Here is a 55,589-nt window from a genome sequence, read left to right as displayed (position 1 = left end):
GGCTTTGCGCGCCCCCCCCCCCCCCCCCCCCCCCCCCCCCGCCCACCAAAAAAAAACCCCCCCCAACCACCACCCCCCCCCCCCCCCCCCATCCCCCCCCCCCCCCCCCCCCCCCCGCAACCGTCAGATCACCAGGCCTTTGGTCAGTTCAAGCGCCTGGCGTTCGAACAGCCGGCGGTAGATGCCGCCTTGCAGCCGGATCAGCTGGTCATGCGAGCCCTCTTCGACGATGCGGCCGCGATCGAACACCAAAAGCCTGTCCAGCGCCCGCACCGTCGACAGCCGGTGGGCAATTACCAGCGTCGTGCGGCCGACCATCAAGCGCTCCATCGCCTGCTGGATCAGCACCTCCGATTCCGAATCGAGGCTCGACGTTGCCTCATCCAGGATGAGAATGCGCGAATCGGCAAGGAAGGCGCGTGCGATTGCAACACGCTGACGCTCGCCGCCCGACAGCTTTACGCCGCGCTCGCCGACCAGCGTGCCATAGCCTTTCGGCAAATTGGCGATGAAGTCATGCGCGCTGGCCAACCGCGCCGCCTGCTCGATCTCGGCCTGCGTGGCGGCCGGCCGGGCATAGGCGATGTTTTCGGCCAGCGACCGGTGAAACAGGATCGGCTCCTGCTGGACGATTGCGATCTGTGCGCGCAGCGACGCCTGCGCCACCTTGGCAATATCCTGGCCGTCGATCAGGATATTGCCCGCAGTCACGTCGTAGAGGCGCTGGATCAGCTTGACGAATGTCGTCTTGCCGGAGCCCGAATGGCCAACCAACCCAACCCGTTCGCCCGGCGCGATATCCACCGAAAAGTCGCGATAGAGCGGCAGGCGGTGGCTGCCATAATGGAACGTTACATTGTCGAAGGTGATACGGCCATCGGTGATCCGGATCGGTTTGGCTCCGGGCCGATCCTCGATGCCGAGTGGTTCGGACTGGAAGTCGACCAGTTCCTCCATGTCGTTGATCGAGCGCTGCAGATTGCGGATATGCGTGCCGATGTCGCGCAGATAGCCTTGCAGCACGAAGAATGAGGTCAGCACGAAGGCGACATCGCCGGCGCTCGCCTGCCCCCACGACCACAAAAGCAGGGAGAAGCCGATGACAGCTGCCCTCAAAAGCAGCAGCATCGTTCCTTGCGTGGTGCCGTTGACGGTGCCGCGCATCCAGGTGCGGCGCGTGCGACCGCGCCATTTGGCGACGACCTCGGCAAGCCGCGTCTCCTCGCGTTCCTCGGCGCCAAAACCCTTGACCACGGCGTTGCAGCTCACCGCATCGGCCAGCGAGCCGCCAAGCCGTGTATCCCACGCATTGGCAAGCCTTGCCGCAGGCGCGACATAGCCAAGCGACAGCATCGTCGTCACCGCGATGAACAGAACCGAACCGGTGGCGACGACAGCACCCATCAGCGGCCAGAACCAGCCAAGCAGCAGCGTCGAGCCGACGAGCATGACGACCGATGGCAGCAGCGCGATCAGGATCGTGTCGTTGAGCAGGTCGAGCGCCCACATGCCGCGCGTTATCTTGCGCACCGTCGATCCGGCGAAGCTGTTGGCGTGCCAATTGGTGGAGAAGCGCTGTACGCGGTGGAAGGCGTCGGCGGCGATATCCGCCATCATCTTCAACGTCAGCTCGACAATGGCCATGAAGGCGAGATTGCGCAGCACGACACCGGTGAGCGCCAGGGCAACCAGCATCGAAAAGGCCGCCATCGCCGCGTTCCACGCAACATCGTCGGCCGCAGCACTGCTGGCGACGGCATCCACCAGCCGGCCGGAATAGAGCGGCGTCAGCACGTCGGCCAAGGTCGACAGCAGGAACGTGCCCATAATGCCGGCAAGCCGCCACGGCTGACGCCGCCAATGGCTGAGCGTGAAGCCAAGAACGCTGCGAAAGGCGCCCGCGCGCAAATCTATTCGAAAACGAGCCATGATGTCATTCGGGCACAAACGAGCCCGATCCCACGAAAGTAGAAATTGAAAAACCGCGTTGGCGCCGTTTGGCGCCCGGAGATGCGGAGGTTTGGCGTATTTGGCGGCCCTGTAGAGGGCGGCGACCGGCAGCGGCAAAATACCTGCCTTGGGTTCAGCCTTGCCGCGAGGCTATGTCGCGGCGCACTGACCAAGACCTAGGCTTCGCGGCCTCGCATAACGATCTCAAATCCTGGCATTCGGTTCCTCCTGAAGGGGAATCGCGGAGAGGCGTTTATAGAGACGCCTCAACGCCGCGCCAAGTCAGTAGATAGCCCAAAGCGCATCTGGTCCAAGCAGTGAGACGATTTTGCAACAACGGCCGGTTGTACGCCGCGTCTGTTCAAATTGCCGGCATACGGTCGAGGCGCATATAGCGGCCGTCGGTGGAAGGCCTGAAGCCGAGCTTCTCGTAAACCGCATGGGCGTCGTTGGTCGACAGGCTCCAATGCGTGACAGTCTTGCAATCGGGATGATCGATAAGCGCCTGGACAAGCCGGGTTCCGATGCCTTGCCCGCGATACCCGGGCCAGACAATGATGTCGGCGAGATAGGCAAATACCGTACGGTCGGTGATCGCCCGACCAAAGCCGACCTGATTGCCGCCGACATAGGCGCCGACGCACAGTGAATTGGCAAAGGCGCGGCGGTGCAGTTCATCGCTGCGGCCGCTGCCCCAATAGCTCTCCTTCAAGATGTCGGACGTCGCCCGGAAGTCGATCTGCGACATGTCAAAGCTGATCTCAAAGTTGGCCATGGCTAAACCGTTATGCAGCCAATCGCCTACCCGCCATCCCTGAACCGGTTGGTAATGGGATAGCGGCGGTCGCGGCCAAAATTCTTCCTGGTGATCTTCACGCCGGGCGCCGCCTGCCGGCGCTTGTATTCGGCGACATAAAGCAGGTGCTCGACGCGCGTCACCGTCGCCCGGTCATGGCCGCGTGCAACGATCTCGTCGACGCCCATCTCGTTCTCGACCAGGCACTCCAATATGTCATCGAGCACCGGATAGGGCGGCAGCGAATCCTGGTCGGTCTGGTTCTCTCGCAGTTCCGCCGAGGGCGCCTTGTCGATGATATTATTCGGGATCACCTCGCCGGACGGGCCTAGCGCGCCCGGCGGCACATGCGCGTTGCGCCAGCGCGATAACGCATAGACCTGCATCTTGTAGAGGTCCTTTATCGGGTTGAAGCCGCCATTCATGTCGCCATAGAGCGTGGCGTAGCCGACCGACATCTCGCTCTTGTTGCCGGTAGTGACCACCATCGAGCCGAACTTGTTGGAAATCGCCATCAGGATGGTGCCACGGGCCCGGCTCTGCAGGTTTTCCTCGGTGATGCCTTCCTTGGTGCCCTCGAAAAGCTGCGTCAGTGTGTGCAGGAAGCCCTCGACCGGCTCGAAGATCGGCACGATATCGTAGCGGCAGCCGAGCGCGCGGGCGCAGTCCTCGGCGTCCTTGAGCGAGTCCTTCGAAGTGTAGCGGTAAGGCATCATCACGGCGCGCAGCCGCTCCTCGCCCAGCGCATCGACGGCAAGTGCCGCGCAGATCGCCGAATCGATGCCGCCGGAAAGGCCAAGCACGACATTCTTGAAGCCGTTCTTGTTGACGTAGTCGCGCAAGCCCAACATGCAGGCGCGATAGTCGGCCTCCTCCTTTTCAGGGATTTTCGACATCGGTCCGTCAGAGCAGCCCCAGATGTCATTCTTTCGCTTCCAGGTGGTGACGTTGACCGTCTCCTCGAACTGGCTCATCTGGAAGGCCAGCGTCTTGTCAGAACCGATGGCAAACGATGCGCCGTCGAAGACCAGTTCGTCCTGGCCGCCAAGCTGGTTGGCATAGATGATCGGCAGTCCGCATTCGATGACCTGGCGGATGACGATCTGGTGGCGGACATCGACCTTGCCGCGATAGTAGGGCGAGCCGTTCGGCACCAGCAGGATTTCGGCGCCGCTTTCGGCCAGCGTCTCGCAGACGGCAACTTCGCCCCAGATGTCTTCGCAGATCGGCACTCCCACGCGCACGCCGCGGAAATTGACCGGCCCCTGGATCTCGGGGCCGGCCTGGAAGACGCGCTTCTCGTCGAACTCACCATAATTCGGCAGATCGAGCTTGTAGCGTTCGGCAAGGATTTTGCCGCCATCAGCAAAGATGATCGAATTGTGCGTGCCGGTCTTGCGCTTCAACGGCGTGCCGATGATGAAGCCCGGGCCGCCGTCGGCGGTATCGCCGGCGAAATCCTCCGCCGCCCGCTCGCACGCCTTCAGGAATGCCGGCTTCAGCACCAGATCCTCAGGCGGATAGCCGGCAAGGAAAAGCTCGGTGAACAGCACGAGGTCGGCGCCTTGGCGGGCGGCATCCGCCCTCGCCTCGCGCGCCTTGGCGAGATTGCCGGCGACGTCGCCGACCGTCGGATTGAGCTGGGCGACGGCGATGCGCAATATGTCTGGAGCGGTCCTGTCTGTCATGCCCGTGGGTTTAGCGCGGCAAAATTCGTCGGGCAATGGCGTTCGTTTGGACCAAACAATCGATCCTATTCGCCCATATATTCGCGCAAGGCTTCCGGCGGATGGTTCTCGCCGATCGACATTGCCAGAATGCGTGAAATGTGTCGGTGCGGCAGCCCGGTTTCCGCCGCCCAGGCGTTGATCTGCGCCTGGATCCTGCCCAAATCCCTCTTCGACGTCGGGCTCTCCGCAATGTCGAATCCGGCATCGCGCAGTGCGGCCGCCATATCGGCCGAGACAACAAAAGCGTCCCACTCCAGCCAGCGCAGAAAATACTGACCGGTATTGCCGCCGAGCCGGCTGCCGTGCTTGCCGAGATAGGCCATCAACCCGACCTGGTCATCCGCCGGCCAATCGGCCAGGAACTTGCCGAAGCTGCCGTGCTCCTTCGACACACGCTCGACGAAGGCCGCGTTGTCGCGTACGGATTTGATCTTCTGCGGATTGCGCACGATGCGCTTGTCGGCGGTGAGATCGTGCCAGAAATCGTCAGGCTGGAACAGCAGCCGCTTCGGCTCGAAGCCAAGAAATGCTTCCTCGAAACCCGGCCATTTCTGCTCGATGACGCGCCAGACGAAGCCGGCGGCAAAGACCCGCTCAGCCATGGTCGACAGGATCCGGTCATCCGCAATCTTTGCCACCGCGGCATTGTCAGGCATTGGACCCAGCAGCGACGTAAGGGCTGCCTCACCGCCTTTGCGTTTTGCTGCACGGGCGCGAATTTTCTGAAAATCCACCATTGTTTCCTGATCCCATCGCGTCAATCTACCACTTCCCGTATGAACCGGCAGCTTCTACCTCATCGCTGACGACGGAGGCGACGATGAACAAAACGATCGAGGACCTGGCAAGCCGCTGGCTGAAGCGAAAGCCGGACGGCCTCAGCGCGCTCGAAAGCCGGGTACTGCAATCTACGCTCGAGCGCACCACGATCTCCAAGGACACCAACAAGGCCGTCGCCTTTCACCAGACGTTTGGAGATCGCCTGGCCGACACCATCGCCCGGATCGGCGGCTCGTGGTCCTTCATCCTGGCATTCATTGGCTTCCTGATCCTGTGGACGGCAGGCAATGTCTGGCTCTTGTCGAGCGCGGCCTTCGATCCCTATCCATTCATCTTCCTCAATCTCGTGCTTTCCATGGTTGCCGCCCTGCAGGCGCCAGTGATCATGATGGCGCAGAACCGCCAGACCGAGCGCGATCGAATCGACGCCGCCCACGACTATAGGTTAATCTCAAGGCCGAGATCGAGATCATGGCGTTACACGAAAAGCTCGACGAACTGCGCCACAGCCAGATCATCGGCATGCGAGACGAGATCGCCCGGCTGGCCGAGCAGGTGAAGCGCATCGACCACATTCTGTCGAAGCAGCGAACGTCTTCATGACGGAAGCCATCCATCGTCTCATTGAGCAATATGGGTTGGTCGCGGTTTTCCTGGGCTGCGTGGCCGAGGGCGAAAGCGCCGCCATCCTTGGCGGTTTCTTCGCGCATCAGCATGTTTTCGTCCTGTGGCAGGCTTTCCTCGCGGCAGCGCTTGGCGCCTTCGGTGGCGACACGTTCTTCTTCATCTTGGGGCGGAGCTTCGCCGACCATAAATTCGTGATCAGGCTCCGTGCCCGGCCGGGCTTCAGCCACGCCTATCGTCTCGTCACCTCTCATCCCAACATCTTCGTGCTGTCGAACCGCTACATCTATGGCCTGCGCCTGGTCGGTGGTATCGCGGCGGGGCTGTCCGGCATCGCCGCGGCGCGTTTCGCCATCCTCAACGCCATCTCATCGGTGGTCTGGGCGGCGCTGTTCTGCACGGTCGGTTATGTGTTCGGGCTGGGTGCCGAGCGCATCGTCGGCCAGGCGCTAGCCCGCCACGAGCGGCTGCTGATCGCTCTGGCAATCGGCCTCGTTGTGGCTATCCTCGGCTGGCTGGCGTCGCACTTCCTCGCCAAGAAGGAGCTTCGCAAGGGAAGCTGATCGTCAATCTATGCCGAGCGCACGGTCGCCCTTTTCCAGGATCAGCGGGATGATCAGGTCTTCCTCGTCGGCAAGATGCCTGGTCAGCATGGCGATCAGCCGGCTGTTCTCGTCGGGATAGGTGTCGGCGGCGAAGCGCTGCTTGACCTCGCTCTCCTGAAGCGTGCGGATGAAGGCATTTGCCGCCTCGGCATTGCGCTCCAGTCCCTTATGGATTGTGTGGTGATCGGCATCGAGAATCTCGAAGCCGCGCTTCAGACGGGTCTCGGCCCTGGCGAAGACCGGGAAATAATGATGGTCCTCGACATTGTGATGGCCGTCGAGATTGCCGAGGAAATGGTTGAGGCGCGGCGCGAACCAACGGGCGAATTCCGGCGCGTTCAGCCTACCTTCTCGATAATCGCCGATACCATTGGTGAGCATGCCGCCAAGCTCGCGGAACATATCGTGCCGCTGCAGCCACATATTGGCCACGCCGTGGATGTTGGCATGCGCCTGCCAGATCTCGCGCGGATATTTTTCGGCCAGCCAGCGCAGATCGTCCGGCAGGCCCTCACGTTCGAGCAGCAGAAATCCGGCGGTATCGGTCATGTCGGTTCCCTCAGACCATGATCCCGAAAAGTGGTACCGGTTTTTCGGAAGAGATCGTGGTCAAAACGAGAAATGCAGTGACGGCATGTAGTGTCTGAAACGTCAGATCGGCACCCCGAGGATCCGCTCGACGATGGCGACGCCCCAGACGCCTGCAGCGATTACCACCGAAATAAGCACCGCCAGCGAACCGCAATCCTTGGCCAGTTGGATATCGATGTTGAATTCACGGCTGAACGCGTCGCATGCCGCCTCGATGCCGGTATTCAGCACCTCGATCATGATCATGAGCAGCACCGCGCCGATCAGCAGCGCATAGCCGCGCCACGATTCCGAAAGGAACCAGCCGAGCGGCAAGGCAAGCACAAGCAGCGTCAGCTCCAGCTGGAAGGCCTCCTCGCTGGCGGCCAGTTTGCGAAACGCCCGCACCGAGTTGTAAAAAGCGTCGATCAGCCGCTGCATGCCAAAACCCTTCGGAATCACCGGCAGGGGATTAGCGCAATGGCTGGACCAAGGGAATAAGGCGACCTCTTCAAAAATCAGTCGCCTGCCACCTTGATCGACGGCGTTGACTTCTCGAACTGCGGCAGCCCGTCGTCGACCGCGTAATAGTCGCCCTTGTCGCCGACGAAGATGTGACATTCCCCTTGAAGTCCGGTTGGCGCGTCGAACAGCCCGGCCAAGACTGAAACATAGCCATCATCCGTCGGCTTCCAGAACAGCAGCGAGCCGCATGTCTTGCAGAAACCGCGTCTGGCAAACGAAGATGCCTCGTACCAGGTGATGCTGTCCGCGCCCGTGATTGTGATGTCGGGGTCGGCAACATTGGTTGCAGCATAAAAATGCCCGCTCTGCTTCCGGCACTGCGAGCAATGGCAGTAGATAACACCGCGCAGCGGTCCTCGTGTCTGGAACCGCACTGCCCCGCACAAGCATGATCCGGTGTGACTGTCAGCCATATCGGCCTCCCGATGCAATTGCCGTCGCTTCGCAGGATTCCAGTTTTGCGTGCGTCAGGCACGAGCAAATGCGACACCGGCCGGACGCGTTTCGCTGACCACCTCGATGATCGAATACGTTCTAATCAGCCGTTGACGGCCTGCTTGTGCTGGACCGGATGGCTCTTCTTTAGCAGATCGGACACCAGGAACGCCAACTCGATCGCCTGGTCGGCGTTGAGCCGCGGATCGCAATGGGTGTGGTAGCGATCCTGCAATTCTTCGGCCGTGATGGCGCGGGCACCACCGGTGCATTCGGTGACGTTCTTGCCTGTCATCTCGATGTGTATGCCGCCGGGATGCGTGCCTTCGGCGCGGTGCACCTCGAAGAACGTCTGCACCTCCTTCAGGATGCGGTCGAACGGCCGTGTCTTGTAGCCGGCGGCCTCGATCGTATTGCCATGCATCGGATCGGAAGACCACACCACACTGCGGCCTTCCTTCTGCACCGCTCGCACCAGCCTCGGCAGATGGTCGGCAACCTTATCGGAGCCGAAACGAGCGATCAGCGTCAGCCGGCCGGGCTCGTTCTCCGGATTGAGCAGATCGATGAGCTGCAACAGGCCGTCCGGCGTCAGCGACGGCCCGCATTTCAGCCCCAGCGGGTTCTTGATGCCGCGGCAATATTCGACATGCGCATGGTCGGGTTGGCGCGTGCGATCGCCGATCCAGATCATGTGGCCAGAGGTGGCGTACCAGTCGCCCGAGGTCGAATCGACACGGGTCAGCGCCTCTTCGTAACCGAGCAACAGCGCCTCATGGCTGGTATAGAAATCGGTCTCGCGCAGCGCATAATTGGTCTCCGAGGTGATGCCGACGGCCTTCATGAAGTCCATCGTCTCGGTGATGCGGTTGGCGAGCGACTCGTATTTCTCGCCCTGCGGGCTGTCGGAGACGAACCCGAGCATCCATTGATGCACGTTCTCCAGGCTGGCGTAGCCGCCCTGGGCGAAGGCGCGCAAAAGGTTGAGCGTCGCCGCCGATTGGCGGTACGCCATCTCCTGTCTTGCAGGATCGGGAATGCGCGACTTGGCATCGAACTCGATGCCGTTGATGATGTCGCCGCGATAGCTGGGCAGCGTCACACCGCCCTTGGTCTCATTGTCGGACGAGCGCGGCTTGGCGAACTGGCCGGCGACACGGCCGACCTTCACCACCGGTTGAGCGCCAGCGAAGGTCAGTACCACCGACATCTGCAGGAAGACGCGGAAGAAGTCGCGGATATTGTCCGCGCCATGTTCGGCGAAGCTCTCGGCGCAATCGCCACCTTGCAAAAGGAATGCGTCACCGGCAGCGACGGCTGCAAGCTGCTTCTTCAGCTTGCGTGCCTCACCTGCAAAAACCAGCGGCGGAAAGGTGGCGAGCTGGGCTTCCGTGTTCCTCAGCGCGGCAAGGTCCGGATAGGCAGGAACCTGCTGGATCGGCTTAGCTCTCCACGAATTCGGCGACCATTTCGTCATCGAAGCACCTAACGCTCTTTTCACGCGGACGCCATCGCCCGCCAATCCGCCCCATATGGGGTCGCGGCTGCATACACGAAGCCGATTTCCTATTCTAGACCGGAATCTCAGCGCTGGCGAATGGCACGGCAGGGCGAAAGTACCAGCGCCGTCATGGTCCAGAGCACCAGCGATACCTGCTACGCCGCCGCCTTCTCCACCAGCCGTGCCAGCTGCGTCATGACAACCGCTGAGCCTGCCAGCCGCTTTTCGGGCGTCGGCCAGTCGCGGCTGAAGACGACGCTCTGGTCCGGCCGGATCTTGGCCAGCGAACCCTGTTCGCCGATGAGCTTGACCAGCCCGACCGGATTGGGGAATTCGCGCTTGCGGAAATGGATGACGACGCCTTTCGGTCCGGCATCGAGTTTTTCGACATTGGCCTTGCGGCAAAGTGCCTTGATGAAGACGATCTTCAATAAATGCTTCACCTCTTCCGGCAGCGGCCCGAAACGGTCGATAAGCTCCGCGCCAAAAGCGTCGATCTCTTCAGTGTTTTCGAGATCGCCAAGGCGGCGATAGAGCGCCAACCTGAGCTGCAGATCCGGGACATAGCTTTCCGGGATCATCACCGCTGTGCCGACGGCGATCTGCGGCGACCAGCCGCCGTCCTGCACCTCGCCGGAATCCTTCACTTCGGCCACTGCCTCCTCCAGCATCTGCTGGTAGAGCTCGAAGCCGACCTCCTTGATGTGGCCCGACTGCTCTTCGCCAAGCAGATTGCCGGCGCCGCGAATGTCGAGGTCGTGGCTGGCCAGCTGGAAACCGGCGCCTAGCGTATCGAGCGACTGCAGCACTTTCAGCCGGCGCTCGGCTGTATCCGTGAGCTTGCGGTTGGCGGGCAGCGTGAACAGCGCGTAGGCGCGCACCTTAGAACGGCCGACGCGCCCGCGCAGCTGATAGAGCTGAGACAGGCCGAACATATCGGCGCGGTGTACGATCAGCGTATTGGCGGTCGGTATATCGAGGCCGGATTCGACGATTGTGGTCGACAAAAGCACATCGTACTGGCCGTCATAGAAGGCGTTCATGATGTCGTCGAGTTCGCCGGGCGGCATCTGGCCATGGGCCACGGCCACTTTCAGCTCAGGCACGGATTCGCGCAGGAAATCATGGATTTCCGCGAGATCACTGATGCGCGGTACGACATAGAAAGAATGGCCGCCACGGTAGCGCTCGCGCAGCAGCGTCTCGCGGATGACCAGCGGATCGAAGGGGGAGATGAAGGTACGCACGGCCATGCGATCGACCGGCGGCGTGGCGATCAGCGACAGCTCACGCACCCCGGTCAAGGCAAGCTGCAGCGTTCGCGGGATCGGCGTCGCAGACAGCGTCAGAACGTGGACGTCGGTCTTGAGATCCTTCAGCCGCTCCTTGTGCTTGACGCCGAAATGCTGCTCCTCGTCGATGATCAGCAGGCCGAGATTCTTGAACGAGATCGAGGAGCCGAGCAGTGCGTGCGTGCCGATGACAATGTCGACTTGGCCTTCGGCGACGCCCTTCTTGGCCTCGGCCAGTTCCTTGGCGCCGACTAGCCGCGAGGCCTGGGCGACGCGGATCGGCAGGCCGGAGAAGCGCTGCGAGAAGGTCTTGAAATGCTGGCGCGACAACAATGTCGTCGGCACCACCACCGCGACCTGAAAGCCTTCCATCGCCGCGATGAAGGCAGCACGAAGCGCGACTTCGGTCTTCCCGAAGCCGACATCGCCGCAGATCAGCCGGTCCATCGGCTTTCCTGCGCCCAGATCATCCCTGACCGAATCGATCGCCGTTTGCTGGTCGTCGGTTTCCTCATAGGGGAAACGCGCTGCAAACTCGCCATAGAGGCCTTCCGCCGGCAGCAGCGCCGGTGCGGCCCGCATTTGTCGCTCGGCGGCGATGCGGATCAGCTGCCCGGCCATGTCGAGCAGGCGTTTCTTCAGCCGTGCCTTGCGCGATTGCCAGGCGCCGCCGCCAAGCTTGTCGAGTGTCGCCTCGGCCGAATCCGAGCCATAGCGCGACAGCAACTCGATGTTTTCCACCGGCAAGAACAGCCGATCGTCGCCGGCATAGTGGATTTCGAGGCAATCGTGCGGCGCACCGAGCGCCTCGATGGTGCGCAGCCCGATGAAGCGGCCAATGCCATGGTCGGCATGGACGACGATATCGCCTGAGGACAATGCCGAAGCCTCTGCGATGAAGTCGGACGCGCGCTTCTTGCGCTTCGAGCGCCGGATCAGTCGGTCGCCGAGAATGTCCTGCTCGGCGACGACGATCAGTTTCTCCGTCTCGAAGCCGGATTCGAGCGGCAGCACGGCCAGTCCCGCTTGCCCTGGCTCAAGCTTTTCGGCTTCGGCAAGCGTCGCCACCGGCCTCAGATTGCCAAGATGATGCTCGGCCAGGATTTGGCCGAGCCGGTCGAGCGAACCTTCAGTCCAGCCGGCGACGATGACACGGCGGCCTACAGCGCGCTCGTCGGAAATGTGTTTTACGACGACGTCGAAGACGTTGGCGTGAGGGTCGGCGCGCTCCTCGACGAAGCTGCGACCATGGCGCGCACCGGCATGGAACACCTTTTTCGCACCGGCATCGGGCGCATCGAAGGACGTGAAGTCTATCGCTTCGCGCGGGCCAAGCGAAGCAATCAGGTTCTCGGGCGACAGATAAAGCAAATCCGGCGACACCGGCTTGTAGGGCACGGCATCCTTCAAGGCGCCGTCGGCCTGTTTTTTGCGCGCCTCATAATGATCGAGGATCAGCGCATGGCGCTCGGCCAGTGCCTCATGCGCCAGATGATCAAACACCACGGGCGCATCCGGCAGGTAATCGAACACGGTTTCCAGCCGCTCATAGAAGAACGGCAGCCAGTGCTCCATGCCGGCAAACCGCCTGCCCTCGCTGACCGCCGCATAGAGCCCATCGTCGCGCGAGGGCGCGCCAAAGGCTTCGATGTAGGCGCGGCGGAAGCGGCTGATCGTCTCTGGCGTCAGCGCCACCTCGCTCATCGCCTGTAGCGCCATCGACTTGCGCTGGCCGGTGGTGCGCTGTGTTGCGGTATCGAAGACGCGGATCGATTCCAGCGTATCGCCGAAGAAATCGAGGCGCAGCGCCTCAGTCCAGCCGGGCGCGAAGAGATCGAGAATGCCGCCGCGCACCGCGAATTCGCCGATACCGCGCACCGTCGGCACTCGCTCGAAGCCGGAATTCTCCAGCCGCGACACCAGCACGTTCATGTCTATCTGGTTGCCCGGTTTGGCGTGGAAGGTCTGCGCCTCGACGAGTTCAGCCGGCGGAATGCGTTGCAACAGCGCATTCGCGGTGGTGAGGACGACGGCGCGGTGCGGCTTCTTCACCAGCGCAATCATTGCAGCCAGTGCATCGAGCCGCCTTGCGGCGGCATCGGCGCCGGGCGAGACACGGTCGTAAGGCAGGCAATCCCAAGCCGGCAGTTCCAGCACCGGCAGGCCCGGCGCGGCAAAGGCAAGCGCCTCGACGATCGCCGGCAGGCGCTGGCCGTCGCGGGCCACGAACAGCACCGGCTTGTCCGGTGCGATCTCGCGCGCAGCCTGCACCAGCGCAAAGGCTTCGTAGCCGTCGGCGACGCCATCGACAATGAACTGGCCGGCGCGGCCTTTCGGCAGACCGATCGTAGGAATAAGGCTCATGGCTACACGTTGTTCAGAAGGTCAGGGGCCGGCGCGAGGCCAGGATTTTTTGCAGGACGGCACAATCGATAGTCGCCGGGATCGGGCGCTCGCCGGTGACGATGGGCAGGAATTCGGTGTCGGGAATGTCGAGGAGCCTCTCATATTGGTCGATTTCGTCGCCGGTCAAGGCGCCGATCTCGGCATCGGCGAAGCTGCCGAGTATAAGGTCCATCTCACGCATGCCGCGGTGCCACGAACGAAACAGAAGCTTGCGGCGGCGGGCATCGAGGCCCTCGCTGGATCGTTTCGTTCCGGTCATCGTGCAACATCCTTGCCCAGGCGGCGCATATAGCGTGGATAGAAGTCGGTGTCAGCCTTGCGCTACGGCCGGCGCAACATAAGCTGACATCATGCGTCCCTCCCTCCTCGACCCTTTGTTTGTCCCGATCACATCGCTTGCCGGCGTCGGGCCGAAGGTTGGTGCGCTGATCGAGAAAGTCGTGACGGCCGACCTCGGCGACCGGACCGCGCGCGCCGGGGACCTCTTGTTCGTGCTGCCGCATACTGTCATCGACCGCCGCAACCGGCCGGGCATCGCTGGTTCGGCCGAGGGCGCCATTGTCACACTCGACGTACGCATCGACCGCCACCAGCCGCCCCCACGCGGCAACAGGTCGGTCCCGTACCGGGTCTACGCCCATGACGACACTGGCGAGATCGCGCTGACTTTCTTCCATGCCCATGCCGCCTATCTCGAAAAAGCAATGCCCGTAGGCGAGCATGTCGTCGTCTCAGGCCGCATGGAATGGTTCAACGGCCGCCCGACCATGGTTCACCCCGACCATATCGCACTTGCCGGCGACGCGGAAAACCTGCCGTTGGTCGAGCCGGTCTATCCGCTGACCGCCGGGCTCTCGGCCAAGGTGCTGCGTCGGGCCATCGGCCAGGCGCTGGGCCGCCTGCCGGTGCTGCCCGAGTGGCAGGACGGCGAGTTCTGGCGCCGCCACGCCTTTCCCGCTTTCGGCGATGCGCTCAACCGCATCCACCATCCTGCCGACCCGATCGACGTCTCTGTCGACGGCGCGGCATGGCGGCGCCTTGCCTATGACGAGTTCCTGGCCAGCCAGGTATCGCTGGCGCTGGTGCGGGCCAAGGTCCGCCGATTATCGGGCCGGCCACTCGTCGGCGACGGCCGCATAGTCGAACAACTGCGCGTGGCACTCCCCTATTCGCTGACCATGTCGCAGGAAATGGCGCTTGCCGAAATCAACGCCGATCTCGGTGACCCCGAACGCATGCTGCGCCTTTTGCAGGGCGATGTCGGCTCCGGCAAGACGGTGGTCGCGCTGCTTGCCATGGCGCGTGCCGTCGAGGCCGGCGGCCAGGCGGCATTGATGGCGCCGACCGAAATCCTGGCGCGCCAGCATCTGGCAACTATTGCGCCGTTGGCGGAACGGGCCGGCCTGCGCGTCGCCATCCTCACCGGCCGCGAAAAGGGCCGCGAGCGCGCCGACACGCTGACCGGGCTGGCCAATGGCGACATCGACATCGTCGTCGGCACCCATGCGCTGTTCCAGGAGACAGTGACGTTCCGTGACCTCGTGTTCGCCGTCGTCGACGAGCAGCACCGTTTCGGCGTCCACCAGCGCCTTGCCATTACCGCCAAGGGCGATGCGCCCGACATGCTCGTAATGACAGCAACGCCGATACCGCGAACGCTGGTGCTGACTGCATTCGGCGACATGGATGTGTCGAAGCTGACGGAAAAGCCGGCCGGCCGCCAGCCGATCCGCACCGTCACCTTGCCGCTTGAACGGCTCGACGAACTGATCGGACGCATGCTCGACGCTGTCGCCGATGACCAGAAAATCTACTGGATCTGTCCGTTGGTCGAGGAATCCGAGGAGATCAAACTGATGTCGGCCGAGGACCGTTTTGCCTCGCTGAAGCCGCTGTTCGGCGACCGCATCGGCCTGGTGCACGGCCGCATGAAAGACACCGACAAGGACGAGGCGATGCGCGCCTTTAAACAGGGCGACACCCGTATCCTGATCGCCACCACGGTCATCGAGGTCGGCGTCGATGTGCCTGATGCGACGATCATGGTCATCGAGCATGCCGAGCGCTTTGGCCTCGCCCAGTTGCACCAATTGCGCGGCCGGGTCGGGCGTGGCGACAAGCCTTCATCCTGCGTGCTGCTCTACAAGGACCCGCTTGGCGAGACGGCAAAACGCCGTTTGTCGGTGATGCGCGAGACCGAGGACGGTTTCCGTATCGCCGAAGAGGATCTGAAGCTGCGCGGCGAAGGCGAGTTGCTCGGCACCCGCCAGTCCGGCACGCCGGGCTTCCAGGTGGCGCGCATCGAGGTGCATGCCGACCTGCTTGAGGCCGCTCGCGACGATGCGCGGCTGATCCTGTCGCGCGATCCGGAACTGCAGTCTGAACGCGGCACGGCGCTGCGCCTGTTGCTCTATCTGTTCGGCCGCGACGAGGCCGTGCGGCTCCTGCGTGCCGGCTGAGGCATCGTGTCGAGCGGAGGATTGGCAAGCGCGCCGTGGATCTGCTCGCCGTTCACCGTCATCATTTTGACAGCTGGCGCCACCAGGCCGGCCGACACGATCAGCTTGGCTCCGTCCTCGATCGTCATGTCGAGCAATACGATGTCGGATTTCGGCACATACATCAGAAAGCCTGTCGTCGGGTTGGGCGTACACGGCATGAACACGGCAATCAGCGGATCGCCTTCCCGGTCGAGCTTCTGGTTGATCTCGGTTTCCTTCTCGCTGGCGACGAAGACAAGCGACCAGACCCCTTTGCGCGGATATTCGACCAACCCGACCTGGCGGAACATGTCGCCCTTGTTCGACAGCACGGTCTCGAAAATCTGCTTCAGCGAACGGTAGATGCCGCGCACCAGCGGCATGCGACCAAGCAGGCGCTCGCCGAAGTTGACGATGGCGCGGCCAACGATATTGGCGGTCATAAAGCCGATGAAAGTGATGAGGATCAGGGCAACGATCAGCCCAAAACCCGGCACTGGAAACGGCAGGTAGGTGTCCGGATTGTAGCGTACCGGAATGTAGGGTTTGACCCAGGAATCGACCCAGCCGATAAGCGACCAGGCAATGTAGGCGGTAATCGCGAGCGGCGCGCAAACGACGAAGCCGGTCAGGAAATAGTTTCTCAGCCGGGTCATGCCTGAGGTCTTGAGAGCATCCGACATGGTTCACCGCAGCGTGTGTTTGCAGCGCGACACTACTGAACCGGAAGGCGCTTTGGAATGGCGAAGTTTTTAAACGAGACCTATTCCACCGTTACCGATTTCGCCAGGTTGCGAGGCTGGTCGACGTCCGTACCCATGAAAACGGCGGTGAAGTAGGCGAGCATCTGGATCGGCAGCGCGTAGATGATCGGCGAGATGATTTCCGGCACGTCCGGCAAAACGATCGTCTCCATCGTCTTCACCGTAGCGTGCGCCGCGCCCTTGCCGTCAGTGATCAGGATAATCTTGCCGCCGCGCGCGGCCACCTCCTGCATGTTCGACACTGTCTTTTCGAAGATGCGGTCATGCGGGGCGATGACGATGACGGGCATGTTCTCGTCGATCAGCGCGATCGGGCCGTGTTTCAACTCGCCGGCAGCATATCCTTCGGCATGGATATAGGAGATCTCCTTGAGCTTCAGCGCACCTTCCATGGCCAGCGGAAAATTGGTGTCGCGGCCGAGATAAAGCACATTCTTGTAGTGCGAGAGGTCGCGCGCGATCTTTTCGATCTGCCCGTCGAGCTTTAGCACCTGGTTGGCATAACGCGGCGCTTCCGACAGCTCGCGTATCAGCGTTTTCTCGTGCTCATGCGAAATCGTTCCGCGCGCCACGCCGGCCCGCACCGCCAGCGAGGCCAGCACGGAAAGTTGGCAGGTGAACGCCTTGGTCGAGGCGACGCCGATCTCCGGGCCGGCCAATGTCGGCAGGATGACGTCGGATTCGCGCGCCATGGTCGATTCGCGCACATTGACGACCGCGCCGATCTTCATGCCAGCCTTGCGGCAGTAGCGCAGCGATGCCAGCGTGTCGGCGGTCTCACCCGATTGCGAGATGAAGAAAGCGGCATCGTTCTTCGACAGCGGCATCTCGCGGTAGCGGAACTCCGAAGCGACATCGATGTCGACCGGCAGCCGCGCATAGCGCTCGAACCAGTATTTGCTGATCAGCCCGGCGAGATAGGCGGTGCCGCAGGCCGAAATCGCCAGCCGGTCGATCTTGGCGAAATCGAACGGCAGAGCGAGCGGCTTCGAGGCGCCACCGACGAAATCGACATAATGCGCCAGCGTGTGCGAGATCACTTCCGGCTGCTCATGGATTTCCTTTTCCATGAAATGGCGGCGGTTGCCTTTGTCGACCATGAAGCTCGTGCTGAGCGACTGTTGGCGTTTGCGGTCGACCTTGTTGCCGCCCATGTCGAAAATATCGACCTCGTTGCGGCGCACTACCGCCCAGTCGCCGTCTTCCAGATAGGTGATCGAATTGGTGAACGGGGCAAGCGCGATGGCGTCGGAGCCGAGGAACATCTGGCCGTCGCCATGACCGACGGCGAGCGGCGGGCCATTGCGCGCGCCGACGATCAAATCCTCGTCGCCCTTGAACATGATGGCGAGCGCAAAGGCGCCTTCCAGCCGCTTCAGCGCCTTATGCGCCGCCTCGACCGGCTTCAGCCCCCTGGCCAGTTCGCGCGCCACCAGATGCGCGACGACTTCGGTATCGGTCTGTGAGGCGAAGCTGTAGCCGTCGCGCATCAGCTCGTCGCGCAATTCGGCGAAATTCTCGATGATGCCGTTATGGACGATGGCGACGCCGTCGGAAAAATGCGGATGCGCATTGCTCTCGTTCGGAACGCCATGCGTGGCCCAGCGCGTGTGGCCGATGCCGATCATGCCGTCGAGCGGTTCGTCCTTCAGCCGGCGCTCGAGATTGACCAGCTTGCCCTCGGCGCGGCGGCGGTCAAGCCTGCCGTGCTCGATCGTGGCGACGCCGGCCGAGTCATAGCCGCGATATTCGAGCCTTTTCAACGCATCGACGATAAGCGGCGCGACCGGCGAGTTACCGACAATTCCAACGATACCGCACATCGCGCCTGCCCCCGATTCCGACCTCAAACCCGGCGCCATTTAGAGACTGCCGGGCCGTCGCGAAAAATCACATTCCATTTCGTCCCGTATCAGCCGGACTATCCTGCACAGATGCACCATGACAGGGCGCACTTGCAATCCGGTTACTGCAATTGCTCAGTTTCTCCGCTTCTGTATCCTATCTCGGCCCAACGGCTCCAGAAATCAGTCAAAGACATGATCCCGCTCGTCGCGCCTACCCTTTTTTGCGGGCCGCCGCGGCCGAAGCAAACCGTTCGCGCAACTCCTTGCCCTTGCCGGGTAGAGTCCGCTGACGGGCGCGGCCGAAGGCCAGCGCATCGTCGGGTACGCTTTCGGTGATGACGCTGCCTGAGGCGATGTAGCCGTCCTTGCCGATCGACACCGGTGCCACCAGCGAGGAGTTCGAGCCGATGAAGGCACCCTCGCCGATATCGGTGAAGAATTTCGAATAACCGTCATAATTGCACGTGATGGTGCCGGCGCCAATATTGGCGCCTGCGCCGATGCGGGCATCGCCGATATAGGTCAGATGGTTGACCTTCGCGCCCTCCTCGACGATCGCCTGCTTCACCTCGCAGAAATTGCCGACCTTGGCTTTGTTTCTCAGATCGGCCCCGGGCCGCAGCCGCGCGAACGGCCCGACATCGCAATTCGACGCGATGGTGGCGCCTTCGATATGGCTGAAGGCATGGATCTTGGCGCCCGTCGCGATTTTCACGCCTGGGCCGAACCAAACATTGGGCTCGACAATCGTGTCGGCGCCGATCTCGGTGTCGTGCGAGAAGAACACGGTTTCGGGCGCAACCAGTGTCACCCCGGAAAGCATCGCTTCCTGCCGTCGACGCGCCTGCCAGATACCTTCCGCCTGGGCAAGCTCGGCACGGTTGTTGATGCCGAGCGCATTCTCGAAACTGGCTTCGGTGGCTACGACATCAAGTCCCTGCGCAGCGGCGATCTCGACGATGTCGGTGAGATAATACTCACCCTTGGCGTTCTTGCTGCCGACTTGATCGAGCAGCTTCAGCGCGTGCCTGCCGGCGACCGCCATCAGCCCGCCATTGCAGAAGGTGATTTTCTTCTCCTCGTCCGAGCAGTCCTTCTCCTCGCGGATGGCCACGAGCTTGCCGGCCTTTTCGATAAGCCGGCCGTAGCCCGAAGGATTTTCCGTACGGAAGCCGACCACGACGACGGCCGCACCTTCGGCCAGCTTCAGCCGCGCCGCCGCGAGCGCTTCCGGATCGATCAACGGCGTGTCGCCAAACATCACCAGGATGTCGTCATACCCCTTTGATATTGCTGCGCGCGCGGCAAGCACGGCGTGCGCGGTGCCAAGACGTTTCTCCTGGACGAAAGCTTCGGCCTTGGGCGCAAACTTGAGTGCGGCCTTGCGCATGTCATCGGCGCCATGGCCGATCACCAGCGCCAGATCGCCGCTGCCGGCGGCTTCGGCCGCCTTGACGACATGGGCAACCATTGGCAGGCCGGCGATTGTGTGCAGCACTTTCGGCACGGCACTCTTCATGCGCGTGCCTTCGCCGGCAGCGAGGATGATGGACAGGCAGGATCTCTGGCTCATGGGGACAGCAACCGTTGAAAGGGATCTGGAAAATCGGAGCGTTAGTAGCACCGGCGCCATGCTGCACCAATGCGGTTAAATTCCGGTGAGACGGTGGAACCTCCAACCCGTGACACGCTCAAGCCGATCGGCTCAGGCGGCTTCCGCCTCGTTGCGTGATGCGAAGCTGGGGCTCGGCCACGGCCGTATTGCCGTGGCGAACAGTTCATGACCCGCTTGAAGGCAGTGCTGAAGGCGCTTTCGGATTCGTAGCCGAGCGACAGCGCGATGACGGCGACGGGATCGCTGGAATTCGTCAGCCGATCCCCGGCCAGCAGCATTCGCCAGCGCGTCAAATAGTCCATCGGCGACGCGCCGACCGTCTCCTTGAATCTGAGCGCAAAGGTCGATCGCGACATGCCGGCCCGTTCCGCCAATTCCTGCAACGTCCAGCCATGCGCCGGATCGTCATGCATGGCGCTGATCGCCGCGCCCATCTGTTTGTCCGAGAGGGCAAAGAGCCAGCCGACGCCACCTTTCAATCCTTCTGAAAGATGCAGCCGCAACGCCTGAATAAGCATCATGTGAGCAAGGTGCTGGATCACCAGAAAGCCGCCCGGTTGTGGCTCGCGCAGCTCCTGCATCATCCGCTCCACCGACCAGCGCAGCGCCGACTTGTCCGACTCTTTGCGGATATGCACAATGGCTGGCAGCATCCGCAACAGGATGCCGGCATGATTGCCGCCAAGCGCGAAGCGGCTGCTGACCAGAAAGAAATCACCGCCGCCATTGTGGGTCACGACACCGCCGGCTCGCGCAGGCGGAAAAATCTTGATGGCTTCAACAGGCGACAAACTCATGTCGCTTGCAAGGCGGAAAGGCCGCCCACTCGGCAACAGGAAGCAGTCCCCCGTCTCAAGGCGCACTGCGTCGGCAACGCCTTCTACTGACAGCCAGCACCGGCCGGAGACCACCGCTCCGGTCTTGATGCTTTGCTGCTGGTCGGGGAACTGGATCGACCATTCACCACCTGCATCGAAGCCGGCCGACATATAGTTTCGCGGCTTCAGCAGCGAGAGCACATCTGAAAGAGGATCCACGTGTCATTCCGGACGATTGCGAAGATAATACGGACTTTACCGCATAGATCGTACTTCCTCAAGCGCCTATCACGACGTCATCGGGCCGCGAAAATGGTCGTGGTCAGAAACGAACAAGGACAAGTCGTGATGCGTGTTTTCGTGACCGGAGCGACCGGATTCGTCGGTTCTGCCGTCGTTCAAGAGCTTATCGGCGCCGGCCATCAGGTGCTCGGCCTCGCCCGCTCGGAGGCATCGGCCAAGTCGCTCGCCGCCACTGGAGCCGAGGTGCATCGAGGCGACCTCGAAGACGTGGAGAGCCTGCGCAGGGGCGCGGCAGCCGCCGATGCGGTTATCCACACCGGGTTCAACCATGACTTCTCGAAGTTCGCGCAAAACTGCGAGATGGACCGGCGTGCCATCGAGGTGATGGGCGGAGCACTCGAAGGCTCCGAGCGCCTCCTGCTCGTCACCTCGGGGACCGCGCTCCAGGCGCGGGGCCGTATCGCGACCGAGGAAGATGCGCCTGTCCCCTCTTCCGCTTCGTATCCCCGCGCCTCCGAAGCGACAGCCGCCGCGCTGGCGGCACGCGGGGTGCGCGCATCGGTTGTCCGCCTTCCTCCGTCGGTCCATGGCCAGGGCGACCACGCCTTTGTTCCTATTCTCATCGACCTCGCTCGCAGGAAGGGCGTGTCGGCCTATATCGGCGAAGGGCTCAATCGCTGGCCTGCCGTGCATCGGTTCGATGCCGCCCGCGTCTACCGCCTTGCGCTCGAGCATGGAGCCGGTGGCGCGCGATATCACGCGATCGCCGAAGAAGGCGTGCCGTTCAAGGACATCGCCGGCGTGATCGGCCGGCGCCTGAACGTGCCGGTCCTCGCCAAGTCCGCGGAAGAAGCCGCCGATCATTTTGGCTGGTTCGCGATGTTCGCGGCGATGGATGTCCCGACCTCGAGCGAACGGACCCAGGCGCTGCTGGGGTGGCAGCCGAGCGGACCTGGGCTGATCGCTGATATCGACCAGCCGGGCTATTTCGAAGGCTGAACAGACCGCGTCGGGCTACAAACCTAGCCCAATTGGCCCAGCACCGGAAAATTCTCGAGCAGCCAATATGACATCGTCTGCACGCCGCCGGTCAGGAAAAACACGCCGGCGACCACCAGCAGCGCGCCGATGGCTTTTTCGACGCGCCCGAGATGGACGCGGAATTTCGAGAGAAAGCGCATGAAGGCACCGGAAAACAGCGCAGCGATCAGGAACGGAATACCGAGGCCGAGTGAGTAGGCGGCAAGCAGCAGCGCGCCCTCGCCCACCGTCTCGCGGCCGCCGGCAAGCGTCAGGATCGGCCCCAGCACCGGGCCGATACAGGGCGTCCAGCCAAAGGCGAAGGCCAAGCCCATGACGTAAGCGGCGATCAGGCTGGCCGGCTTGCCTTGCGACTGGAAGCGCGCCTCGCGAGAAAGCAAAGGGATACGCAGTACGCCGAGGAAATTCAGCCCCATCAGGATGATCAGCACACCGGCCACCATTGCCAGCGGCTCTTGCCAGACCCGCAACAAATGGCCGATGGTCGAGGCGCCGGCGCCGAGCGCGACGAAGACGGTCGAGAAGCCGAGCACGAAGGCGATGGAGGAATTAACCAGCGCGCCTCGCGCACCGGCCTTTGCCGTAATGCCGGCCTCGCCGCGGAAATCGTCGACGGACACGCCGGCCATATAGCACAGGTAAGGCGGCACCAGTGGCAGCACGCAGGGGGACAGGAACGAAATTGCTCCCGCCCCGATCGCACTGACATAGCCGACGTCCAACGCCATTTCCGTCTCCAGATGACTGCACAGCCATATAGCCGCGACAACGTCCGTCCGCCAATCACCATCGCGTGGCCCCCATCACATTGGGTAGCAAGTCGACGCCGTCGCCTGGATCAATGGAAAACAGTGCGGGAAGAAAGGGCAGCCGGGCAGCGTTGACCAGAAGAAGCCGCGGTTCCGCGCGCTTTTCGAACATTCAGGGAGAGGTCCATGAAAACAATCGCAATTGGCATGGCGGCGCTTTTGCTCGGCACTGCCGGATCCTTCGCCGCCGAGGCGTGGAAGGAAGCGGAGGTCGGCGGCACCAAGATCTACACCGACGCCAGCGGCATGACGCTCTACACCTACGACAAGGACGAGGCCGGCAAGTCGAACTGTTACGACAAATGCGCCGCCAATTGGCCGCCGCTGAAGGCTGACGCCAACGCCAAGGCCGAGGGCGAATGGACGATCGTCGACCGCACCGACGGCACCAGGATGTGGGCCTACGAAGACAAGCCGCTCTACACGTTCATCAAGGACAAGAAGGCCGGCGACGTCACCGGCGAGGGTGTCGGCGGCGTCTGGCATATCGCCAAGGCCGACTAAGCCTTGAGCTTCTGATCCGCTGTAACAGGCGGTAACACGGCTGGTCGCTAGGAGCTTGACCCAACCGCCCCGGCGGCCAACTTTTCAGCACGCCAATTCCTTGCAACTATCCGGGCAAATGCCGGGCTACCGATTGCGCGCTTCACAGCATCTGTTCAAGCGGGGCTGGCGCGTGCTCGATGTTTCTCTTATATCCGCGGGAGAGTTTGTCCCGTTCTCCAGGATCAATTGCCGGGTTTGTCCAGCGATAGGCTGCTCATTTCCCTTGTCCAGGATTGCGGAAATCGCATGGCGCGCCGCTGGGTTGCGCATTCGGTGCAGGGCCGCATTTTGACTGCTTGGCCTTGACCGGATGCAAAAGCGCGGCCATGTGAGCGACACATTGAACGAGATTTCGTCGCGCGCAGCGGAATTCTTCTGCCGCATCACAATTGATATGAGACCGTATGGACGTCGTCGTCGTCGAATCGCCGGCCAAGGCGAAGACAATCAACAAGTACCTCGGCAAGAACTACAAGGTTCTGGCTTCGTTCGGCCATGTCCGCGATCTGCCGGCCAAGGATGGCTCGGTGCGTCCGGATGAGGACTTTGCCATGTCCTGGGCCGTCGACACCGCGTCTGGAAAGCGTCTCGCCGATATCGCCAAAGCGGTCAAGGACGCCGACGGGCTGATCCTCGCCACCGATCCGGACCGCGAGGGCGAAGCGATCTCCTGGCATGTCCTGGAAGTGCTGAAGCAAAAGCGCGCGTTGAAGGACAAGCCGGTCAGCCGCGTCGTCTTCAACGCCATTACCAAGGCGTCGGTGCTGGAGGCGATGGCCAATCCGCGCCAGATCGATGCGCCGCTGGTCGACGCCTATCTCGCCCGCCGTGCGCTCGACTATCTGGTCGGCTTCACGCTGTCGCCCGTGCTGTGGCGCAAACTGCCCGGCGCCCGGTCCGCCGGCCGTGTCCAGTCGGTGGCGCTGCGTCTGGTCTGCGACCGCGAATCCGAGATCGAGCGCTTCGTCCGCGAGGAATACTGGCAGGTCGCCGCCATTCTCGGCACGCCGCGCAAGGAAAATTTCGAGGCGCGGCTGACCACCTTCGAGCGCAAGAAGCTGCAAAAGCTCGACATTTCCAACAAGGCGCAGGCCGACGACATCAAGGCGATGCTCGAAGGCGCCAGCTTCAAGGCGGCGTCGGTCGAAGCCAAGCCGACCAAGCGCAATCCCGGGCCGCCCTTCACCACCTCGACGCTGCAGCAGGCAGCCTCGTCGGGTCTCGGCTTTTCGGCCAACCGCACCATGCAGGTGGCGCAGCGGCTCTATGAGGGCATGGAGATCGGCGGTGAGACCACCGGCCTGATCACCTATATGCGGACCGACGGCGTGCAGATGGCACCCGAGGCGATCTCTGCCGCACGCGATGCGATCGCCAAGGAATTCGGTGCCAAATACCTGCCTGAAAAGCCGCGCTATTATTCCGCCAAGGCCAAGAATGCCCAGGAGGCGCACGAAGCGATCCGTCCGACCGATTTCATGCGCACGCCGGCTTCCGTCAGGCAGTATCTCGACGCCGACCAGGCGCGGCTTTACGAGATGATCTGGAAACGCGCCATCGCCAGCCAGATGCAGCCGGCCGAGATAGAGCGCACCACGGTCGAGATCGAGGCCATCAACGGTTCGCGTACCGCCGAGCTTCGTGCTGTCGGCTCCGTTGTTCGCTTCGACGGCTTCCTTGCTGCCTACATCGAGCAAAAGGAAGAAGATTCGGAAGACGAGGAAAGCCGCCGCCTGCCCGAGATCCGTGCCGGCGAGCAGGTCACACGCGAGGCGATCAACGCCACCCAGCACACCACCGAGCCGCCGCCGCGTTATTCGGAAGCTTCGCTGATCAAGAAGCTGGAAGAGCTGGGCATCGGCCGGCCGTCGACCTATACGGCGATCCTGAAGACGCTCGAGGATCGCGATTACGTCACCATCGACAAGCGCAAGCTGGTGCCACAGGCCAAGGGCCGGCTATTGTCAGCCTTCCTCGAAAGCTTCTTCGAGCGTTATGTCGAGTACGACTTCACCGCATCGCTCGAGGAGAAACTCGATGAAATCTCCGACGGCAAGCTCGCCTGGAAGGACGTGCTGCGCGATTTCTGGAAGGATTTTTCCGGCGCCGTCGCCGACATCAAGGAGCTGCGGGTCACCGACGTCCTCGATGCGTTGAACGAGGAACTGGCGCCGCTGGTGTTTCCCGCGCGCGAAGACGGTTCGAACCCGCGCATCTGTCCGAAATGCGGCACCGGCAACCTGTCGCTGAAGCTCGGCAAGTTCGGCGCCTTCGTCGGCTGTTCGAACTATCCCGAATGCTCCTTCACCCGCCAGCTTGGCGACGCCGCCAATCCCAATGGCGAGAACGGCGGTGGCGAAGACGGCACCAAATTGCTCGGCAAGGACCCCTATACCGCCGAGGAGATCACGCTGCGCAATGGCCGGTTCGGCCCCTATATCCAGCGCGGCGACGGCAAGGATGCCAAGCGCTCCAGCCTGCCCAAGGGCTGGACTGCCGATTCGATCGATCATGAAAAGGCGCTCGCCTTGTTGTCGCTGCCGCGCGACGTCGGCAAGCATCCGGAATCCGGCAAGATGATTTCGGCCGGGCTGGGGCGCTACGGGCCGTTCGTGCTGCATGACGGCACCTACGCCAATCTCGACAGCATCGAGGACGTGTTCTCGATCGGCCTCAATCGCGCCGTCTCGGTGATCGCCGAGAAGCAATTGAAGAGCAAAGGCGGCCGCAATGGCGGCACAGCCGCTGCGCTCAAGGAACTTGGCGAGCATCCTTCCGGCGGCGGCAAGATCGTCGTGCGCGACGGCAAATACGGCCCTTATGTGAATTTCGGCAAGGTCAATGCGACGCTGCCGAAGGGCAAGGATCCGCAATCGGTGACGATCGACGATGCCGTGGCGCTCATTGCGGAAAAGGAAGCCAAGGGCGGCAATGGCGCCAGGAAGCCCTTCCGCAAAGCGGCCGCGCCTGCCAAGAAACCGGCTGCAGCCAAAAAACCGGCGGCCAGGAAAAAGGGATAGGACGGGTTGGCGCGCAAAGTCTCCGGAAGAAGCCACGGCGATCTGCGCACCGCCGATACCCGCGCCAAGGTCAGGGACAATTACCGGCCGTCACGCGACGAGATACTGCGTTACATCGCCGAAAATCCGGACCGCGCCGGAAAACGCGACATCGCCAAGGCGTTTGCGCTACGCGGCGAAGACCGTATCTGGCTGAAGGACGTCTTGCGCGACCTGCAGGATGAAGGCCTGCTGACCAAGGAGCGCAAGCGGCTCGCCCGTGTCGGCGCCCTGCCCCACGTCGCGGTGCTCGACATCTTCGGCCGTGACGCCGACGGTGTGCTGCTGGCGCACCCGACCGAAGCGATCGGCAATGGCGAACCTCCGGTCATAGCGATCCGCGTGTCGCGCGGCGGCAATGGGCCGACGCCTGGTATCGGTGACCGGGTGCTGGCCAAGACCTTCCCGACCGACGACCCGGCGGGCCCCGCCTATACCGGCCGGGTTATGAAGATATTCGAGAAGCGCACCGATGCGGTTCTCGGCGTTTTTCGCGTGCTGAAGGACGGCACGTTCCGCATCGAGCCGGTGGAAAGGCGCCAACCGGAGCTGGTCGTCGACAAGGAATTCCAGAACGGCGCCAAGAACGGCGACCTGGTCGAGGTCGAGCCGGCGCGGGCCTCCCGCTACGGGCTGCCGAGAGCCAAAGTTCTGGCGGTGTTGGGCTCGCTGACCAGCGAAAAGGCGGTCTCGATGATCGCCATTCACGCACACGACATTCCGCATATTTTTCCCGCCGACGTCATCGCCGAGGCGGAGGCGGTCAAGCCGGCGACGCTTGCCGGCCGCGAGGATTGGCGCGAGCTGCCGCTGCTCACCATCGATCCGTCCGACGCCAAGGATCATGATGACGCGGTGTTCGCCATGCCCGACACCGACGAAAAGAACGCCGGCGGCGTGGTTGTCACCGTCGCCATTGCCGATGTCGCTGCATACGTGCGCTATGGCACGGCGCTCGATCGCGAAGCGCTGAAGCGCGGCAATTCGGTCTATTTCCCCGACCGCGTCGTGCCGATGCTGCCGGAGCGCATCTCGAACGACCTCTGTTCACTGCGCGAGGGCCAGGATCGTCCGGCGATAGCGGTGCGGATGACTTTCTCGGCCGATGGCCACAAACTCAGACACTCGTTCCATCGCGTCATGATGAAGTCGGCGGCGAAACTCGCCTATCAGCAGGCGCAAGCGGCGATCGACGGCGCACCGGACGACACGACTGGCCCGATCCTCGATGCGGTGCTGAAGCCGCTATGGGACGCCTACGGGATCCTGAAGCGCGGCCGCGACACGCGCCAGCCGCTTGAACTCGATCTGCCCGAGCGCAAGATCCTGCTCAAGCAGGACGGCACCGTCGACAAGGTCGTCGTGCCGGAGCGGCTCGACGCGCACAAGCTGATCGAAGAGTTCATGATCCAGGCCAATGTCGCCGCAGCCGAGACACTCGAGGCGAAGCGGCAGGCGCTGGTCTACCGCATCCACGATGCGCCTTCGCTTGCCAAGCAGGAATCGCTGCGTGAATTCCTGCAGACGCTCGGCCTGTCGCTGGCGCGCGGCGCGCAGATGCGGCCGAACCAGTTCAACGGCATCCTCGCTCGCGTGCGCGGCGCCGACAATGAGGGACTGGTCAACGAAGTGGTGCTGCGCTCGCAAAGCCAGGCCGAATATTCGCCCGCCAATATCGGCCATTTCGGCCTCAACCTGAAGCGCTACGCGCATTTCACCTCGCCGATCCGTCGCTATGCCGACCTGATCGTGCATCGTGGGCTGATTGCCGCACTCGGCCTTGGTCCGGGGGGCCTGACGCAGGACGAGGCGGAGCGGCTGGAAGAGGTCTCGGCGCTGATTTCGGCGACCGAGCGGCGCGCGATGGCCGCCGAGCGCGACACGGTCGACCGGCTGATCGCCGCCTATCTCGCCGAGCGCATCGACGACCGTTTCGACGCCCGCATCTCGGGCGTCACCAAATCGGGCCTGTTTGTCCAATTGCCGCAGTATGGCGCGGATGGCTTCATTCCGGTTTCAACCCTGGGCGGCGACTACTATATATACGACGAAACTGCTCGATCGCTTTTCGGAGAACGCACCGGCAAGGGCTATCAGCTTGCTGATCGCGTCGAGGTTCGCCTGATCGAGGTGGCGCCGATGGCCGGCGCGATGCGTTTCGAGATGCTGACCGAGCCAAAGCCGCTGCCCGGCTCCAAACGGTCGTTCCACAAGGCCAAAGGCCGCGCCCGCGCGTCGCAATCGCGTCCAGGCTCGCGCGGCAGGAGACGGTAATGCCAACAGAACTGCAGATGGAAGAACGGGTTTTCGGCGGCGAACATCACTCGGGCCGGACCGCCCGGCCGCTATGGACGGCAATGAAGCGCGGGATGCTCGGCCGCTGCCCGCATTGCGGCGAGGGCAAGCTGTTTCGCGCCTTCGTCAAGACCGTCGACAAATGCAATCATTGCGGCGAGGAGCTGCACCACCATCGCGCCGACGACCTGCCGGCCTATCTTGTGGTGGTCATTGTCGGCCACATCGTGCTTGGCGCTTTCATGGGTGTCGAGGCGACTTCGACGCTGTCGACCTGGCAGCACATCGCCATCTGGGTGCCATTGACCATCATTCTCGCCGTCGTCCTGCTGCAGCCAGTCAAGGGCGCTGTCATCGGCTTGCAATGGGCGTTTTATATGCACGGCTTTGGCGGTGACGAAGATCTGATCGAGTCGCATCCCGAGGCTTGAAACCGAGGCTGGCGCAATCGGCATGGCTGGACGCCACTTTCCCATCGGAGAAGATTCCGCTAGGTCGAGCGCATGGACGTTGTGACCAAGGCGGAAGTCGACAAGGTTGAGCGGGTCGCGCTCGACGCCAAGCCTATACGCCCGCGCGACGCCGCGACGCTGATCCTGCTCGACCGCAAGGGCGACGAGTTCCTGGTGCTGATGGGCCGCCGCCACGCCCGTCATGCCTTCATGCCGGGAAAATTCGTGTTTCCGGGCGGCCGCACCGATCCGGCCGACAGCCACATCCCGACAGCCACCGCACTTCATCCCGACGAAGAAGCGAGATTGACCGCTGGCATCGGCCGCACCAGCCCGGCCCGCGCCCGCGCCATTGCCCTGTCGGCAATCCGCGAAACCTATGAGGAGGCTGGCCTGCTGATCGGCCAAAAAGGGGTCTTCGCAACCGCCAAGCGCGACTGGCAGGGCTTTGTCGAGCACGGCGTCATCCCATCACTGCAAGCGCTGCGCTTCGTCGCACGCGCCATCACCCCGCCCAACCGGGTGCGCCGGTTCGATACGCGCTTTCTCGCCGCATGGCGCGACGATGTCGCCGTGGAACTGCCGGATGGCGGTCCGACCAACGAATTGGAGGACGTCGTTTGGCTGCCGCTGGCCAAGGCCAGGCAAGCAGATATCCCAGACATCACGCGCACGGTCCTGGAGGGACTGGAAACCCGCCTCGCCCAGGATCCGCTGCTGAGCCCCGGCGGTCGCGTGCCGTTCTACCGGCTTGTCCGCAATCGCATCGTCCGCGAAATTCTCTAGAGCAGCCAGGCATTCCATGACAGTCGACATCCAGCCGCAGGGCAAGGAACGCGTACACTGGCTGCCGATGGTCGCGGCGATCTCGTCGATCAGCGTCGTCGGCATTGCCATCGGCCTCGGCATGCCGCTGCTCAGCGTGATTCTTGAAACGCGCGGCCACTCCGCGTCGATGATCGGCCTCAACACCGCGGTCGCCGGCCTCGCCTCGATCGCCGGCGCACCGCTCGCCACTCCGCTTGCCATGCGGTTCGGGGTCGCCTGGACAATGCTTGCCATGATTGCGGCCGGAGCGCTGGCCTTTGTCGGTTTCCATTTCGCGCCAGCTTTCTGGATGTGGTTTCCGCTGCGGGTCCTGCTGCATATCGCGCTGACGGTGCTGTTCATCCTGTCGGAATTCTGGATCAGCACCTCGGCGCCACCACACCGGCGCGGACTGGTCCTCGGCATCTATGCCACCGTGCTGTCTCTCGGCTTTGCCGCCGGGCCTTGGCTGTTCGCCCACCTTGGCAGCAGCGGTTTCCTCCCTTTCGGCGTCACCATCGCGCTGGTTACGCTGGCTGCCATACCGGTGCTGGCGGCACGCAACGAGAGCCCGACGATCGTCTCGGACGGCGAAACCAGCAATTTCCTGCGTTATATCTGGCTGGTGCCGACGGCGACCGCCGCCGTGCTGGTGTTCGGCGCGGTCGAGACCGGCGGCTTTGCGCTGTTTCCCGTCTATGGTAGCCGCATCGGCTACTCAGAGGCGGACGCAGCCCTTTTGCTCACCATGATCGGCCTCGGCAACGTGCTGTTGCAGATCCCGATCGGCATGATCAGCGACCGCGTCAGCGACCGCCGCTATTTGCTGATGGCTTGTGCCACCGTCGGGCTTGCCGGCACAATCTTCATGCCGTTCTTCGCGCAGAACTGGCATATGATGGCAGCGCTTCTGTTCGTCTGGGGCGGTGTGGTCGCTGCCATGTACACAATCGGCCTGGCGCATCTCGGCTCGCAGCTTTCCGGCCATGAATTGGCCTCCGCCAACGCCGCCTTCGTGCTCTGCTACGGCGTCGGCATGGTGCTTGGCCCGCAGGCAATCGGCATCGGCATGGACGCTTTCGGGCCGTCGGGCTTCGGTTGGGCGCTCGGCCTGTTCTTCGCCTGCTATATCGTGCTGGTCGGCACCAGGCTGCTCCGCAAAATCCTCTGAGTCGGTCCAGCTTCCGACATCGCTCCCACTGCTGACCAACTACTGACATAACCATGTCAGGAGGGCTCGAGTATATGCTCCCCCAAAGTGCATAAGCAGGGAGACCTCGGATGATCGATAGTGGCTTTGAAACGAAATCGCTGCGGATGGAATTGCTGCTGCTGGTGACCTTTCAGGCACCGGCAGCTGATGTCGATCGCATCATGGAAGCGGTGGTCGCGATCGCGCCGCTCAGAATGGGCAAATATGACAGCAATGCCTTTCAGTCGGCGGACGGCATCGAACGCTACCGGCCGCTTGAAGGCGCCGCCGCCGGCGCCGAGACGGAATTGCGCAGGCGGCCTGGGACTGTCGAGGTGTCGTTCGAACTGCCCGATGATCAGAAGCTCGCCGCTCGCGTCGTCGAAGCGATTTACCAGGTTCACAGCTATCAGGAGCCGGTGATCCGCATTCAGCCACTGCTTGCCAGCCGCTCCAAGGGTCTCGACGACCGCGCCAACCCGAACCGCTGGTGGAACACGACGGGCGATTGGAAGAAGGTGTTGCCAGTCACGGAAGACGCATGAGCCTGGACAAGGGTTGACTTTCCGGGCGCGTTCTTTATGTGTCGCGGCAAGTTTCCCGCGTCCGGGTGTTTCCCGTGCTCCAGCGGCCAAAACTCCACGAACATTAACGGACGAACATCATGGCCAAAGCCGCAAACATCAAGATCAAGCTTCTGTCGACCGCCGACACCGGTTTCTTCTACGTGACCAGCAAGAACAGCCGCACCAAGACGGACAAGCTGTCGTTCCGCAAATACGACCCGGTCGCCAAGAAGCACGTCGAATTCAAGGAAACCAAGATTAAGTAATCGGGTTTCTCTCGCAGTACTGAAACGCCGCCTTCCGGGCGGCGTTTTTCGTTTCGGGAATTCAGGACTACAGCATTTTGCAGCCAAATGGAATCATTTGGCGTCCGCATAAATGCGGCAAAACAGATAGTTAGAGCGAGTTACCGGTTCCAAGAGAACCGGAACGGCTCTAGTCGATGCGATCGCCGCTTGCCGGATCGAACAGATGCAGCGACGCCGGATCAGCCGACAGGCGCACACCCTCACCCGGTTTCACGCTGGCCCGGCCCATGGCAAACACGCAGACCTGCTGGCCGGCAAGCCTGGTATAGAACTGGGTCGACAAGCCGAGCGGCTCCACCACGCCCACCTCGCTTTTCAGCGCGCCATTGTCGGCGAGCCGGATATGCTCGGGCCGCAAGCCTACGGTGATCGCATCGCCATCCCTGAGCGGCAGGCCGTCGGGCAGCCTCAGCTTCTGGCCGTCGGCCAGGATGGCATCCGGCCCGGCGCCCTTTTCAACCACGGCAGGCAGAAAATTCATGCCGGGCGAGCCGATGAACCCGGCGACGAACATGTTGACCGGCCGGTCGTACAGATCGAGCGGCGCGCCGACCTGCTGGACTAGGCCGTCATGCATGACGACGATACGGTCGGCCATTGTCATCGCTTCGGTCTGGTCATGGGTGACATAGACCGAAGTGGTCTTCAATTGCTGGTGCAGCGCCTTTATCTCGGCACGCATGTGGACGCGCAGCTTGGCGTCGAGGTTCGAAAGCGGCTCGTCGAAGAGAAAGACCTTCGGGTCGCGCACGATGGCCCGCCCCATGGCGACGCGCTGGCGCTGGCCGCCGGACAATTGCCGCGGCAGGCGTTGCAGAAGGGCATCGAGCCCGAGCCGCTTGGCGGCGGCGTCCACCCTTGCTTCGATAGCTGGCTTGCCGGCCTTCCTCAACATCAGGCTGAAGCCCATGTTCTTCGACACGTCCATATGCGGATAGAGCGCGTATGACTGAAACACCATGGCGATGTCGCGGTCCTTTGGCGCGATGTCGTTAACCAGGCGCTCGCCAATATGGATCTCGCCGCCGGAGACCTCCTCCAGCCCGGCGATCATGCGCAGCAGGGTCGATTTCCCGCAGCCGGACGGGCCGACCAGGACCACGAACTCGCCGTCGGCGATTTCGAGATCGACCGCGTGCAGGACGCGCACGGCTCCATAGTCTTTGCGGACTTTGTCGAGTGTGACGGAGGCCATCGATCTATCCCTTGACGGCGCCGGCGGTAAGGCCGGTGACGAGGTAACGTTGCAGGAAGGCAAAGAAGACGCAGACGGGGATCAGCGCCAGGATGGAAGCCGCCATCATTTGTCCCCAGTCGACCGCGAATTTGCCGATGTAGGTGAGCAAGCCGACCGCGAAAGTCTTCTGCTCGTCGCTGGAAATCAGCATCAGCGCAAACAGCAACTCGCTCCACGCGGCGGTAAAGACGAAGCCAAGCGTCGCCCCCATGCCGGGCAGCGTCAGCGGCACGATCACCTTGCGCATCGCCTGCAGGCGCGTGCAGCCGTCGATCATCGCTGCCTCTTCCAGGTCTCGCGGGATGCCGTCGAAGAACGACTGCATCAGGAAGGTTGCAAAGGCTGTATTGAAGGCGGTGTAGATGATGACGAGGCCGGTCAGGCTGTTGATGAGACCGATCTGCCCCATGATGCGGTAGATCGGCGGAATGACCATCACCAGCGGGAAAGTCTGGGTGAGCAAAAGCAGGATAGCCAGGGTCGCCTTGCCGCGGAACGAAAAACGCGACATGGCGTAGCCGGCAAGCGTGGCAATGACCGTTACGAAGGCAGCCGTCGACACCGAAACGATAACGCTGTTTAGGAAATAGCGCGGAAAATCGGTGGCTTCGAGCACGGTGACGAAGTTCTGCAGCGTCGTTTGCGACGGCCAGAAAGTGATGCCTTCGGAATAGAGCAGCCGCTCCGGCGTGACCGAGATCTTCAACGTCCAGAAGATCGGGAACAGCGCGAAGGCCATGTAGGCTCCGATCGCGCCGTAAAGGCCGATGCCGCCGAGAACGCGCGAGGAGACGGAGCGTCCGGCAATCATCAGACGTGCCTTACCAGCGAACGGCGGATGCCGATCAGCGCAACCGCATAGACGATGAGCAGCACAAGCAGCAGCACCGCCACAGCGGAGGCATAGCCCTTGTCCAGCGACTTGAACGCGCTGACGTAGATATAGACCGGCACCGTGGCCGTCGAACCGGCAGGCCCGCCTTCAGTCATGACGAAGATCAGGTCGGCGAAGGTGGCGATCCATATCGTGCGCAGCATGACGGTAATGACGATGGTTGGCGCCAGGAACGGCAACGTCACCTTGGTAAAGCGTTGCCACGGCGAGGCGCCGTCGATGGCCGCCGCCTCATGCAGTTCTGACGGGATCGACTTCAACGCCGCCAAAAGCGTGATGGCAAAAAAGGGAATGCCGAACCAGACATTGGCGACGATCGGTCCCCACATGGCTGTCGAGGGATCGGAGAGCACGTTGGTTGGCTCGGTCTTCAGCCCCGAGGCGTAGAGCCAATGCGGCAGCGGCCCGATGATCGGGTTGAACAGCCAGGCCCAGGTCAGGCCCGAGAGGAAGGACGGCACCGCCCAGGGCAGGAACACCACCGCCTGCACGATCTTTCTGCCCCGGAACGGCGTGTCTAGCAGCAGCGCCAGGCCAAGGCCGAGGAAGAACTGGAAGAACAGGCTGGCTGCCGTCCACCACAGCGTGTTGACGAGCGCCTGCCCGAGCACGGGATCCGACAGCATCGCCTGATACTGCCCAAGTCCGACATATTCGGATTTGAAAGCGGAGAATTTGCGGAACGAGTAACCGATACCGATAACCAGCGGCACCAGCAGCACGACGACCAGCAGCACGATCGCCGGGCTGAGATAAAGCCAGGGCTCGATTGCGGCATGGGATAGCCGCTTTTTTCGCGGCCTGCCGACGGATCGTATTTCGGACACGGCGTAGGTCATGGGTGCTGGATTGTCTCCTGGGGCAAGCATGGGCTGGCGACAGCGCCTTTCCCGTTTACGGGGAGATGCCGGTCCACCCTCCGCAGCTGCAGCGCAGCTGCTGCGGGGGACGGGCAGGCAGATGAGAGGCAACACGAGCCACGACGGGTTGGCGCCGCCCCTCATCCGTCACTTTGTGATACCTTCTCCGCGTGAACGGGGAGAAGGGAGGAAAGCTATTTCTTGTTCTTGGCCATCCAGTCCTGCTGTTCCTTGGTCAGGAACTTGGCCCATTCGTCGGCCACGTCCTTTGCCGCCTTCTGACCAAGCAGCACTTCCTGAAAATTCTTGATCGCTACCTGGTCGACGAAATTGCCGAGATTTTCCAGATGCGTCGGAGGCGTCACCATCTCGTATTTGTCGCCGTTGTTCAGTTCCTCGAACCAGCCTTTGAACTGCTCGGTCCTGAAGTGAGCATCCTGGTCGGCGCCATTGTGGATTGGAATGACTCCGACTTCCTTTGCCCATTCCAGATTGTCCTTGGGCGACAAAAGCGTTGCCATCAGCTTCCAGGCATCGTCCTTGTGCTGGGAATTGGCGAACATCGCCCAGCCGGCATAACCGAGCGTCGGATAGGATTTGCCGCTCGGCCCGACTGGCATCGGCGCCACGGCGAAGTCGTCGGCGCTCATCTTGTCGGCGATGCCGAGCAGCGCGTCGGGATCCTGGTTCAGCATGGCGCAGGTGCCGCTATAGAACCCGGTGACGGTCTCGTTAAAACCCCAGCTCACCGCGTCCTTAGGCGCCAGGCCGTTCTTGTACATGTCGGCGAGCATCTGCAGGCCCTTGACCGAGCCTTCCTCGTTGATGGTCGAGGTGCCGTCCTCGTTGAAATAGCCGCCCTTGCCCGCGGCAATGTTCATGAACATGTGCATGCCGTTGAAGGCGCCAGGGCCGCCGCGCAGGCAGTAGCCGTATTTGCCTGGTATCGCGGAGATCTTCTTGGAGTCCTCGACGAACTCGTCGAGCGTCGCCGGCGGACCGTCCAGACCAGCCTCCTTGAACAGCTTCTTGTTCCAGAACAGCGCGTTCAGGTAATAACCGTAAGGGATCATGTACTGCTTGTTGTCGACCGTCGAGCCGAACTGCTTGGCACGCTCGCCCAGCGTTTTGGCATCGTCCCATTTGGCCATGTATGGCCCGAGATCCTCGAGCTGGCCATTGGTCGCATAGAGGCCCATCCAGCGTTCCGGCATCTCGACGATGTCGGGCGTGTCGCCGGCCTGCACCATGGTAAGGAACTTCTCGAACGCCTGGCCCCAGGGCAGCGATACCAGCTCGACCTTGACACCCGGATTGGCCGCCTCGAACTCGGCGATCTGTTTCTTGAGGAATTCGGTACGCGGCGGGCTGGTGATGACCTCGACCATCTTGACCGTGGAATCGGCCAGCACGCTGCCGGCGGAAATCGCCAGACCTGCGACGGCACCAAGAAGGATGCTCAGTTTTTTCATGTTCAGCACTCCCATTTTGAACGGCTCCATTTATCTTTTTGCTTTGTCGAACGCCTGGGCAACGTCAGCCCACAGGTCTTCGACACTTTCCAATCCGACACTGAACCGGATGGTTCGCGGGCTGACGCCGAAGCGCGCCATCGAATTCAGGCCCGGCGTCTGCTCGAGCGAGGCCTTTGCTGGAACGACCAGGCTCTCATGGCCGCCCCAGCTGACGCCGATGCGAAAGAGTTTCAGCGCATCGACGAAAGCCGGGATGTCGACGTCTTCCGTCACCTCGAATGAGAACAGCCCGGCATAGCCGGCAAGCGTCGCCTTGCCCGGATGGTTGGAATAGGCCGGGTGGTTGACCCGCTCGACATGGCCATGCGCTTTCAGCCGTTCGGCGATGGTCAGCCCGCTCTTCATGTGATGCGGCAACCGCAGCGGCAATGTGCGCAGCCCGCGCAGCAACAGCCAGGCCTCGAAAGGCGAAAGTTTGCCGCCGAGGTAGGAATAGGTCTGCTCGTTGATATGTCGGATATGGGCAGCCGAACCGGCCACCACACCGGCGACGGTATCGCTGTGGCCGCCGAGATATTTCGAGGCCGAATGCAGCACCAGGTCGACACCGTGCGAAATCGGCTTCTGGAACACCGGCGTCGCCCAGGAATTGTCGATCGTGGTGACGATGCCCTGCCCTTTGGCCAGCCGCGCCAGGTAGGTTATGTCCTGGAGCTCGAACATCATCGACGTCGGGCTTTCCAGGTAGAGCAGCTTGGCGCCGGGGAGTGCCGCGGCGACCGCGTCCGGATCGGAACCGTCGACATAGTCGACCTTGATGTTGAGCCGAGGCAACAGCCGTTCGAACAGCCGGTAGGCATCGCCGTAGCAATTGCGCACGACAACCATGCGCTCGCCGGCACCGACGAAAGCAAGCACCGTGGCGCTGATCGCCGCCATGCCGCTGGAAAAGCCGCGCGCGGCCTCCGCGCCTTCGAGAGCGGCGACACGCGCCTCGAACTCCATGACCGTCGGGTTGTCGCCGCGCGAATAGATCGGCTGGCGTCGCCTGCCGGCGAATGTATCGGCCATCTCCGAATAATTGGAGAAGGTGAAGAGCGAAGTCTGGTAGATCGGCGGCACCACGGCACCGCCGGGGAAAGGCTCGTCATGGGCGAGAAGCGTCGCTGCCTCGGCGAGATAGTCGTTTTCGAAACCGGCGGGATGATCGCTCATTTCTGGCCTGAAAGTTCGAGTTTGGCCGCGCCGCGCTTCAGATCGTCCTCGACGGTGGCGATCAGCTTGAGCGCCTCGGCCCGGGCCCCCTCCGGATCGTGCGCGGCAATGCGTTCGTAGATGGTGCGGTGGTAAGGAAAGCTGGCGTGGCCGAAATCACGCACGCCGAGCGGATGTTCCCAGAAACGGTGGAACAGTTCGTGCATGGCGGCGATGATCTGCTCGAAGAGCGGATTGCCGGAACTGCGGTAGATCGACTGGTGGAATTCCCAGTCCTCCTCCGCCGACATGCCGGCGCGCATGTGGAAGGCCTGCTCCATAGTGTCGAGCTTGCGCCCGATCTCGGCGATCTCGGCCTGGTCCGCGCGAACGGCGCACAGGGCGGCGGCTTCCGCTTCCAGTGCCCGGCGGATTTCCAGCGTCTGCATCAGGCTTGTGAAATCATTGCCGCCGGCCAGCGTCAGCGGCATGTGCAGCATGTCCAGCGAGACCACTCCCTTGAGATAGGTGCCGCTGCCTTGCCGCCGTTCGACCAGGCCGAGCCCCTCCCAGCGCGTCAGCGCCTCGCGCACGGTGTTGCGGCTGACCTTGAGGCGCTCGGCCAGGATGCGTTCGGTCGGCAGTCTCTGGCCGGGCCCGAGAGCTTCCCGCATTACAAAGCCGGCCAGCGCCTTGAGCACCGCGTCGTCGCGAGCAGTTGCCTGTATGGGGGAAAGGCCGAATTCGGTCATGCCAACGGGTCACCAAATGGCTCAATGGTCCAACCAATTTCTGCATAGAAGACAGGCCCTGTCAACCGACTGCGGGCGCATACGCTCTGCCCAGCCGGCTATTTCAAAGGGCGCTGTCGCTGCCGCAACAAAACCAAAGCGTTTTCCGGGTCTTGGCGCAGAATCCTGATGTGTTTTGAAATTGGGGGCCGGCCGGCGTTTGGCAGCGGTACGAGGAGGCCACTATGTGCCAGCGCCGGCCAGCCGACCCCACGGACCCAGGAGATGCGGCGGACCTGAGCATCATGGGGTATTCTTTGGGTCGAACCGGCGATCTAGACCTCGTGCCGGTTACGTCTAAGGGCTGCACATTTGCGCAACAACTTATGAAAATCAACAGTTTCTTAACCAAGCCTCGCAACTCGCTTGGATTAAGGTAAATTCGTAACCTTGTCGGGTTGACTGGCTAATTCGTCTATGGTGCTACGCCGCCTTGGCGACGACGCGATTGCGGCCGCCGCTCTTGGCCTCATAGAGCGCGAGGTCGGCTCGTTTCATCAGCGCCGCGACCGTGTCCACGCCTTTCAGCACCGACGACACGCCGACGCTGACGGTGACTTCGATCGCTTTGCCCTCGCTGCCAACGGCAAACGGCAGTTGGGCGATTTCGGCGCGAATGCGCTCGGCGACCTTTTCGGCTACCGCGCCGTCCGTGTCCGGCATCACCACCACGAACTCCTCGCCACCGAAGCGGCAGGCTAGATCGATGCCGCGCACATTCTTGCGCAGCCGCCGCGCGAATTCGCGCAGCACGTCGTCGCCGCCGTCATGGCCATGCGCGTCGTTAATGCTCTTGAAGCGATCCAGATCGGTGATCATCACCGACAGCGGCCGGCGCCGTGCCACGGCGCGGTCGAACAGCGTCTGCAGATGGCTGTCGAGATAGCGGCGGTTGTGCAGGCCGGTCAGGGCATCGGTCACCGCCATCTCGATGGTCTGGGTGACGCTGGCGCGAAGCTGGTCGTTGTAGCGCTTGCGGCGAACCTGCGTACGCAGCCGCGCCGTCAGCTCCTGCTGGTCGATCGGCCGCATCAGATAGTCGTTGATGCCGAGTTCGAGGCCGCGGATGATGCGTCCCTCTTCGCCCTCGTCCGCCAGAAGGATGATCGGCAGGAAACGGGTGCGATCGAGCGAGCGCAATTGCGAGCAGAGCCTCAGCGGGTCGAAATCGGCGAAGGCCGTCGAGATCATCACGCATTCGTAGGGCAGCTCGGCGGCCTGGAAGAAGCCGGCATGCGGATCGTTGGCGACGTCGAGATCGGCACTGCCGCGCAGCATCTTCTGGATGCGCTCGAACGAGGATTTGCGCTCGTCGACCAGCAGCACCTTCGGCACCGCGTCGTCGGTGGCGAAGTTGCGGCTCAAAAGCTCCTCGATGCCGATATTGCGTGTCGTCGAGGCGCGCAGCCGCAGCTCGTCGGTGAGCGACTTCAGCCTGACCAGGCTCTTGACGCGCGTCATTAGCTGCAGATCGTTGACCGGCTTGGTCAAAAAATCGTCGGCGCCGGCCTCGAGGCCACGCACCCGGTCCGAAACCTGGTCGAGCGCGGTGATCATCACGACCGGGATGTGCGATGTCGCCGGGTCGCCCTTCAGCCGCCGGCAGACCTCGAACCCGTCCATGTCAGGCATCATCACGTCGAGCAGCACGACATCGACCTTGCCGTTCTCGCAGATCTCGATCGCGTCCGGCCCGTTGGTGGCGGTCAGAACCTCGAAATATTCGGCGAGCAGCCGAACCTCCAGCAGCCTGACATTGGCTGGGATGTCGTCGACGACGAGGATCCGCGCGGTCATTTCACAAAAGCTCCGGCTCGGCTGGAAAAATACATCAGGCATCGCCCAGATAGGATTTGATGGTTTCGATGAAACGCGGCACCGAGATCGGCTTGGAGATATAGGCTTCGCAGCCGCCCTGGCGGATGCGCTCCTCGTCGCCCTTCATGGCGAAGGCGGTGACCGCGATGACAGGGATGACGTGGAGATCGTCGTCCTCCTTCAGCCATTTGGTGACCTCGAGGCCCGACACTTCCGGCAGCTGGATGTCCATCAGGATGAGGTCCGGCCTGTGCTGCCGCGCCAGATCCAGCGCTTCCAGGCCGTTGCGTGTGCGCACCGTCTCGTAGCCGCTCGCTTCGATGAGGTCGCGAAAGAGCTTCATGTTGAGCTCGTTGTCCTCGACGATCATAACCTTCTTTGGCATCGATTTCCCGTCCCGGCCGGCCTTCCACTCGAAGGGTGCCGTCATGCCCCCTTGTCGGCACGCACCAAACCTGTTCCCACTATACGGCAATATGATTGACGAAACGGAAACCGGCCGCCCTAAAAGCTTTCGGATTCCAGGTCGGCGAGCTTGCTGCCGACGACACTTGCCACTACTGCGAAAACAGAACGATTCCGCCCACGAAGGAAGGTAGCGATGGCAAACGCAGCGTCAATGCGCGAGGAAGCGGAAACGATTGCCGTAAAGGCACTGGGCTTCGTCGCCGCCGATCCGGAACTTCTGCCCCGCTTCCTGGCGATCACCGGCATCGAAGCCCATTCCATCCGCCAGGCGGCGGGTGAGCCGGGATTCCTGGCCGGCGTGCTGCAGTTCATCCTTGCCCACGAGCCGACGCTGATGCGTTTTTCCGAGGAGACCGGAACGCCGCCCGCCGCAATCGGTAAGGCATTGCGGGCGCTGCCGCTCGGCGACGACAATCATGAGCGTTCGATATAAGGGACGATCCCGAGACAGATCGCCGCGCCGAAAATCGTGAGTGCACTCGGGCTTTGACGCCAGCCGCGTGGAGAGCAATTCCAGGAAAAGGGTGAAACGGTTTTCCGTCTGGAATTGCGCAAAAACAAAGACATGGAGCGGATCGGCGTTTTCGTGAAACGATGAACCGCTCCAACCTCGGCATTTAGGGTTTCAACTTCGCCCCTGCCCCGCCATCGTCATTCTCGCCCGAGCCATGATCCGGAACGGTAACATCGCTTGGGTCCATGATGGGGTTGTCCTGAGCGGCATCGGCCGGCTTCAGCATGGCGCCGTTGACCGTGACCGAGCCGTCTGCCTTGGCGTTGATGATCCATTCCAGTCGACCATCCGGCAGTGCCTTGCCGAACCCCTTGATGGCGAGTGCGAACGGAAAATACTGTGCCGCTTCCGGTTCGGTCTTGGCCGCCGTCTGCAGGGCCTCCACGATCTTGTCGTAGCCCGCGACATCGATGGTCATGCTCGCCTCCGGCTTCTTGCCGGGGAACGTCATTTCACCTTCCATCGCAATCTCGATGTTGCCGTTCTTGATCGTGCTGTGTCCGAGAGTGGCCTTTGGCGTCTTGGCCAGGAAATCGGCGAAGATCTGCTTGCCGAAATCTGCCGGCAGCGGTGGATCCTTGCTGAAATCAAGGGTTTCGATGGTTTTCTTCGCCATGCTGTCCAGATCGATGTTGGTGCCGCCGAAGTTGAGGGCGATATCGGTCGGCAGCAACGCAACGCTCCAGCTGGGCAGCACCTGCTGTGGCATTGTCAGGCCGGAAACCTTGAACGCGTAGTTGATCTTGCCGTCCTTGGCGATGCCGTCCATGCCGACGGCGGTATTCAGTTGCGTCGCACCGAACTTGCCTACCGGGCTCTCCACCACAAAGTCCTTGAAGCCGTAGGTGCCGTCGATCCGCTCCCACAATGGCAGTGCTGCCGTCAGAAGCGATTTGAACTCCGCCTCATCCGCCTTGAATTTGGCTGCATCATCAGTCGCCACGATGAAAGCAAGCAGGTCGAGCAGCGGCTTTGTCCGCAAACCCTTGCCGGTCGCGTCCACGGAAAGTTCAGGCGCTTTTACAGCAGCCGGAAAACTCAACCCATTTTTGGGATCGTTGACTTTGATCGTTTCGGCGAAGTTCGTTATTTTTTCCGTCACCGTGAAATCGATGCCGCCATTTGCGGATTTGGTCGAAACTATTGCGGCAGTGCTAGCGCCGACCGTGACATCCGCCTGCTGCTTAGGCTCTCGGGTGGTCATCGTCATCCCAGCCATCGAACCGGTTGCGCTCGCGAAAGCAGCCAGGTCGGGGTCATAAACTCCGGTGAACTTGTTGTCCGACACGGAGAAGTCGATGTGCTGCGCCCCCTCAGGGCCAACGAAATCGATAGACCCCTTCGGGGACACGTCCGCCGAAACGTCCCAGTGTCCATCCTTACGTGGCTTGACCAAGATGAAGTAAGGCGTGACGTCGAACTTGAAGGCCTGCTGCTTTGCCATCAAATCCGTGACCGGCTTGAAGTCGAAAGCGAGCTTGTAGGCATCGCCGTCGACTGAAATTTTCACGAACCCAATGTCGAACGGCTTCTTGCCGATATAGTGCGCCAGATCGTCGGAAAGCTGCTTCGCGCCTTGCCTGTCGACCGCTTGGCCGAAGGCCGGTGCGCTGCAGGCAAGAAGTAAAACAACTGGCAAAACGCGCTTCATGTCGATCCTCACTTAGTCGCGGCCCTCAAGCCGCTCTGTCACTGGTAGGCAAATACCATCGCCGCCGCAAGAGAAGGCCTATGTGTTGCGGCGGCTGCTAAAGCACCAGCCGCACCAGCGGTCGGCCTGGCTTGCGTTCGACCAACCGCTGGAACCCGGCCTTTTCGAAGACCCGCGACGAGCCGACGAACAGCCCGATCGACCGCGAATCCTTCGACAGGTCGATGGGGCAGGCCTCGATCAGGCGCGCGCCGTTCTGGCGGGCGAACTCGATGCCGCCTTGGACCAGGCGGTGCGACAGGCCCCTGCCGCGTGCCTTGGTGCGGATGAAGAAGCAGGAGATCGCCCAGACGCCCGGATCGGCGGCGTCGGCGGGGTCGATCGGCGCCGACCCCCTGCCCTGGTTGTTCCATTCGGGCACGTCGGCACGCGGGCCGATCTGCATCCAGCCGACCGCCTGGCCACCCTCGAAAGCCAACAGGCCGGGCGGCGGCCCGGCCTCGATTCGCGCCTTGATGTGGTCCTTGTTGCGCTCGCGATTGCTCGCGCGGCGCACCGCAGGCGCTAACCGGAAATGCGTACACCAGCAGCCGTAACAGGCGCCCTGCTTGCCGAAAAGATCCTCGAAATCCGCCCAAAGCTCAGGCACTAGCGGCGCTATGGTCGTATTCATGAGCTCTCTCCCGGCCCACCGCCTTGTCGTGGCGTCCGTCCTGACGTACCATTGCATTTGTTCTCTTTATGTTCGCAGCGATGGCGGCTCCTGTCAACAACCCCGAACACGGTTTTTGCCGCGACTGCCTGAATTTTCAGCGCAGCGAGGCACGCCGTTGCGAGCGCTGCGGCAGTCCAAGGCTCGCCCGCCATCCGGAGCTCTACCGGTTGCGCCTTGCCCATATCGACTGCGACGCGTTCTACGCGGCGGTCGAAAAGCGCGACAACCCGGCGTTGAAGGACCGGCCATTGATCATCGGCGGCGGCAAGCGTGGCGTCGTATCCACCGCCTGCTACATCGCCCGGATCCATGGCGTTCGCTCGGCAATGCCGATGTTCAAGGCGCTCGAAGCCTGTCCCGAAGCGGTGGTCCTCCCGCCGGACATGGAAAAATACGTGCGCGTCGGCCGCGAGGTGCGCGCCATGATGCAGGCGCTGACGCCGCTGGTCGAGCCGCTCTCGATCGACGAGGCCTTTCTCGACCTCGCCGGCACCGAGCGCTTGCATGGCCTGCCGCCTGCGGTGGTGCTGGCGCGCTTCGCACTCGGCGTGGAAAAGGAGATCGGCATCACCGTTTCAGCCGGCCTTTCCTATTGCAAGTTCCTGGCCAAGGTGGCATCGGACTTCCGCAAGCCGCGCGGCTTTTCGGTGATCGGCGAGACCGAGGCTATCGGCTTCCTGGCCGAGCAGCCGGTGACGCTGATCTGGGGGGTCGGCAAGGCCTTTGCCGTCACGCTCGAGCGCGACGGCATCCGCACCATCGGCCAGCTGCAGCGCATGGAGCGCGGCGATCTGATGCGCCGCTACGGCGTTATGGGTGACCGGCTCTACCGGCTCTCGCGCGGCGAGGACGACCGTCGCGTCGTTCCCGACCAGGACGCGAAAAGCGTCTCGGCGGAAACCACTTTCGACACCGACATCGCCTCCGTCGACGACCTGGTTTCGGTGCTGAGGGCGCTGTCGGAAAAAGTCTCGGCCCGGCTGAAAAAGTCCGGCATTGCCGGACGCACCGTCGTCCTCAAGCTGAAGACCCAGGATTTCAAGATCCGTACGCGCAATCGCCAGCTCGGCGATCCGACCCGGCTGGCCGACCGCATCTTTCAGACCGGGCTCGAACTGCTGCGCAAGGAGGCCGACGGCACGAAATACCGGCTGCTCGGCGTTGGCGTCAGCGACCTCTCCGACGATGACCGGGCGGACCCGCCCGATCTGGTCGACGTCCAGTCACGCAAGCGCGCCATGGCCGAAGGCGCTATCGATACGCTGCGCGGCAAGTTCGGCCGCAGGGCGGTGGAAACCGGCTATACCTTCGGCAAGGGCCGCGATGCCCATCCGCCCGAACCGGTCGAGGAGTGATAGTCAGGTGCGCCGCAGATCGATCCTGCTGGTCACCACACTCTTGCCGGTTTTCGGATCGGTATCGACGACGATCAGCCGCATGCCATCCTCGCCATTCTTCTCGACCGTCATTTGCGCCTTGCGATCGCCATTGACCTCCTTGGCCCAACGAATGCCGAGATTGATCGCGTTGCCGGAGCGGCTGCCGCTCAATTGCGCCGGCCCGGTGCGCGATCCGACATAGGTGCCGGTGTATTTCGTCCCGCTCGATTTGAGATCGGCGCTGATGGCGCGCGTCACCACGATAAGACCGCGGCAGCTGCCGTCGAGCGATAGCGAGCTCGACGTTGCGTCGGAATTGAAATGACAGGAGACATTCACCGTCGGCGCATCGGTGGTGACCTTGACGGTGCCTTTGCCGGCGAAATTCCCCTGGAATGAGCGAAGAAAATCCGGATCGTCGGCATGCGCTGCGCCGGCCCCGGCCGTCAGGCACCCGGCAAGTACAAATCGTGCAAGTGATTTCATCGGACCGCTCCTCGTTGGTATCCAAAACACAGCACGCAAACACTGAGGGACCAACGCTTCCCTCAGCAGCGGGTTCCGGCTTCAACATCACTGTTTGCAACGCTTCACGGCTGGCCCAGTCGAATGCGCCGGCTAGCGGTTGCGATGAAAGCGCCGGCTTGCGACATAGCGCCCATGGCACCCGCACCCTCGATCCCCAAGGCCGCGTTCTGGATGGCGCTGTCGATCGCCTCGTTCCTGGCGATGTCGGTGGCCGGCCGCGCCACGACGGCAGAACTCAACGTCTTCCAGGTGCTCGAGTTGCGCTCGGTGATCGGCTTTTTCATCCTGCTGCCGCTGGTCATGATGTCAGGCGGTTTTCCGGCGATGCGCACCGGACGCCCGTTGGCCCATCTCGCCCGCAACGTCGTCCATTATACCGGCCAGGCTGCCTGGCTTTATGCCTTGACGCTGATCCCGCTTGCGGTGCTGATCTCGATCGAATTCACGACGCCGATCTGGACTGCGCTGCTGGCGGTAGCTTTCCTCGGCGAAAGGCTCTCCCGGCCAAGGCTGGCGGCGATCGTGCTGGGGCTGATCGGCGTGGTGATCATCGTGCGTCCGGGCGTCGGCGCGGTCAATCCGGGGCATGTTATCGTGCTGGGAGCAGCGGTCTGCTTCGGCGTCTCGGTGGTTCTCGTCAAGTCGCTGACGCGGACGGACAGCGTCGTGCGCATCATCTTCTGGATGCTGATCATCCAGTCGGTGCTTGGCCTCGTCCCGGCGCTGTACGAATGGCGCAACCCGCCGCTCGAGCTCTGGCCGTGGATCCTGCTGATCGCGTTTACCGGCATGTCGTCGCATTTCTGCATGGCCCGCGCACTTGTCTATGCCGATGCGACGGTCATCTCGCCAATGGACTTTTTGCGCGTACCGCTGTCGGCGATGATCGGATGGCTGCTCTATCACGAGCAGATCGACGCCTTCACCGCCGGCGGCGCCCTGCTGATCCTGCTTGGCAATCTGCTCAATCTGCAGAAAAAAGCCGCCAAACCTGCGGAAGTGGCGGCAGCGTAGCCCTGCGTTTCAATCGCCGTCGTCGGGTATGTTCAGAACGTGCCCACAGGCCTTGCAATGAACGGCGTCAGGCTCGTGCCGCTGCAGCCCGCATTGCGGGCAAGGAAAGAACACCTTGGTGGGACGGAAGAGCGCCTGTGCAAGCCGGACGAACAGCGATATGGCAATGATCATGGTGGCGATCGCGGTGAGCTTGCCGGCCACACCGGGCAGGACGATGTCACCGAAACCGGTCGTGGTGACCGTGGCGACCGTGAAATACAGCGCATCGACATAGCCCTCGAGACCACCCACGGTGCGGAAGAAGAAGGTGTAGACGAAACCCGTGATGACAAAGAGGAATGTCAGGAAATTGATGACCGCACGGCTCGCCTCGCGCCATCGCCTGAAGCCGCGCATCTCGAGAAATCGCCACAGCGCGCCGCTACGCGACAGCGACCACAGCCGCAGGATGCGCAAAAAACCGAGATTGGCCAGCGCCGTAGGCATCAGCAGAGTCAGCAGGATGAAGGCATCAATCCACGACGCCGGCTGTTTCATCAGGCGCAGCATGTCCTTGGAGGCAAGCAGCCGGGCAATCATGTCGGCGGCGACAAGTGCTGCCACGGAGTAGTCCAGCCAGAGGAACGAAGACGACTTCTGGATCACCGGCGTGGCGATGAAAAAGGCAATGATGGCAAGGTCGATGACAACAGCCGCAAGCTGAAACCGGAACGCCGCCGCTGTGCGCCCGTGATACAGCTTGCGCAACATGTCGCGCAGCCGGGCCAAGGCTGACATATCTTGGGCTCCGTTCTTGTCAGCTACCTTCATGACGATCGCGATAGCCTTCGCTGCGACAGCCGTCCAGTCGACAAGGCAGGCGGAAGCTTGCGCCATCCGACCGATCCCGGCGGTTGCGGCAAATGGCGCCAGCCGCGATCAAACCGGCCTTGCCTCTACAACGCTGATGCGTGGCCCCGCCTGGATGATCTCGGTCACCTCGAAGCCACCCTTTGCCAGCAGCGACTTGAATTCATCGGCCGTCCGCTCCTGACCATCGGGCGCGACCAGCATGTTGAGGTCGGAGAATTTGGCATTCGCCCCCTGATTGGGCGGCTCAAGCACGGCCTCAAAAACCAGCAACTTGCCGCCCGCACGGATCGCCTGGCGACAGTTTTGCAGGATCGCGACGTTGGTCTCGTCGTCCCAGTCATGCAAAATCCATTTGAGCAGCAGCGCGTCGGCCGCCACGGGCAGCTCGGCAAAGAAATCGCCTCCGACGATCTCACAGCGATCGGCGACACCTTTCGCCGCCAGCACCGAGGCGGCCGGCGCTACCACATGCGGTTGGTCGAAAAGGATGCCGCGGCTGCCCGGGGTCGCGGCCAGGACTTCGGCAAGCAGCGCGCCCTGGCCACCGCCGACGTCCATGATGACCGGAAACGACGAAAAATCATACGCCGCCAGGATGGCTGCCGCCACGCCGCGCGAATTCGCTGCCATGGCGCGATCGAAGATAGCGGACTCCTCTGGATGCTCTGCCCGGTATTCCCAGACGCCCTTGCCATGCGCGTGGCGAAATGCGTTCTTGCCGGTTTGGATGCTGTAGAGCAGTTCGCTCCACGCTTGCCGGTAATAAGGCCTTCCGACGAAGGCGGCCCAGGGTGCAGCGGAAAACTCAGCATCGGAGCGCAAGGCGGCGCCAAGCGGCGTTAGCGAGAACTGCCCGTCCTCGGCCTCGTGAAATATGCCGACCGCCGCAAGCGCCCGCAGCAACCGATAGAGCGCGCGCGGATGTGTGTCGGTCAGGCTTGCAAGATCTGCTGCCGAGCGCTTGCCGTCCTTGATGTGGTCGGCGATGCCGAGCGTCGCGGCGACCGAGATCGCCTGCGAGACGCGGTACCCGTTGACCATCCGTGTTAGTTCGAAAGCGGCTGCGCGTTCATCCATGGCGCCCCCCAATCGCCAAAACCCGAAGGTTTCGGTATTTTAAACCAGCTCCACTTCAACCACGCCCGGCACCGCGCGCATGGCTGACGCGATCTGAGGCGAGATACGATAACGACTGGGCAATTCGATCTCGACCTCCCCCTGGCCGTCATCCTTTATCAGCACAAAGCTTACCTGTCCCTCGCCCTTGACGGCAAGCTGGCCGGCAAGCGTGCCGATCGGTGCTGCGTCGCGCACGAAGATGCGTAGCGCTTTCTGGACGCGGCTTGCCTCGTCCTCCAGCGACTGCACGGTCTGGATGCGCAGATTGACGCCTTCCGGCCTGTCCTCGGCCGAAACGGTGATGACCACCGAGCGGCCGGGCTCGAGCAGGTCGCGATATTGCGCCAGTCCCTCGGAAAACAGCACCGCTTCATACTGGCCGGACGTGTCGGAAAACTGCACGACGCCCATCTTGTTGCCGGTGCGCGTCTTGCGTTCCTGCTTGGTGGTGACAGTACCAGCGAGCCGGCCGGCGGCCGCACCGCGTTTGACGGCGGCCGAGAATTCGGCCCAGGTCTGCACCCGCATTTTCTGCAGCGCCGCCTTGTATTCGTCGAGCGGATGCGCCGAGAGATAGAACCCGACCACCTGGAACTCGCGGTGCAGGCGGTCGGCGGCGAGCCAGGGGTCGGTCGCCGGCAAGTTGAGTGCCTGCGACTGTGCGCCCAGCGAGGCGCCAAAGATGTCGTGCTGGCCGGTGACGGCATTCTGCTGCGCCAAGGACGCCAGCCCCATCATCCGCTCGACGCCGGCCATCATCGCCGCCCGGTCGAGACCGAAGCAGTCGAGCGCGCCGGCCATGATCAGGCTCTCGAAGACGCGTTTGCCGACGATCTTCGGATCGACCCTTTCGCAGAAATCGGCGAGGCTCTTGAACGGTTTTTCGCCGCGCGTGGCGACGATGTGCTCGACTGCGGCATCACCGACGCCCTTGAGCGCGGCCAGCGAATAGAAGATGCGGTTCTCGCCGACCTCGAAATCCCGGAACGACGTCATCACCGACGGCGCCACCACTTCGATGCCGAGGCGCAGCGCATCCTGGCGGAAATCGGCGAGCTTGTCCGTATTGCCCATGTCGAGCGTCATCGACGCCGCCAGGAATTCGACGGGGTAATGCGCCTTCAGATAGGCGGTCTGGTAGGAGACGACGGCATAGGCGGCGGCATGCGATTTGTTGAAACCGTAGTCGGCAAACTTTGCCAGCAGGTCGAAGATGAAGTCGGCTTGCGGCTTGCCGACGCCGCGCTCGACCGCGCCAGAAACAAAGCGCTCGCGCTGCTTGTCCATCTCGGCGCGGATCTTCTTGCCCATGGCGCGGCGCAGCAGATCGGCTTCGCCCAGCGAATAGCCGGAGAGCTCCTGCGCAATCTGCATCACCTGTTCCTGGTAGACGATGACGCCTTGCGTCTCCTTGACGAGATGGTCGATCTTCGGGTGGATCGACGCCATCTCCTCCTCGCCGTGCTTTCTGGCGTTGTAGGTCGGGATGTTCTCCATCGGTCCCGGCCGGTAGAGCGCAACCAGCGCGATAATGTCCTCGATACAGTCGGGCCGCATGCCGATCAGCGCCTTGCGCATGCCGGCACTTTCCACCTGGAACACGCCGACCACTTCGCCGCGCGACAGCATGGCGTAGGTTTCCGGGTCGTCGAGCGGAATGTGGGCGAGATCGATCTCGATGCCGCGGCGGCGGATCAGCTTGACCGCCCTGTCCAGCACGGTCAGCGTCTTCAGGCCAAGGAAGTCGAACTTCACCAGCCCGGCCTGCTCGACATATTTCATGTTGAACTGGGTGACCGGCATGTCCGAGCGCGGATCGCGGTACATCGGCACCAGTTCCGACAGCGGCCGGTCGCCGATGACGATGCCGGCGGCATGAGTCGAGGCGTGACGGTACAGACCTTCCAGCTTCTGCGCCGTGTCGAGCAGCGTCTGTACAATCGGCTCGCGCTCGGCCTCCTCGGCAAAGCGCGGCTCGTTGGCGATGGCGTCGGCGAGCTTGACCGGATTGGCCGGGTTCGACGGCACCATCTTGCTCAGCTTGTCGACCTGCCCGTAAGGCATCTGCAGCACGCGGCCGACGTCGCGCAGCACGGCGCGCGCCTGCAGGGTACCGAAGGTGATGATCTGGCCGACCTGGTCGCGGCCGTATCTCTGCTGGACGTAGCGGATGACCTCCTCGCGCCGGTCCTGGCAGAAGTCGATGTCGAAGTCGGGCATCGACACGCGATCGGGATTGAGGAAGCGCTCGAACAGCAGCGAAAAACGCAGCGGATCGATGTCGGTGATGGTCGTCGAATACGCGACCAGCGAGCCGGCGCCTGATCCGCGGCCCGGGCCGACCGGAATGCCTTGCGCCTTGGCCCATTTGATGAAGTCGGCAACGATCAGGAAATAGCCGGGATATTTCATCTTCTCGATGACCCCGAGCTCGAAATCCAGCCTCTCGCGATATTGCTCGACTGTATAGCCGGGCGTCGGCCCGTGCGCCGCCAGCCGCGCCTCCAGTCCTTCATGCGCCTGCCTGGCAAGCTCCTGCGCCTCCGCCTTGACCGCCGCATCGGCGTCGGCGACATCGCGGCCGGCAAAGCGCGGCAGGATCGGGTTTCGTGTCTTCGGATAGTAGGAGCAGCGCAGTGCGATCTCGACGGTGTTGTCGATCGCTTCCGGCAGGTCGGCGAACAGCCTCGCCATGTCGGCCTGGCTTCTCAGGAAATTGTCGGGCGACAGGCGGCGGCGATTATCGGCCGCAACCACGGAGCCTTCGGCGATGGCGATCAGGGCGTCATGCGCCTCATAGTCTTCACGAGAGAAGAAAAACGCTTCGTTGGTGGCAACCAGCGGCAGATCGTGGCGGTAGGCGAGATCGACCGACGACTGCTCGATCGCGCGGTCGTAGCCGGAGACCCGTTCCAGTTCGACATAGAGCCGGTCGCCGAACAGGCCCTTGAGCGCCAGCAGCCGGGTCTCGGCTAGTTCACGGCGGTCCTCTTTCAAGGCATTGCCGATCGGACCGCGCGGCCCGCCGGTAAGGCAGATCAGACCGTCGGAATGGCCCTGCAGCATCTCGCTCGTCAGATGCACCGCCTCGCCGGGCGGTGTCTCGAGGTAGACGCGGCTGACCAGCCTGACCAGATTGCCGTAGCCGGCCTCGGTGGCGGCGATCAGGACCACCGGCCGCATCTCCGGCCCCTGCCGCCTGCGGTCGCGCTGGCTGTCGTTCGCCTCACCGGAAAAGGCGAGGTCGATCTGGCAGCCGATGATCGGCTGGATGCCGTCCTTCACTGCCTTTTGCGCGAATTCCAGCGCACCGAACAGATTGTTGGTGTCCGTGACGGCGATTGCCGGGCATTCGTCCTGCACCGCATGGCCGACGATCTTCCCGAGTTGCAAGGCACCTTCGAGCAGCGAATAGGCCGAATGCACGCGCAGATGAATGAACCGACGCGCCGCCGCCTCTGCCCGCGATGCCTTTGCATAGGCCTCGCGCAGCAAGGGATCGCGTGGAAGTCTCTCATCCGCCATGTTTTTTTCGCGCCGCCTAACAGGGACTCAGTCGATCAAGATGTATTGTCCGGCACCGGGTAACACGAGTCCAGCAGAAGCGATTGGGGCTTTGGACGTTTAGAGCAACCGCCGAAGCTGCCGATCTCCCCCCTCGTGGGGGAGATGTCCGGCAGGACAGAGAGGGGCGCAGTCCCGCCAACCTCAGGCCGGAAACACAAAACCCGCCACAGCGGGCGGGTCGTTGGAGCCATTTAGCACCATATGCAAATTATTAGCATAGCTGCCGGCACAAAGCAAGAACAAAAGACGTTGTGAGGGCAAAAAAAGCGAATTCCGCACGCCCCTCGCCGTGTCCCTCCTCAAGCGAGCGTGCTCAACCAATTGCAGGATCGCGTTCCCTCGCTCCCCCTCCGTCCCGCCAACCTCAAGCAGATTACAGCCTCACGCGAATTCCATGATCACCGCATCGACGGCAAGGCTGTCGCCGGGCTTGGCGTTGAGCTTCGAGACGATGAGGTCGCGCTCGGCGCGCAGCACGTTCTCCATCTTCATCGCTTCGACCACGGCAAGCGTCTCGCCGGCCTTGACCTCCTGCCCCTCGGCAACGGCGATCGACACGACGAGGCCAGGCATCGGGCAAAGCAGCATCTTCGAGGTATCCGGCGCCACTTTTTCCGGCATCAGCCTTTCGAGTTCGGCGGTGCGCGGCAGCATGGCGCGGGCTGTCACCGAGATGCCTTTCCAGGCGATGCGGAACCCGTTCAGCACCGGCCTGACCTGCGCCGCGACCTTGCGGCCGCCGACCGTGCCGCGCCAGATGAGATCGCCCGGCCGCCAGTCGGAGTTCACGGTCAGTGCCTTGCCGTCGATTGTGAGGTCGAGCTCCATCGGAATGGAAATCATCCCTTCGACGATGGCGACCGAAAGATAGTCCGGGCCGATCTTCACCACCCAATCGCGTTTCAACGCGCCGGAATGCGGCGCCAGCCGCCCGCCCAGCCGGTCGAGCCGGTCGCGGCGCAGCAGTTCGACCGCGGTTGCGATCGCGGCCAGTACCGCGTTTTCTTCACTGTTCGGCGCAATGGGCGCGAAGCCGTCGGGATACTCCTCGGCGATGAACCCGGTCGATATCTGACCTTCTCGCCAGCGCGGATGCTGCATCAGCGCCGCCAGGAACGGTATGTTGTGCTCGATGCCGTCGACGACGAAACTGTCCAGCGCCTCCGACATCGCGTCTATCGCCGCTAGCCGTGTCGGCGCCCAGGTGCACAGCTTGGCGACCATCGGGTCGTAGAACATCGAGATTTCCGAGCCTTCGGTGACGCCGGTATCGTTGCGGATGACGATTTCGCCAAATTTTCCCTCTTTCGGCGGCCGGTATTTCGTCAGCCTGCCGATCGACGGCAGAAAGTTGCGATACGGATCTTCGGCATAGAGGCGGCTTTCCACCGCCCAGCCGTTCAGCTTGACGTCGCTCTGCTTGATGGCGAGCTTTTCGCCGGCCGCCACGCGGATCATCTGCTCGACCAGGTCGATGCCGGTGACCAGTTCCGTCACCGGATGCTCGACCTGCAGCCGCGTGTTCATTTCCAGGAAATAGAAGTTCTTGTCGCTGTCGACGATGAACTCGACCGTGCCGGCGCTCTGGTAGTCGACGGCCTTGGCCAGCGCCACCGACTGCTCGCCCATGGCTTTGCGGCTCTTGGCATCGAGGAACGGCGACGGCGCCTCCTCCACGATCTTCTGGTTGCGGCGCTGGATCGAGCATTCGCGCTCGCCGAGATAGAGCGTGCTGCCATGCGCGTCGGCGAGCACCTGGATTTCGATATGGCGCGGATCGACGATGAACTTTTCGATGAAGACGCGGTCATCGCCGAACGAGCTTTTGGCCTCCGACCGCGCCCGGTCGAAGCCGTCGCGCACCTCTGCCTTGCTCCAGGCGATGCGCATGCCCTTGCCGCCGCCGCCGGCCGAGGCCTTGATCATCACGGGATAGCCGATTTCGCCGGCTATTCTTTCGGCATGGGCGGCGTTTTCGACGACGCCGAGCCAGCCGGGCACCGTCGACACCTTGGCCGCATTGGCGAACTTCTTCGATTCGATCTTGTCGCCCATCGCCTTGATGGCCTTGGGCTTCGGGCCAATGAAGACGATGCCTTCCTGCTCCAACGCTTCGCAGAAGGATGCCCGCTCGGACAGGAAACCGTAGCCGGGATGCACGGCCTCTGCTCCTGTGGCCTTGCAGGCGGCGATGATCTTTTCCGCGACCAGATAACTTTGCGCGGCCGGCGAAGGCCCGATATGCACCGCCTCGTCGGCCATTTCGACATGCACGGCGTCGCGGTCGGCATCGGAATAGACCGCGACGGTGACGATGCCCATCTTGCGCGCCGTCTTGATCACGCGGCAGGCGATCTCGCCACGGTTGGCGACCAGGATCTTTGTGAACATGCAGGCCTCGTCCCTCGGCTGCCCTTTTTTACGGGCTTCCCGTTTTATGGGCTTCAGAAGGGCGGTCAAGGCAAAGTCGGAGCCTATCCCGCATGCAGATCGGCGGGCGCTGACGAAAATCCGGGGTCGGAACGTCGCTTCGTGCATAGCGCGAAGCTGAATGGTAAGTTAAATCTAACTTGGATTGCAGACTGTCTTGGGAGGATTGCCTGATGAAAACGCGCGCCGCTGTTGCCGTCGCCGCCGGAAAGCCGCTGGAGATCATGGAGGTCGACCTCGAGGGTCCTCGCGATGGCGAGGTGCTGGTCGAGATCAAGGCAACCGGCATCTGCCACACCGACGAGTTCACGCTGTCGGGCGCCGACCCCGAAGGCCTGTTTCCGGCGATCCTCGGCCATGAGGGCGCCGGCATCGTCGTCGACGTCGGCAAGGGCGTCACCTCGGTCAGGAAGGGCGACCATGTCATCCCGCTCTATACGCCGGAATGCCGGCAGTGCCCGTCCTGCCTGTCGCGCAAGACCAATCTGTGCACCGCCATCCGCGCCACGCAGGGACAGGGCCTGATGCCCGACGGCACCTCGCGCTTCTCGATCGGCAAGGACAGGCTGTTCCACTATATGGGCTGCTCGACCTTTTCCAACTTCACCGTGCTGCCCGAGATCGCGGTGGCCAAGGTCAATGCCGACGCGCCCTTCGACAAGATCTGCTACATCGGCTGCGGCGTCACCACTGGCATCGGTGCTGTGATCAACACGGCCAAGGTCGAGCAAGGCGCGACGGCGGTTGTGTTCGGCCTCGGCGGCATCGGCCTCAACGTCATCCAGGGATTGCGGCTTGCCGGCGCCGACATGATCATCGGCGTCGATGTGAACAACGACAAGAAGGAATGGGGCGAGAAGTTCGGCATGACGCATTTCGTCAATCCGAAGGAGATCGACGGCGACATCGTGGCCCATCTTGTCAACATGACCAAGCGCGGCGCCGACCAGATCGGCGGCGCCGACTACACCTTCGACTGCACCGGCAACACCAAGGTCATGCGGCAGGCGCTTGAAGCGTCGC

45 protein-coding genes and 1 pseudogene are annotated in these 55,589 nt (G+C 62.6%); 16 read left to right on the top strand and 30 right to left on the bottom strand.

Annotation, left to right across the window (positions count from 1 at the left end):
• Nucleotides 1-123: 123 nt before the first annotated feature.
• From NKH17_RS29245 to NKH17_RS29230, 4 genes are all read right to left on the bottom strand, one after another.
• Nucleotides 124-1,929, bottom strand: coding sequence for an ABC transporter ATP-binding protein (locus NKH17_RS29245; RefSeq protein WP_352901383.1), 1,806 nt, complete (start codon nt 1,927-1,929; stop codon nt 124-126).
• Between the two features lie 382 nt (nt 1,930-2,311).
• On the bottom strand, nt 2,312-2,725 hold the full coding sequence (locus tag NKH17_RS29240; RefSeq protein ID WP_352897983.1) for a GNAT family N-acetyltransferase: 414 nt from the start codon (nt 2,723-2,725) through the stop codon (nt 2,312-2,314).
• 26 nt (nt 2,726-2,751) lie between these two features.
• Nucleotides 2,752-4,434 (bottom strand): NAD+ synthase, encoded by a 1,683-nt coding sequence (locus NKH17_RS29235; RefSeq protein ID WP_352901380.1) that lies wholly within the window; start codon nt 4,432-4,434, stop codon nt 2,752-2,754.
• Between the two features lie 65 nt (nt 4,435-4,499).
• Nucleotides 4,500-5,213 (bottom strand): DNA-3-methyladenine glycosylase I, encoded by a 714-nt coding sequence (locus tag NKH17_RS29230; RefSeq protein ID WP_352806917.1) that lies wholly within the window; start codon nt 5,211-5,213, stop codon nt 4,500-4,502.
• Between the two features lie 83 nt (nt 5,214-5,296).
• Here NKH17_RS29230 and NKH17_RS29225 point away from each other — a divergent pair.
• Both NKH17_RS29225 and NKH17_RS29220 read left to right on the top strand, forming a co-directional pair.
• Nucleotides 5,297-5,859: pseudogene (locus tag NKH17_RS29225) on the top strand (DUF1003 domain-containing protein).
• Entirely contained in the window at nt 5,856-6,443 is a 588-nt protein-coding gene (locus tag NKH17_RS29220; protein WP_352636793.1) for a DedA family protein, read from the top strand. Before NKH17_RS29225 ends, NKH17_RS29220 begins: the two are co-directional and overlap by 4 nt.
• Nucleotides 6,444-6,446: 3 nt before the next feature.
• Here the strand turns inward: NKH17_RS29220 and NKH17_RS29215 are convergent, their stop codons facing one another.
• The 6 genes from NKH17_RS29215 to NKH17_RS29190 all read right to left on the bottom strand — a co-directional run bounded on the left by NKH17_RS29215 (nt 6,447) and on the right by NKH17_RS29190 (nt 13,473).
• Nucleotides 6,447-7,034 carry a hemerythrin domain-containing protein gene (locus NKH17_RS29215; protein WP_352901376.1) on the bottom strand — a complete coding sequence of 196 codons (588 nt, stop codon included), beginning with the start codon at nt 7,032-7,034 and terminating at the stop codon, nt 6,447-6,449.
• Between the two features lie 102 nt (nt 7,035-7,136).
• Entirely contained in the window at nt 7,137-7,496 is a 360-nt protein-coding gene (locus NKH17_RS29210; protein ID WP_254820160.1) for a diacylglycerol kinase, read from the bottom strand.
• A 77-nt stretch (nt 7,497-7,573) separates the two neighbouring features.
• Nucleotides 7,574-7,993, bottom strand: coding sequence for a GFA family protein (locus NKH17_RS29205; RefSeq protein WP_352479013.1), 420 nt, complete (start codon nt 7,991-7,993; stop codon nt 7,574-7,576).
• A gap of 125 nt (nt 7,994-8,118) precedes the next feature.
• Nucleotides 8,119-9,492, bottom strand: a complete 1,374-nt coding sequence (locus NKH17_RS29200; protein ID WP_352508814.1) for a class II 3-deoxy-7-phosphoheptulonate synthase — start codon at nt 9,490-9,492, stop codon at nt 8,119-8,121.
• A gap of 179 nt (nt 9,493-9,671) precedes the next feature.
• On the bottom strand, nt 9,672-13,172 hold the full coding sequence (gene mfd, locus NKH17_RS29195) for a transcription-repair coupling factor (RefSeq protein WP_352901372.1): 3,501 nt from the start codon (nt 13,170-13,172) through the stop codon (nt 9,672-9,674).
• A 13-nt stretch (nt 13,173-13,185) separates the two neighbouring features.
• Nucleotides 13,186-13,473, bottom strand: coding sequence for an FAD assembly factor SdhE (locus NKH17_RS29190; RefSeq protein WP_254820156.1), 288 nt, complete (start codon nt 13,471-13,473; stop codon nt 13,186-13,188).
• A 91-nt stretch (nt 13,474-13,564) separates the two neighbouring features.
• On the opposite strand from NKH17_RS29190, the gene recG reads away from it, so the two are divergent.
• Nucleotides 13,565-15,673, top strand: a complete 2,109-nt coding sequence (recG, locus tag NKH17_RS29185) for an ATP-dependent DNA helicase RecG (protein ID WP_352901369.1) — start codon at nt 13,565-13,567, stop codon at nt 15,671-15,673.
• Here recG and NKH17_RS29180 read toward each other — a convergent pair.
• The 4 genes from NKH17_RS29180 to NKH17_RS29165 all read right to left on the bottom strand — a co-directional run bounded on the left by NKH17_RS29180 (nt 15,625) and on the right by NKH17_RS29165 (nt 20,957).
• On the bottom strand, nt 15,625-16,377 hold the full coding sequence (locus NKH17_RS29180; protein WP_352901366.1) for a DUF502 domain-containing protein: 753 nt from the start codon (nt 16,375-16,377) through the stop codon (nt 15,625-15,627). The genes recG and NKH17_RS29180 overlap by 49 nt on opposite strands.
• An 80-nt stretch (nt 16,378-16,457) precedes the next feature.
• Nucleotides 16,458-18,281 carry a glutamine--fructose-6-phosphate transaminase (isomerizing) gene (gene glmS / locus NKH17_RS29175; protein ID WP_254820154.1) on the bottom strand — a complete coding sequence of 608 codons (1,824 nt, stop codon included), beginning with the start codon at nt 18,279-18,281 and terminating at the stop codon, nt 16,458-16,460.
• A 235-nt stretch (nt 18,282-18,516) separates the two neighbouring features.
• Nucleotides 18,517-19,878 (bottom strand): bifunctional UDP-N-acetylglucosamine diphosphorylase/glucosamine-1-phosphate N-acetyltransferase GlmU, encoded by a 1,362-nt coding sequence (gene glmU / locus NKH17_RS29170; protein ID WP_352901363.1) that lies wholly within the window; start codon nt 19,876-19,878, stop codon nt 18,517-18,519.
• Between the two features lie 41 nt (nt 19,879-19,919).
• On the bottom strand, nt 19,920-20,957 hold the full coding sequence (locus NKH17_RS29165) for an AraC family transcriptional regulator (protein ID WP_352901360.1): 1,038 nt from the start codon (nt 20,955-20,957) through the stop codon (nt 19,920-19,922).
• 129 nt (nt 20,958-21,086) lie between these two features.
• On the opposite strand from NKH17_RS29165, the gene NKH17_RS29160 reads away from it, so the two are divergent.
• Nucleotides 21,087-21,980, top strand: a complete 894-nt coding sequence (locus tag NKH17_RS29160; RefSeq protein ID WP_352901358.1) for an SDR family oxidoreductase — start codon at nt 21,087-21,089, stop codon at nt 21,978-21,980.
• Nucleotides 21,981-22,003: 23 nt separating this feature from the next.
• On the opposite strand, the gene NKH17_RS29155 is transcribed toward NKH17_RS29160, so the two are convergent.
• Nucleotides 22,004-22,750, bottom strand: a complete 747-nt coding sequence (locus tag NKH17_RS29155; RefSeq protein ID WP_254820150.1) for a cytochrome c biogenesis CcdA family protein — start codon at nt 22,748-22,750, stop codon at nt 22,004-22,006.
• Between the two features lie 207 nt (nt 22,751-22,957).
• Here NKH17_RS29155 and NKH17_RS29150 point away from each other — a divergent pair, with 207 nt between their 5' ends.
• The 8 genes from NKH17_RS29150 to rpmG all read left to right on the top strand — a co-directional run bounded on the left by NKH17_RS29150 (nt 22,958) and on the right by rpmG (nt 32,014).
• A complete protein-coding gene (locus NKH17_RS29150) occupies nt 22,958-23,335 on the top strand; it encodes a COG4315 family predicted lipoprotein (RefSeq protein ID WP_352901355.1) in 378 nt (125 codons plus the stop codon).
• A gap of 446 nt (nt 23,336-23,781) precedes the next feature.
• Complete coding sequence (topA, locus tag NKH17_RS29145; protein WP_352901352.1) at nt 23,782-26,397, top strand: type I DNA topoisomerase; 2,616 nt, start codon at nt 23,782-23,784, stop codon at nt 26,395-26,397.
• Nucleotides 26,398-26,403: 6 nt separating this feature from the next.
• Entirely contained in the window at nt 26,404-28,710 is a 2,307-nt protein-coding gene (gene rnr, locus NKH17_RS29140) for a ribonuclease R (protein ID WP_502910636.1), read from the top strand.
• Nucleotides 28,710-29,162 (top strand): DUF983 domain-containing protein, encoded by a 453-nt coding sequence (locus NKH17_RS29135; protein ID WP_352508824.1) that lies wholly within the window; start codon nt 28,710-28,712, stop codon nt 29,160-29,162. Before rnr ends, NKH17_RS29135 begins: the two co-directional genes overlap by 1 nt.
• Nucleotides 29,163-29,234: 72 nt before the next feature.
• Nucleotides 29,235-29,969 carry an NUDIX hydrolase gene (locus NKH17_RS29130; protein WP_352901349.1) on the top strand — a complete coding sequence of 245 codons (735 nt, stop codon included), beginning with the start codon at nt 29,235-29,237 and terminating at the stop codon, nt 29,967-29,969.
• Nucleotides 29,970-29,985: 16 nt separating this feature from the next.
• The gene (locus NKH17_RS29125; RefSeq protein WP_352508826.1) at nt 29,986-31,161 is read left to right on the top strand and encodes an MFS transporter; all 1,176 of its coding nucleotides are present in this window, start codon (nt 29,986-29,988) and stop codon (nt 31,159-31,161) included.
• A gap of 110 nt (nt 31,162-31,271) precedes the next feature.
• A complete protein-coding gene (locus tag NKH17_RS29120) occupies nt 31,272-31,727 on the top strand; it encodes a YqfO family protein (RefSeq protein ID WP_352650484.1) in 456 nt (151 codons plus the stop codon).
• Nucleotides 31,728-31,846: 119 nt separating this feature from the next.
• Entirely contained in the window at nt 31,847-32,014 is a 168-nt protein-coding gene (gene rpmG, locus NKH17_RS29115; RefSeq protein ID WP_006201775.1) for a 50S ribosomal protein L33, read from the top strand.
• A gap of 169 nt (nt 32,015-32,183) precedes the next feature.
• On the opposite strand, the gene NKH17_RS29110 is transcribed toward rpmG, so the two are convergent.
• The 8 genes from NKH17_RS29110 to NKH17_RS29075 form a co-directional block, all read right to left on the bottom strand.
• A complete protein-coding gene (locus NKH17_RS29110; protein ID WP_352806892.1) occupies nt 32,184-33,251 on the bottom strand; it encodes an ABC transporter ATP-binding protein in 1,068 nt (355 codons plus the stop codon).
• 4 nt (nt 33,252-33,255) lie between these two features.
• A complete protein-coding gene (locus tag NKH17_RS29105) occupies nt 33,256-34,104 on the bottom strand; it encodes a carbohydrate ABC transporter permease (protein ID WP_352508829.1) in 849 nt (282 codons plus the stop codon).
• On the bottom strand, nt 34,104-35,027 hold the full coding sequence (locus tag NKH17_RS29100) for a carbohydrate ABC transporter permease (RefSeq protein WP_254820141.1): 924 nt from the start codon (nt 35,025-35,027) through the stop codon (nt 34,104-34,106). The genes NKH17_RS29105 and NKH17_RS29100 overlap by 1 nt, the downstream gene beginning before the upstream one ends.
• A gap of 215 nt (nt 35,028-35,242) precedes the next feature.
• Nucleotides 35,243-36,520, bottom strand: coding sequence for an ABC transporter substrate-binding protein (locus tag NKH17_RS29095; RefSeq protein WP_254820140.1), 1,278 nt, complete (start codon nt 36,518-36,520; stop codon nt 35,243-35,245).
• A gap of 30 nt (nt 36,521-36,550) precedes the next feature.
• Nucleotides 36,551-37,738, bottom strand: a complete 1,188-nt coding sequence (locus NKH17_RS29090; RefSeq protein ID WP_352806888.1) for a PLP-dependent transferase — start codon at nt 37,736-37,738, stop codon at nt 36,551-36,553.
• Nucleotides 37,735-38,469 (bottom strand): FadR/GntR family transcriptional regulator, encoded by a 735-nt coding sequence (locus tag NKH17_RS29085; RefSeq protein WP_352806885.1) that lies wholly within the window; start codon nt 38,467-38,469, stop codon nt 37,735-37,737. Before NKH17_RS29085 ends, NKH17_RS29090 begins: the two co-directional genes overlap by 4 nt.
• A 462-nt stretch (nt 38,470-38,931) precedes the next feature.
• Complete coding sequence (locus NKH17_RS29080; RefSeq protein WP_352901343.1) at nt 38,932-40,305, bottom strand: PleD family two-component system response regulator; 1,374 nt, start codon at nt 40,303-40,305, stop codon at nt 38,932-38,934.
• 34 nt (nt 40,306-40,339) lie between these two features.
• On the bottom strand, nt 40,340-40,756 hold the full coding sequence (locus tag NKH17_RS29075) for a response regulator (RefSeq protein ID WP_352901341.1): 417 nt from the start codon (nt 40,754-40,756) through the stop codon (nt 40,340-40,342).
• Between the two features lie 171 nt (nt 40,757-40,927).
• Here NKH17_RS29075 and NKH17_RS29070 point away from each other — a divergent pair, with 171 nt between their 5' ends.
• Complete coding sequence (locus NKH17_RS29070) at nt 40,928-41,227, top strand: DUF3572 domain-containing protein (RefSeq protein ID WP_254820136.1); 300 nt, start codon at nt 40,928-40,930, stop codon at nt 41,225-41,227.
• 184 nt (nt 41,228-41,411) lie between these two features.
• On the opposite strand, the gene NKH17_RS29065 is transcribed toward NKH17_RS29070, so the two are convergent.
• Together NKH17_RS29065 and NKH17_RS29060 are read right to left on the bottom strand one after the other, a co-directional pair.
• The gene (locus NKH17_RS29065; protein ID WP_352901339.1) at nt 41,412-42,959 is read right to left on the bottom strand and encodes a hypothetical protein; all 1,548 of its coding nucleotides are present in this window, start codon (nt 42,957-42,959) and stop codon (nt 41,412-41,414) included.
• 97 nt (nt 42,960-43,056) lie between these two features.
• A complete protein-coding gene (locus NKH17_RS29060; RefSeq protein ID WP_352508837.1) occupies nt 43,057-43,632 on the bottom strand; it encodes a GNAT family N-acetyltransferase in 576 nt (191 codons plus the stop codon).
• A 68-nt stretch (nt 43,633-43,700) separates the two neighbouring features.
• On the opposite strand from NKH17_RS29060, the gene NKH17_RS29055 reads away from it, so the two are divergent.
• The gene (locus NKH17_RS29055; protein ID WP_352901337.1) at nt 43,701-45,029 is read left to right on the top strand and encodes a DNA polymerase IV; all 1,329 of its coding nucleotides are present in this window, start codon (nt 43,701-43,703) and stop codon (nt 45,027-45,029) included.
• 3 nt (nt 45,030-45,032) lie between these two features.
• Here the strand turns inward: NKH17_RS29055 and NKH17_RS29050 are convergent, their stop codons facing one another.
• Nucleotides 45,033-45,539, bottom strand: a complete 507-nt coding sequence (locus NKH17_RS29050) for a hypothetical protein (RefSeq protein WP_352901335.1) — start codon at nt 45,537-45,539, stop codon at nt 45,033-45,035.
• 174 nt (nt 45,540-45,713) lie between these two features.
• Between NKH17_RS29050 and NKH17_RS29045 the strand changes: the two genes are divergently transcribed.
• Nucleotides 45,714-46,595, top strand: coding sequence for a DMT family transporter (locus tag NKH17_RS29045; protein WP_254820131.1), 882 nt, complete (start codon nt 45,714-45,716; stop codon nt 46,593-46,595).
• A gap of 9 nt (nt 46,596-46,604) precedes the next feature.
• Here the strand turns inward: NKH17_RS29045 and NKH17_RS29040 are convergent, their stop codons facing one another.
• The 4 genes from NKH17_RS29040 to NKH17_RS29025 all read right to left on the bottom strand — a co-directional run bounded on the left by NKH17_RS29040 (nt 46,605) and on the right by NKH17_RS29025 (nt 54,527).
• Nucleotides 46,605-47,408 (bottom strand): ion channel, encoded by an 804-nt coding sequence (locus NKH17_RS29040; RefSeq protein ID WP_352901386.1) that lies wholly within the window; start codon nt 47,406-47,408, stop codon nt 46,605-46,607.
• A gap of 108 nt (nt 47,409-47,516) precedes the next feature.
• Nucleotides 47,517-48,527 (bottom strand): methyltransferase, encoded by a 1,011-nt coding sequence (locus NKH17_RS29035; RefSeq protein ID WP_352806870.1) that lies wholly within the window; start codon nt 48,525-48,527, stop codon nt 47,517-47,519.
• A gap of 39 nt (nt 48,528-48,566) precedes the next feature.
• The gene (dnaE, locus tag NKH17_RS29030; protein WP_352479041.1) at nt 48,567-52,094 is read right to left on the bottom strand and encodes a DNA polymerase III subunit alpha; all 3,528 of its coding nucleotides are present in this window, start codon (nt 52,092-52,094) and stop codon (nt 48,567-48,569) included.
• 423 nt (nt 52,095-52,517) lie between these two features.
• Nucleotides 52,518-54,527, bottom strand: coding sequence for an acetyl-CoA carboxylase biotin carboxylase subunit (locus tag NKH17_RS29025; protein ID WP_352901333.1), 2,010 nt, complete (start codon nt 54,525-54,527; stop codon nt 52,518-52,520).
• 212 nt (nt 54,528-54,739) lie between these two features.
• Between NKH17_RS29025 and NKH17_RS29020 the strand changes: the two genes are divergently transcribed.
• Nucleotides 54,740-55,589, top strand: an 850-nt coding sequence (locus NKH17_RS29020; RefSeq protein WP_352973113.1) for an alcohol dehydrogenase catalytic domain-containing protein, incomplete at its 3' end; no start/stop codon positions are given.

Source organism: Mesorhizobium sp. M1334, from assembly GCF_040317995.1.
Taxonomy (GTDB): Bacteria; Pseudomonadota; Alphaproteobacteria; order Rhizobiales; family Rhizobiaceae; genus Mesorhizobium.
Note: the sequence above shows the minus strand (reverse complement) of the source record. Positions and strands in the feature narration are given on the sequence as shown.

Excerpts from the sequence above, each read along its gene's own strand:
- NKH17_RS29245 (WP_352901383.1), bottom strand. The coding sequence starts at position 1,929 with ATGGCTCGTTTTCGAATAGATTTGCGCGCGGGCGCCTTTCGCAGCGTT.
- NKH17_RS29240 (WP_352897983.1), bottom strand. The coding sequence starts at position 2,725 with ATGGCCAACTTTGAGATCAGCTTTGACATGTCGCAGATCGACTTCCGG.
- NKH17_RS29235 (WP_352901380.1), bottom strand. The coding sequence starts at position 4,434 with ATGACAGACAGGACCGCTCCAGACATATTGCGCATCGCCGTCGCCCAG.
- NKH17_RS29230 (WP_352806917.1), bottom strand. The coding sequence starts at position 5,213 with ATGGTGGATTTTCAGAAAATTCGCGCCCGTGCAGCAAAACGCAAAGGC.
- NKH17_RS29220 (WP_352636793.1), top strand. The coding sequence starts at position 5,856 with ATGACGGAAGCCATCCATCGTCTCATTGAGCAATATGGGTTGGTCGCG.
- NKH17_RS29215 (WP_352901376.1), bottom strand. The coding sequence starts at position 7,034 with ATGACCGATACCGCCGGATTTCTGCTGCTCGAACGTGAGGGCCTGCCG.
- NKH17_RS29210 (WP_254820160.1), bottom strand. The coding sequence starts at position 7,496 with ATGCAGCGGCTGATCGACGCTTTTTACAACTCGGTGCGGGCGTTTCGC.
- NKH17_RS29205 (WP_352479013.1), bottom strand. The coding sequence starts at position 7,993 with ATGGCTGACAGTCACACCGGATCATGCTTGTGCGGGGCAGTGCGGTTC.
- NKH17_RS29200 (WP_352508814.1), bottom strand. The coding sequence starts at position 9,492 with ATGACGAAATGGTCGCCGAATTCGTGGAGAGCTAAGCCGATCCAGCAG.
- mfd (WP_352901372.1), bottom strand. The coding sequence starts at position 13,172 with ATGAGCCTTATTCCTACGATCGGTCTGCCGAAAGGCCGCGCCGGCCAG.
- NKH17_RS29190 (WP_254820156.1), bottom strand. The coding sequence starts at position 13,473 with ATGACCGGAACGAAACGATCCAGCGAGGGCCTCGATGCCCGCCGCCGC.
- recG (WP_352901369.1), top strand. The coding sequence starts at position 13,565 with ATGCGTCCCTCCCTCCTCGACCCTTTGTTTGTCCCGATCACATCGCTT.
- NKH17_RS29180 (WP_352901366.1), bottom strand. The coding sequence starts at position 16,377 with ATGTCGGATGCTCTCAAGACCTCAGGCATGACCCGGCTGAGAAACTAT.
- glmS (WP_254820154.1), bottom strand. The coding sequence starts at position 18,281 with ATGTGCGGTATCGTTGGAATTGTCGGTAACTCGCCGGTCGCGCCGCTT.
- glmU (WP_352901363.1), bottom strand. The coding sequence starts at position 19,878 with ATGAGCCAGAGATCCTGCCTGTCCATCATCCTCGCTGCCGGCGAAGGC.
- NKH17_RS29160 (WP_352901358.1), top strand. The coding sequence starts at position 21,087 with ATGCGTGTTTTCGTGACCGGAGCGACCGGATTCGTCGGTTCTGCCGTC.
- NKH17_RS29155 (WP_254820150.1), bottom strand. The coding sequence starts at position 22,750 with ATGGCGTTGGACGTCGGCTATGTCAGTGCGATCGGGGCGGGAGCAATT.
- NKH17_RS29150 (WP_352901355.1), top strand. The coding sequence starts at position 22,958 with ATGAAAACAATCGCAATTGGCATGGCGGCGCTTTTGCTCGGCACTGCC.
- topA (WP_352901352.1), top strand. The coding sequence starts at position 23,782 with ATGGACGTCGTCGTCGTCGAATCGCCGGCCAAGGCGAAGACAATCAAC.
- NKH17_RS29135 (WP_352508824.1), top strand. The coding sequence starts at position 28,710 with ATGCCAACAGAACTGCAGATGGAAGAACGGGTTTTCGGCGGCGAACAT.
- NKH17_RS29130 (WP_352901349.1), top strand. The coding sequence starts at position 29,235 with ATGGACGTTGTGACCAAGGCGGAAGTCGACAAGGTTGAGCGGGTCGCG.
- NKH17_RS29125 (WP_352508826.1), top strand. The coding sequence starts at position 29,986 with ATGACAGTCGACATCCAGCCGCAGGGCAAGGAACGCGTACACTGGCTG.
- NKH17_RS29120 (WP_352650484.1), top strand. The coding sequence starts at position 31,272 with ATGATCGATAGTGGCTTTGAAACGAAATCGCTGCGGATGGAATTGCTG.
- rpmG (WP_006201775.1), top strand. The coding sequence starts at position 31,847 with ATGGCCAAAGCCGCAAACATCAAGATCAAGCTTCTGTCGACCGCCGAC.
- NKH17_RS29110 (WP_352806892.1), bottom strand. The coding sequence starts at position 33,251 with ATGGCCTCCGTCACACTCGACAAAGTCCGCAAAGACTATGGAGCCGTG.
- NKH17_RS29105 (WP_352508829.1), bottom strand. The coding sequence starts at position 34,104 with ATGATTGCCGGACGCTCCGTCTCCTCGCGCGTTCTCGGCGGCATCGGC.
- NKH17_RS29100 (WP_254820141.1), bottom strand. The coding sequence starts at position 35,027 with ATGACCTACGCCGTGTCCGAAATACGATCCGTCGGCAGGCCGCGAAAA.
- NKH17_RS29095 (WP_254820140.1), bottom strand. The coding sequence starts at position 36,520 with ATGAAAAAACTGAGCATCCTTCTTGGTGCCGTCGCAGGTCTGGCGATT.
- NKH17_RS29090 (WP_352806888.1), bottom strand. The coding sequence starts at position 37,738 with ATGAGCGATCATCCCGCCGGTTTCGAAAACGACTATCTCGCCGAGGCA.
- NKH17_RS29085 (WP_352806885.1), bottom strand. The coding sequence starts at position 38,469 with ATGACCGAATTCGGCCTTTCCCCCATACAGGCAACTGCTCGCGACGAC.
- NKH17_RS29080 (WP_352901343.1), bottom strand. The coding sequence starts at position 40,305 with ATGACCGCGCGGATCCTCGTCGTCGACGACATCCCAGCCAATGTCAGG.
- NKH17_RS29075 (WP_352901341.1), bottom strand. The coding sequence starts at position 40,756 with ATGACGGCACCCTTCGAGTGGAAGGCCGGCCGGGACGGGAAATCGATG.
- NKH17_RS29070 (WP_254820136.1), top strand. The coding sequence starts at position 40,928 with ATGGCAAACGCAGCGTCAATGCGCGAGGAAGCGGAAACGATTGCCGTA.
- NKH17_RS29065 (WP_352901339.1), bottom strand. The coding sequence starts at position 42,959 with ATGAAGCGCGTTTTGCCAGTTGTTTTACTTCTTGCCTGCAGCGCACCG.
- NKH17_RS29060 (WP_352508837.1), bottom strand. The coding sequence starts at position 43,632 with ATGAATACGACCATAGCGCCGCTAGTGCCTGAGCTTTGGGCGGATTTC.
- NKH17_RS29055 (WP_352901337.1), top strand. The coding sequence starts at position 43,701 with ATGTTCGCAGCGATGGCGGCTCCTGTCAACAACCCCGAACACGGTTTT.
- NKH17_RS29050 (WP_352901335.1), bottom strand. The coding sequence starts at position 45,539 with ATGAAATCACTTGCACGATTTGTACTTGCCGGGTGCCTGACGGCCGGG.
- NKH17_RS29045 (WP_254820131.1), top strand. The coding sequence starts at position 45,714 with ATGGCACCCGCACCCTCGATCCCCAAGGCCGCGTTCTGGATGGCGCTG.
- NKH17_RS29040 (WP_352901386.1), bottom strand. The coding sequence starts at position 47,408 with ATGAAGGTAGCTGACAAGAACGGAGCCCAAGATATGTCAGCCTTGGCC.
- NKH17_RS29035 (WP_352806870.1), bottom strand. The coding sequence starts at position 48,527 with ATGGATGAACGCGCAGCCGCTTTCGAACTAACACGGATGGTCAACGGG.
- dnaE (WP_352479041.1), bottom strand. The coding sequence starts at position 52,094 with ATGGCGGATGAGAGACTTCCACGCGATCCCTTGCTGCGCGAGGCCTAT.
- NKH17_RS29025 (WP_352901333.1), bottom strand. The coding sequence starts at position 54,527 with ATGTTCACAAAGATCCTGGTCGCCAACCGTGGCGAGATCGCCTGCCGC.